General features: G+C 58.6%; 52 protein-coding genes, 1 other RNA gene and 1 riboswitch. Of the genes, 35 read left to right on the top strand and 18 right to left on the bottom strand.

Annotation, left to right across the window (positions count from 1 at the left end; genetic code table 11):
* Positions 1-219: 219 nt before the first annotated feature.
* Entirely contained in the window at positions 220-1,680 is a 1,461-nt protein-coding gene (gene pdxR / locus ACR0DS_RS18205) for a MocR-like pyridoxine biosynthesis transcription factor PdxR (protein WP_267363605.1), read from the bottom strand.
* Positions 1,681-1,812: 132 nt separating this feature from the next.
* Between pdxR and ACR0DS_RS18210 the strand changes: the two genes are divergently transcribed.
* The gene (locus tag ACR0DS_RS18210) at positions 1,813-2,121 is read left to right on the top strand and encodes an ArsR/SmtB family transcription factor (RefSeq protein WP_209507696.1); all 309 of its coding nucleotides are present in this window, start codon (positions 1,813-1,815) and stop codon (positions 2,119-2,121) included.
* Entirely contained in the window at positions 2,114-3,145 is a 1,032-nt protein-coding gene (locus ACR0DS_RS18215; RefSeq protein WP_480560580.1) for a permease, read from the top strand. Before ACR0DS_RS18210 ends, ACR0DS_RS18215 begins: the two co-directional genes overlap by 8 nt.
* Before the next feature lie 56 nt (positions 3,146-3,201).
* Here ACR0DS_RS18215 and ACR0DS_RS18220 read toward each other — a convergent pair whose 3' ends face one another.
* On the bottom strand, positions 3,202-3,591 hold the full coding sequence (locus tag ACR0DS_RS18220) for a hypothetical protein (RefSeq protein ID WP_267363610.1): 390 nt from the start codon (positions 3,589-3,591) through the stop codon (positions 3,202-3,204).
* 50 nt (positions 3,592-3,641) lie between these two features.
* Positions 3,642-4,403, bottom strand: a complete 762-nt coding sequence (locus ACR0DS_RS18225; RefSeq protein ID WP_480484669.1) for a DUF1013 domain-containing protein — start codon at positions 4,401-4,403, stop codon at positions 3,642-3,644.
* 130 nt (positions 4,404-4,533) lie between these two features.
* Between ACR0DS_RS18225 and ACR0DS_RS18230 the strand changes: the two genes are divergently transcribed.
* Entirely contained in the window at positions 4,534-5,163 is a 630-nt protein-coding gene (locus tag ACR0DS_RS18230; protein WP_480488860.1) for a ribonuclease T2 family protein, read from the top strand.
* On the opposite strand, the gene ACR0DS_RS18235 is transcribed toward ACR0DS_RS18230, so the two are convergent.
* On the bottom strand, positions 5,160-5,648 hold the full coding sequence (locus tag ACR0DS_RS18235; protein ID WP_480616885.1) for a hypothetical protein: 489 nt from the start codon (positions 5,646-5,648) through the stop codon (positions 5,160-5,162). The genes ACR0DS_RS18230 and ACR0DS_RS18235 overlap by 4 nt on opposite strands.
* Positions 5,649-5,737: 89 nt before the next feature.
* On the opposite strand from ACR0DS_RS18235, the gene ACR0DS_RS18240 reads away from it, so the two are divergent.
* A complete protein-coding gene (locus tag ACR0DS_RS18240; protein WP_480560576.1) occupies positions 5,738-6,667 on the top strand; it encodes a class I SAM-dependent methyltransferase in 930 nt (309 codons plus the stop codon).
* A 59-nt stretch (positions 6,668-6,726) separates the two neighbouring features.
* On the opposite strand, the gene recR is transcribed toward ACR0DS_RS18240, so the two are convergent.
* From recR to ACR0DS_RS18255, 3 genes are all read right to left on the bottom strand, one after another.
* Positions 6,727-7,320 (bottom strand): recombination mediator RecR, encoded by a 594-nt coding sequence (gene recR / locus ACR0DS_RS18245; RefSeq protein ID WP_480538862.1) that lies wholly within the window; start codon positions 7,318-7,320, stop codon positions 6,727-6,729.
* 61 nt (positions 7,321-7,381) lie between these two features.
* Complete coding sequence (locus ACR0DS_RS18250) at positions 7,382-7,735, bottom strand: YbaB/EbfC family nucleoid-associated protein (RefSeq protein ID WP_209507712.1); 354 nt, start codon at positions 7,733-7,735, stop codon at positions 7,382-7,384.
* Positions 7,736-7,925: 190 nt separating this feature from the next.
* Positions 7,926-9,689, bottom strand: a complete 1,764-nt coding sequence (locus ACR0DS_RS18255; RefSeq protein WP_480560574.1) for a DNA polymerase III subunit gamma/tau — start codon at positions 9,687-9,689, stop codon at positions 7,926-7,928.
* A gap of 172 nt (positions 9,690-9,861) precedes the next feature.
* Here ACR0DS_RS18255 and ACR0DS_RS18260 point away from each other — a divergent pair, with 172 nt between their 5' ends.
* The gene (locus ACR0DS_RS18260) at positions 9,862-10,374 is read left to right on the top strand and encodes a protein-tyrosine phosphatase family protein (protein WP_480488864.1); all 513 of its coding nucleotides are present in this window, start codon (positions 9,862-9,864) and stop codon (positions 10,372-10,374) included.
* On the opposite strand, the gene ACR0DS_RS18265 is transcribed toward ACR0DS_RS18260, so the two are convergent.
* The gene (locus ACR0DS_RS18265; protein ID WP_480560572.1) at positions 10,366-10,773 is read right to left on the bottom strand and encodes a hypothetical protein; all 408 of its coding nucleotides are present in this window, start codon (positions 10,771-10,773) and stop codon (positions 10,366-10,368) included. The two genes, ACR0DS_RS18260 and ACR0DS_RS18265, sit on opposite strands and share 9 nt — an antisense overlap.
* A 90-nt stretch (positions 10,774-10,863) precedes the next feature.
* Positions 10,864-11,082, bottom strand: a riboswitch (cobalamin riboswitch).
* 133 nt (positions 11,083-11,215) lie between these two features.
* Between ACR0DS_RS18265 and ACR0DS_RS18270 the strand changes: the two genes are divergently transcribed.
* A complete protein-coding gene (locus tag ACR0DS_RS18270; RefSeq protein ID WP_480560570.1) occupies positions 11,216-12,073 on the top strand; it encodes an alpha/beta hydrolase family protein in 858 nt (285 codons plus the stop codon).
* Positions 12,074-12,108: 35 nt separating this feature from the next.
* Here ACR0DS_RS18270 and rsgA read toward each other — a convergent pair whose 3' ends face one another.
* The 3 genes from rsgA to ACR0DS_RS18285 form a co-directional block, all read right to left on the bottom strand.
* Positions 12,109-13,137, bottom strand: a complete 1,029-nt coding sequence (rsgA, locus tag ACR0DS_RS18275) for a ribosome small subunit-dependent GTPase A (protein ID WP_480560568.1) — start codon at positions 13,135-13,137, stop codon at positions 12,109-12,111.
* Between the two features lie 158 nt (positions 13,138-13,295).
* Positions 13,296-13,394, bottom strand: an RNA gene (ffs, locus tag ACR0DS_RS18280) — signal recognition particle sRNA small type.
* A gap of 39 nt (positions 13,395-13,433) precedes the next feature.
* Positions 13,434-15,302 (bottom strand): bifunctional 2',3'-cyclic-nucleotide 2'-phosphodiesterase/3'-nucleotidase, encoded by a 1,869-nt coding sequence (locus tag ACR0DS_RS18285; RefSeq protein ID WP_480560566.1) that lies wholly within the window; start codon positions 15,300-15,302, stop codon positions 13,434-13,436.
* A 183-nt stretch (positions 15,303-15,485) separates the two neighbouring features.
* Between ACR0DS_RS18285 and nudC the strand changes: the two genes are divergently transcribed.
* Genes nudC through ACR0DS_RS18300 form a run of 3 tightly spaced genes read left to right on the top strand, consistent with a single transcriptional unit; the run spans position 15,486 to position 17,480 of the window.
* Positions 15,486-16,469: an NAD(+) diphosphatase gene (gene nudC, locus ACR0DS_RS18290; RefSeq protein WP_480560564.1), complete on the top strand. Its 984-nt coding sequence runs from the start codon at positions 15,486-15,488 to the stop codon at positions 16,467-16,469.
* Between the two features lie 38 nt (positions 16,470-16,507).
* Positions 16,508-16,975, top strand: coding sequence for an SRPBCC family protein (locus ACR0DS_RS18295; RefSeq protein WP_267363541.1), 468 nt, complete (start codon positions 16,508-16,510; stop codon positions 16,973-16,975).
* Positions 16,965-17,480, top strand: a complete 516-nt coding sequence (locus ACR0DS_RS18300; RefSeq protein WP_480560562.1) for an N-acetyltransferase family protein — start codon at positions 16,965-16,967, stop codon at positions 17,478-17,480. Before ACR0DS_RS18295 ends, ACR0DS_RS18300 begins: the two co-directional genes overlap by 11 nt.
* 117 nt (positions 17,481-17,597) lie before the next feature.
* Here the strand turns inward: ACR0DS_RS18300 and ACR0DS_RS18305 are convergent, their stop codons facing one another.
* Positions 17,598-18,431: a prephenate dehydratase gene (locus ACR0DS_RS18305; protein WP_209507731.1), complete on the bottom strand. Its 834-nt coding sequence runs from the start codon at positions 18,429-18,431 to the stop codon at positions 17,598-17,600.
* Between the two features lie 120 nt (positions 18,432-18,551).
* Here ACR0DS_RS18305 and ACR0DS_RS18310 point away from each other — a divergent pair, with 120 nt between their 5' ends.
* The 5 genes from ACR0DS_RS18310 to ACR0DS_RS18330 all read left to right on the top strand — a co-directional run bounded on the left by ACR0DS_RS18310 (position 18,552) and on the right by ACR0DS_RS18330 (position 24,916).
* The gene (locus ACR0DS_RS18310; protein ID WP_480538875.1) at positions 18,552-19,064 is read left to right on the top strand and encodes a c-type cytochrome; all 513 of its coding nucleotides are present in this window, start codon (positions 18,552-18,554) and stop codon (positions 19,062-19,064) included.
* A 170-nt stretch (positions 19,065-19,234) separates the two neighbouring features.
* Positions 19,235-21,139, top strand: coding sequence for an extracellular solute-binding protein (locus ACR0DS_RS18315; protein WP_480560560.1), 1,905 nt, complete (start codon positions 19,235-19,237; stop codon positions 21,137-21,139).
* A 1-nt stretch (position 21,140) separates the two neighbouring features.
* On the top strand, positions 21,141-22,235 hold the full coding sequence (locus ACR0DS_RS18320) for a microcin C ABC transporter permease YejB (RefSeq protein WP_480508568.1): 1,095 nt from the start codon (positions 21,141-21,143) through the stop codon (positions 22,233-22,235).
* Entirely contained in the window at positions 22,236-23,342 is a 1,107-nt protein-coding gene (locus tag ACR0DS_RS18325) for an ABC transporter permease (RefSeq protein ID WP_267363535.1), read from the top strand.
* On the top strand, positions 23,339-24,916 hold the full coding sequence (locus ACR0DS_RS18330; RefSeq protein ID WP_480538851.1) for an ABC transporter ATP-binding protein: 1,578 nt from the start codon (positions 23,339-23,341) through the stop codon (positions 24,914-24,916). Before ACR0DS_RS18325 ends, ACR0DS_RS18330 begins: the two co-directional genes overlap by 4 nt.
* A gap of 24 nt (positions 24,917-24,940) precedes the next feature.
* Here ACR0DS_RS18330 and ACR0DS_RS18335 read toward each other — a convergent pair whose 3' ends face one another.
* Both ACR0DS_RS18335 and hemN read right to left on the bottom strand, forming a co-directional pair.
* Positions 24,941-26,869 carry an elongation factor G gene (locus tag ACR0DS_RS18335; RefSeq protein ID WP_480488881.1) on the bottom strand — a complete coding sequence of 643 codons (1,929 nt, stop codon included), beginning with the start codon at positions 26,867-26,869 and terminating at the stop codon, positions 24,941-24,943.
* 213 nt (positions 26,870-27,082) lie between these two features.
* Positions 27,083-28,438, bottom strand: a complete 1,356-nt coding sequence (hemN, locus tag ACR0DS_RS18340; protein ID WP_480560558.1) for an oxygen-independent coproporphyrinogen III oxidase — start codon at positions 28,436-28,438, stop codon at positions 27,083-27,085.
* A gap of 61 nt (positions 28,439-28,499) precedes the next feature.
* Between hemN and fnrL the strand changes: the two genes are divergently transcribed.
* Both fnrL and ACR0DS_RS18350 read left to right on the top strand, forming a co-directional pair.
* A complete protein-coding gene (gene fnrL / locus ACR0DS_RS18345; RefSeq protein WP_267363531.1) occupies positions 28,500-29,243 on the top strand; it encodes a transcriptional regulator FnrL in 744 nt (247 codons plus the stop codon).
* Between the two features lie 73 nt (positions 29,244-29,316).
* Positions 29,317-29,571 carry a GlsB/YeaQ/YmgE family stress response membrane protein gene (locus ACR0DS_RS18350; RefSeq protein ID WP_209507747.1) on the top strand — a complete coding sequence of 85 codons (255 nt, stop codon included), beginning with the start codon at positions 29,317-29,319 and terminating at the stop codon, positions 29,569-29,571.
* 40 nt (positions 29,572-29,611) lie between these two features.
* Here the strand turns inward: ACR0DS_RS18350 and ACR0DS_RS18355 are convergent, their stop codons facing one another.
* The gene (locus ACR0DS_RS18355) at positions 29,612-30,451 is read right to left on the bottom strand and encodes a universal stress protein (RefSeq protein ID WP_480488885.1); all 840 of its coding nucleotides are present in this window, start codon (positions 30,449-30,451) and stop codon (positions 29,612-29,614) included.
* Positions 30,452-30,652: 201 nt separating this feature from the next.
* On the opposite strand from ACR0DS_RS18355, the gene ccoN reads away from it, so the two are divergent.
* Genes ccoN through ccoP form a run of 4 tightly spaced genes read left to right on the top strand, consistent with a single transcriptional unit; the run spans position 30,653 to position 34,063 of the window.
* Positions 30,653-32,260: a cytochrome-c oxidase, cbb3-type subunit I gene (gene ccoN, locus ACR0DS_RS18360; protein WP_480484687.1), complete on the top strand. Its 1,608-nt coding sequence runs from the start codon at positions 30,653-30,655 to the stop codon at positions 32,258-32,260.
* A 16-nt stretch (positions 32,261-32,276) separates the two neighbouring features.
* On the top strand, positions 32,277-33,005 hold the full coding sequence (ccoO, locus tag ACR0DS_RS18365) for a cytochrome-c oxidase, cbb3-type subunit II (RefSeq protein ID WP_480474079.1): 729 nt from the start codon (positions 32,277-32,279) through the stop codon (positions 33,003-33,005).
* Between the two features lie 12 nt (positions 33,006-33,017).
* Positions 33,018-33,203: a cbb3-type cytochrome c oxidase subunit 3 gene (locus ACR0DS_RS18370; RefSeq protein WP_267363526.1), complete on the top strand. Its 186-nt coding sequence runs from the start codon at positions 33,018-33,020 to the stop codon at positions 33,201-33,203.
* Positions 33,200-34,063 carry a cytochrome-c oxidase, cbb3-type subunit III gene (gene ccoP / locus ACR0DS_RS18375; protein WP_480484689.1) on the top strand — a complete coding sequence of 288 codons (864 nt, stop codon included), beginning with the start codon at positions 33,200-33,202 and terminating at the stop codon, positions 34,061-34,063. The genes ACR0DS_RS18370 and ccoP overlap by 4 nt, the downstream gene beginning before the upstream one ends.
* Positions 34,064-34,215: 152 nt before the next feature.
* Here ccoP and ACR0DS_RS18380 read toward each other — a convergent pair whose 3' ends face one another.
* Complete coding sequence (locus ACR0DS_RS18380) at positions 34,216-34,374, bottom strand: hypothetical protein (protein ID WP_480484690.1); 159 nt, start codon at positions 34,372-34,374, stop codon at positions 34,216-34,218.
* 100 nt (positions 34,375-34,474) lie between these two features.
* Here ACR0DS_RS18380 and ACR0DS_RS18385 point away from each other — a divergent pair, with 100 nt between their 5' ends.
* From ACR0DS_RS18385 to ACR0DS_RS18420, 8 genes are all read left to right on the top strand, one after another.
* Positions 34,475-35,350 carry a LysR family transcriptional regulator gene (locus ACR0DS_RS18385; protein WP_480560556.1) on the top strand — a complete coding sequence of 292 codons (876 nt, stop codon included), beginning with the start codon at positions 34,475-34,477 and terminating at the stop codon, positions 35,348-35,350.
* Between the two features lie 102 nt (positions 35,351-35,452).
* A complete protein-coding gene (gene ccoG / locus ACR0DS_RS18390; RefSeq protein ID WP_480560554.1) occupies positions 35,453-36,880 on the top strand; it encodes a cytochrome c oxidase accessory protein CcoG in 1,428 nt (475 codons plus the stop codon).
* Between the two features lie 2 nt (positions 36,881-36,882).
* Entirely contained in the window at positions 36,883-37,341 is a 459-nt protein-coding gene (locus ACR0DS_RS18395) for a FixH family protein (protein WP_209507766.1), read from the top strand.
* 3 nt (positions 37,342-37,344) lie between these two features.
* Entirely contained in the window at positions 37,345-39,522 is a 2,178-nt protein-coding gene (locus ACR0DS_RS18400) for a heavy metal translocating P-type ATPase (RefSeq protein ID WP_480560552.1), read from the top strand.
* A gap of 5 nt (positions 39,523-39,527) precedes the next feature.
* Positions 39,528-39,686, top strand: a complete 159-nt coding sequence (ccoS, locus tag ACR0DS_RS18405; RefSeq protein ID WP_209507770.1) for a cbb3-type cytochrome oxidase assembly protein CcoS — start codon at positions 39,528-39,530, stop codon at positions 39,684-39,686.
* A gap of 99 nt (positions 39,687-39,785) precedes the next feature.
* On the top strand, positions 39,786-39,983 hold the full coding sequence (gene secE, locus ACR0DS_RS18410; protein WP_480560550.1) for a preprotein translocase subunit SecE: 198 nt from the start codon (positions 39,786-39,788) through the stop codon (positions 39,981-39,983).
* Positions 39,984-40,178: 195 nt separating this feature from the next.
* Entirely contained in the window at positions 40,179-40,712 is a 534-nt protein-coding gene (gene nusG, locus ACR0DS_RS18415) for a transcription termination/antitermination protein NusG (RefSeq protein WP_209507773.1), read from the top strand.
* A 156-nt stretch (positions 40,713-40,868) separates the two neighbouring features.
* The gene (locus ACR0DS_RS18420) at positions 40,869-41,978 is read left to right on the top strand and encodes a sugar-transfer associated ATP-grasp domain-containing protein (RefSeq protein ID WP_480560548.1); all 1,110 of its coding nucleotides are present in this window, start codon (positions 40,869-40,871) and stop codon (positions 41,976-41,978) included.
* A gap of 281 nt (positions 41,979-42,259) precedes the next feature.
* Here the strand turns inward: ACR0DS_RS18420 and ACR0DS_RS18425 are convergent, their stop codons facing one another.
* Complete coding sequence (locus ACR0DS_RS18425) at positions 42,260-43,471, bottom strand: peptidoglycan-binding domain-containing protein (RefSeq protein WP_267363515.1); 1,212 nt, start codon at positions 43,469-43,471, stop codon at positions 42,260-42,262.
* Positions 43,472-43,917: 446 nt separating this feature from the next.
* Here ACR0DS_RS18425 and rplK point away from each other — a divergent pair, with 446 nt between their 5' ends.
* Together rplK and rplA are read left to right on the top strand one after the other, a co-directional pair.
* Positions 43,918-44,367, top strand: a complete 450-nt coding sequence (gene rplK, locus ACR0DS_RS18430; RefSeq protein WP_010440985.1) for a 50S ribosomal protein L11 — start codon at positions 43,918-43,920, stop codon at positions 44,365-44,367.
* A 1-nt stretch (position 44,368) separates the two neighbouring features.
* Positions 44,369-45,067, top strand: a complete 699-nt coding sequence (gene rplA, locus ACR0DS_RS18435; protein WP_209507781.1) for a 50S ribosomal protein L1 — start codon at positions 44,369-44,371, stop codon at positions 45,065-45,067.
* 57 nt (positions 45,068-45,124) lie between these two features.
* Here rplA and ACR0DS_RS18440 read toward each other — a convergent pair whose 3' ends face one another.
* Entirely contained in the window at positions 45,125-45,895 is a 771-nt protein-coding gene (locus tag ACR0DS_RS18440) for a class II glutamine amidotransferase (protein WP_480560546.1), read from the bottom strand.
* Between the two features lie 447 nt (positions 45,896-46,342).
* On the opposite strand from ACR0DS_RS18440, the gene rplJ reads away from it, so the two are divergent.
* The 5 genes from rplJ (at position 46,343) to ACR0DS_RS18465 (ending at position 57,044) form a co-directional block, all read left to right on the top strand.
* The gene (gene rplJ / locus ACR0DS_RS18445) at positions 46,343-46,861 is read left to right on the top strand and encodes a 50S ribosomal protein L10 (RefSeq protein WP_209507785.1); all 519 of its coding nucleotides are present in this window, start codon (positions 46,343-46,345) and stop codon (positions 46,859-46,861) included.
* A gap of 79 nt (positions 46,862-46,940) precedes the next feature.
* Complete coding sequence (gene rplL / locus ACR0DS_RS18450; protein WP_209507787.1) at positions 46,941-47,318, top strand: 50S ribosomal protein L7/L12; 378 nt, start codon at positions 46,941-46,943, stop codon at positions 47,316-47,318.
* Positions 47,319-47,568: 250 nt separating this feature from the next.
* Positions 47,569-51,705: a DNA-directed RNA polymerase subunit beta gene (rpoB, locus tag ACR0DS_RS18455; protein ID WP_480547329.1), complete on the top strand. Its 4,137-nt coding sequence runs from the start codon at positions 47,569-47,571 to the stop codon at positions 51,703-51,705.
* A 106-nt stretch (positions 51,706-51,811) separates the two neighbouring features.
* Positions 51,812-56,053 carry a DNA-directed RNA polymerase subunit beta' gene (rpoC, locus tag ACR0DS_RS18460; protein ID WP_480488900.1) on the top strand — a complete coding sequence of 1,414 codons (4,242 nt, stop codon included), beginning with the start codon at positions 51,812-51,814 and terminating at the stop codon, positions 56,051-56,053.
* A 211-nt stretch (positions 56,054-56,264) separates the two neighbouring features.
* Positions 56,265-57,044 (top strand): hypothetical protein, encoded by a 780-nt coding sequence (locus ACR0DS_RS18465; RefSeq protein ID WP_480484701.1) that lies wholly within the window; start codon positions 56,265-56,267, stop codon positions 57,042-57,044.
* The last annotated feature ends 127 nt before the right edge of the window (positions 57,045-57,171 follow it).

Here is a 57,171-nt window from a genome sequence, read left to right on the forward strand (position 1 = left end):
TCGGCATCATCGCAGAGCCAATGATCCCAAACGCATGTTCAATACCATGCATCTGCAAAACCTTAACAAAGGCCTCTTCCGTCGTCATCTTCATAGGGGTGTTCTCCAAGCAAGAGTGAGAAAACCGGGCACCGGGACCCGGGGGTTGATATGGTTTTGGCGTAAGGGTGCGACCTGCGTTAGGGCCAGACGCGTCTGCGGAATATGTCCAGTGCGATCTCAGGCAGACCGGATGGCATCCGCGATCAGTTCGACGCCGGGGCCTATGCGGTTGGTCGAAATAGAAGAGTACCCGAGGCGGTAGAAATTCTGCGGCCTGTCGGGCCCCGAGAAAAACGGAGCACCCGGTTCGATATGAACACCCTGGTTCTGCAGCTTTAGCGCAAGCTGCGTTGTGTTGACGTGCTCGGGGGCCGACATCCACATTGATGAGCCACCCATTACGCCCCGCCCGGCCACTGTCAGCCCGCTTTCTTCGATGGCTTTGTCCATCGCATCGCGCCGCTCTTGCAGGGCTTTCGACATACGTCGGATCTGAGCGTCGTAATGGCCCAATGACAGAAAATACGCTGCCGTGCGCTGAATATGACCCGGAGGGTGGCGCAGGACCAACGAGCGAAGAGCACGTGCTTCGCGGATGAAAGGCTCGGATCCGACCATGTATCCAAGCCGCAATCCCGGAAACAGCGACTTGGAAAAACTGCCGACGTAAATCACGCGCCCATCCCGATCCATGGACTTGAGTGCAGGCGAAGGTGCGCTGCGAAAGGCCATTTCGAATTCATAGTCGTCCTCGACAACCATTGCATCCAGATCGCGTGCCCGATCCAGTAGCTTGTTGCGGCGGTCGATCGGCATCGTCGCGGTTGTCGGGCTTTGATGGCTGGGGGTGGTAAAGATGACATCTGCTTCGTCGGGGATCGCTTCTGGTGGCAAGCCGTCGCGATCGACGCTCAGGGGGGTCACAGCGCAGTCCCAGTGGTTCAAAAGGCTTCGCAGCGCGTAGTAGCAGGGATCTTCGATTACGGCCGTGCGTTTGTGTGTCAGCAAGATGCGTGAGGCCAGCCAAAGCGCGTTCTGCGCGCCCAGGGTGATCAAGATCTCTTCGGGGCGGGCGACGATACCACGGCGCGGCAGGGTGTGGCGCGCGATGAATTCGATTAGCAACGGATCATCCTGATCCACGTAATCCCCTGTCAGCGAATCGAAGTCTTTGTGCCCCAATGCGCGAACCGCGCATAATCTCCAGTTGGCGTGATCAAACAGGGTTCGGTCGGCCTGACCGTAGATGAACGGATAGCGGTATTCGCGCCAATTGCTGGGTTTCGGCAGGACGTCGCTGTCCAGAAAGCGGCGCGCCAATGCCCTGTCCCAGTCGACAGATTCCGTGCCGCGCTGCACGGGCGAGTATTTGGGCGGAACCGGTGCGTTTTGCGAGACGTAATATCCTGACCGGCCCTTTGCCGTCAGATAATCATTGGCCAGCAACTCGGTATAGGCAAGCGTCACCGTGATGCGGCTGACGCCCAGGTGTGCGGCCAGCTTTCGCGAGGATGGCAGTTTTTCCCCCACGTGAAAGCGACCGGACAGAATGCCCTCGGCAATCATCTGCTGGATCTGGGCCTGCAACGTGCCCTGACCGTTGAGCTCAAGAAAGAATGTTTCGACCGATATCCCCATGCCTGCTTATAGGTTGGACTTAAGGCAGGGGCAATCTGGACTTACAGTGTCATGAAAAATTTTCCCAAGTGGGTTGACCAGGGTCCTTTGTGAAACTACAAAACTAGAGATCTAGTTTAATGGAGGCAACTCATGTGGGAAACTGCTGCTGCCGGATTTTCCGCCATGGGTTCGGAAGCCCGGCTGAAAGTCCTCAAGACGCTAGTGCGGGCTGGTGAGGCCGGTCTGACCGTTGGCGAAATCCAGAACCGGACGGGGATTGCCCCGTCGACTTTGGCGCACCACCTGCGGTTTCTTGCAGCCGGAGGTGTGGTTGAGCAGGAAAAGATCGGTCGCACCACGATCAACCGGGCCTGTTATGACGAATTGAAGACGCTGGCGCAGTTCATTCTTAGCGAATGCTGCGCTGACGCGGTTGGAAAGGCGGCCAACGATGGCTGAATTGACGCAATCGCCCCGACTGACCGCCAAAGGTGCGCTTGAGATGATCAAGACACCCTGGGCATTGATCATGGTCATTTTTGTGGCGGTGGCCGTTCTCGACCCCGGCAACCTGCGTGAGGTTGCGAGTTTTGCAGTCAGGGCCTTGGCGCATACAGGACAATACATCCTGTTTGCTGTGCTTCTGTTGTCATATCTCAAGGCAACCGGGGCCGAGGTGATGGTGGCGCGCGCTTTTGAAGGGCGCGAAACCCGGATGATCTTTCTGGCCGCCCTGTTCGGCGGACTTGCACCATTTTGTTCTTGCGAAGTCATTCCCTTTATTGCGGGCTTGCTTGCACTCGGAGCGCCGCTGTCGGCCGTGATGGCGTTCTGGCTCAGCTCGCCATTGATCGACCCGCCGACGCTTTTGATTACGGCTGCTGCGCTGGGATGGCCCTTTGCCATCGGTAAAGCGGTTGCAGCCGTTGCGCTTGGCCTGTTCGGCGGGTTCGCGGTTCGGTTACTGATGCAGCAGGGGGCATTTGCCCAGCCCTTGCGCGAATACAAACCTGCCGGGTGTTGCGGATGTGGTCCGAAAGCGGATGACAAGCCGGTCTGGAAGTTCTGGCAAGAGCCCGAGCGTCGCGTTCGGTTTCGTTCGGAGTTCGTACACAACGGGCTGTTCCTGCTGAAGTGGCTGGCACTGGCCTATGTGCTCGAAGCTTTGTTGGTCAACTATGTGCCTGCGGACCTGATCGCTGGCGTCGTTGGCGGAGAAGGCGTGCTGCCGATCATCGTTGCCGCGCTGGTGGGGATGCCGGCCTATCTGAACTCTTACGTCGCGCCGCCGCTGCTGGCGGGTCTGATCGATCAGGGCATGACCGCGGGGGCTGCGATGTCGTTCATGGTTGCGGGTGCCGTCAGTTCCATACCGGCGATGGCCGCAGTCTGGTCATTGGTCAAACCGCGCGTGTTTGCGACTTACCTGAGCCTTGGTGTGGGGGGCGCAATAATCGCAGGCATCATCTTTCAGGTGGTATGAACGAAAAAGCCGCCCGGTGTCAGCATCGGGCGGCCTTGTTTTGTCTGAAATTTCGATCAACCGGATTCGCAGAGACGGGGCAGTTTGAACCGATACCGGGCTTCGCCGCTTTTGACGTAGATGCGTTTTTCCACGCAGGCCGTCGTTCCAACGGTTTGTGAAATTTGCGACTCGGTCGACGTAATCGACGTGGCCGATCCATCGGGCAGGCGAACCGAGGCTACGACGCCGTTCTTCAAGTCCCCGTTCACCGGGGTTGCGGACAGAACCGGTACGATCAGGAAAGCCTCGTGTTCGTGTTCGCCTTCGTCCCCCAGCAGAAACAAGGTGGTGACGATGGCGATCATGACAACACCACCCGCCAGACCCAGCCCCCATGTCCTGAGAAAGGCGTAGATCGTTACGGCGCGGTGCGGGCCGAAAATCGCAGAAAGAATGCTCAGCATGACAAGTCCGTCAAAAAGCCCCAGCCGTTCCGACCGGGGCTGATTGTCTGTTACAGACGAGGATCATCCTCGTCTTCATCATCCGCCCCGCCTTTGGGCAGGTTGAAGAAACTGTCGGCGTCGATGATAGGCTCGTCGTCTTTTTCATCCGACCGATCATCGGACAGCGAGAAGGTTTCCAGACCTTCGATCGCGGTCGGGATTTTCGGCGCAGCGTCCATTTCCAGCGATTGCTCGGTCGAAACCAGCTTGCGACGCTCGTCATCGCTCATCACGCCGCCTTCGGCTGCTTTCTTGGCAGCGGCCTTCTGCACGATCGCATCCAGTTCGGACTGTTTGCACAGGCCCAAAGCAACCGGGTCGATCGGCTGCATGTTTGAGATGTTCCAGTGCGTGCGCTCGCGGATCGACTGGATGGTCGGCTTGGTGGTGCCAACCAGCTTGGCGATCTGGCCGTCGCTGAGTTCGGGGTGGAACTTGACCAGCCACAGGATCGAGTTCGGACGGTCCTGACGCTTGGACAGCGGGGTATACCGCGGGCCACGGCGCTTTTCTTCGCCGGATGCCGCCGGGTTGAACTTGAGCTTCAGCTTGTGCAGCGGGTTGTTCTGCGCGGCGTCGATCTCATCCTGAGTCAGCTGGTTGTTTGCGATCGGGTCAAAGCCCTTTACGCCTGCGGCCACATCGCCATCGGCGATGCCCTGCACTTCCAGTTCGTGCATCCCTACGAAATCCGCGATCTGCTTGAAGCTGATCGTGGTGTTGTCCACCAGCCATACGGCGGTTGCCTTGGCCATAAGCGGTTTTGCCATCAGCCCGTCTCCTATACATACATCTTTCCCGTCGCCGGAATTCGGCGGCCCCTTGGTCTTGGGGCAGGTTTCCGTTGTCGGGGAACTTGGCCCGTATATAGTCGCCACGCAGCAAGAAGGGAAGAGGCGAATGCGCTGGGTCGTATTGTGGGTCTTCAGCGCGATGACAGCGCTGGCCGAAGGTGAAAAAGCAGGTGAGTTCGACTATTACGTCCTGTCGCTTAGCTGGTCGCCCAACTGGTGCGCCCGTGAAGGGGACGCGCGCGGGTCAGACCAATGTGACGACCGGCACGACCACGGATGGATCCTGCACGGGCTCTGGCCGCAATTTCATCAGGGCTGGCCATCCTTCTGCCGCTCGCCCGAGGCGCCGCCAACACGCCGCATGACGCGGGAAATGGAAGATATTCAGGGTAGTGCGGGCCTTGCATGGCATCAGTGGAAGAAACACGGCACCTGTTCGGGGCTTTCTGCGCCCGACTATTTCGCCCTGTCCCGGCGTGCCTATGACGCTGTCGAACGCCCGCAGGTCTTCCGCAAGCTGGACGCATCCGTCAAACTGCCGGCTTCGGTGGTCGAGGATGCGTTTTTGAAAGCCAATCCGGAACTGGAGCGCGATATGATCACGGTCACCTGCAAACAGGGCTATATCGAAGAGGTCCGCCTATGCCTGTCGCGCGACCTTGATCCGGTGCCATGCGGCCGCGATGTAATTCGCGACTGCACCGCCAAGGACGCGCTGTTCGATCCGATTCGCTAGAGCTTCTTGTTCTGGCAGTCCCGCGCATAGTCCAGCGCCTTGGCGGTGCCTTTCAGATCAATCGCCATCACCACCTCGCCTGCGGGATTGTAAACCGTCATCGTCTTGTTCTGGGCAATCGCGGTGACGAAATTCCGGTCGGTAAAAAACACCGTCGCACCGGGCACTTTGCGTTCATTGAACCCGATAGCGGTGGCATCAAAGCTCTTGCCGTCCAGTTCGAACCGGATGGGATAGCTCTCACCTTGCTTAATGTCGCCCCAGGCCTTGTTGTAAACGGCGAAATACCCGCGATTATCCAATGCGTCATAGCCCAGCCGCACTACCGAGAGATCCTGATACACCGTCTGGATCAGACACCCGTTCCCAAGCGCGGGGTCCATCATAATGTTCCAGCCTTCGACGAAGCCCTTGTCGACCAGTTCCTGCGACAGGGCAGCGGTTGCGGTGAAGGCGGCGAAGGTAAAGGCGAGAAGGCGGGTCAAGTTAAGCACTCCCAACTAAAAAATGTGGTTGGCTGTATCTAACTGTAACTCGGTTTCAGGCAAACAGTATTCTCTGAAACCTAGTCCAGATGCTTCAGCAGTCTCAAAGTACGACAGTTTTGCGCGGCAACTATGCTACAGTGATTGCGTTCAAGAATGTGAGAAACGCTATGACTGCCAACAAAGCGCAGGCGGATTACTGGAGTTCAGCTCCGGGACTTCAGTGGATCAGGTTCGAAGAAGAACTGGACGCTGTTTTTGAAGCGGTGGACCAAGAACTCATCCGGCGAGCGGGTGATATCCATGATGCGGATGTACTTGATGTTGGTTGCGGAACCGGCGCCACGAGCCGTGCTTTTGCGAAAAAGCTGACCCCAAATGGAACACTGATGGCGCTGGATATTTCCAAACCGCTCTTGGAGCACGCTCAAAAGAAAGCTGGAAAACTTACTGTAAAATCAAAGTATTTTTTGATGGACGCGCAACAAGGTGCGATCCCAAGCGCGCCATTTGATCTTGTGATTTCGCGCTTTGGCGTCATGTTCTTTTCCGATCCGAACGCTGCGTTTGCCAATATACGAAAGCACATGCGGGCGCGGGGGCGTTTGATTGTAGCGGCTTGGGCTCCAATGGCAATAAACCCTTGGTTCGATGCTCCGTGCAAAGCGGCAGTTTCACGTTTGGGTCCACCTGATCCTGCTGATCCCAACGCACCGGGACCGCTGGGTTTTCAGGATATCGATTACGTTGTCGATGTGTTGAAAAAAGCAGGATTCAGAAATGTGACAGGAGAAGTTTCGGCGATCACACTAAAACATCAAGGACCGCTCAAAAAAGTTGCTGACTTGGCTTCCAACATAGGACCAGCAGCGCGAATTCTAAAAAAGTATTGTGGAACGGATGCGGATGTCGCGGCAATACAAGAAGCCGTTATGGAAAAATTCAGGGTATTCGAGAAGCCGGAGGGCGTGGGTATTCCCGCAAAGTTAAACTTTTTTGAAGCAGTTAACCCTGGATAAGCTTACAAAAGACAGCCAGGAGACAGACACGTACAGCTGGTGTAACACCCCACGTCAGTCTACAATTCCTTACGCGCCCTGAGCGCCGCCGTGATCGTCCCGTCATCCAGATAATCCAACTCTCCGCCGATGGGCACGCCTTGCGCCAGTGAGGTCAGGCGCACCTGGCCTTCCAGCTGATCCGCGATGTAATGGGCGGTGGTCTGGCCGTCGACGGTGGCGTTCAGGGCAAGGATCACTTCGGTGATCCCTTCGGCCAGGACCCGATCCCTGAGGCGAGGAATGCGCAGCTCGTCCGGGCCGATACCGTCCAGTGCAGACAGTGTGCCACCCAGCACGTGATAGCGGCCTTTGAAGACCCCTGACCGTTCCATCGCCCAAAGGTCGGCGACGTCCTCGACCACGCAGAGTTCGCCGGTCGCTCGGGCCTCGCTATTGCATATGTCACAGATATCCGTGGTGCCCACATTGCCGCAATTCAGGCATTCGCGGGCGGTGACGGCCACTTGCTGCATGGCGTCTGACAGGGGCGTCAGCAGCAGAGCGCGTTTGCGGATCAGGTGCAGCACCGCGCGGCGGGCCGAGCGCGGGCCCAACCCCGGCAGTTTGGCCATCAGGTCGATCAGATTGTCGATTTCGCTGTTCGTGCCCATGGCCTGTCCTGCTTTGCGCCGGAGGGAGCCTCCGGCGGGAGTATTTGGGAAAAGATGAAGCTCAGAACGGTAGCTTGATGTCTTTGGGCAAGCCCATGCTTTCGGTCAGCTTGCCCATCTCTTCCTGTGAACGTTCGGCGGCTTTGGCCTGAGCGTCCTTGATGGCGGCCAGGATCAGGTCTTCGACCACTTCCTTGTCGTCGCCGTTGAAGATCGACGGGTCGATGTCCAGCCCCTTGAGTTCACCCTTGGCTGTGGCCGTTGCCTTGACCAGCCCTGCACCGGATTCGCCGACAACCATCATGTTGTTCAGCTCTTCCTGCATTTCGGTCATCTTGGTTTGCAGGTCTTGTGCGGATTTCATCATCTTGGCCATGTCGCCCAGTCCGCCAAGCCCGCCGAGTCCTTTCAGCATCAGTCGTCTCCTGTGTTTCTGTTTGGTTCTAAATACGGACCGCAGGCAGGTGGCACAAGAGGTCTCCCGCCTGTCCAGATCAGAGCGGCGCCGACCGATCATTTATGTGCCCGCATTCCCTCCTTCAGGTGCATCGTGAAAGGGGGTGAGTATGCCGGTTTCTTGAAACTTGGACCCGCGGGCTCAGGGGCTAGTCCTCTTCGAACGGGTCCCATTCCTCTTCGACTTCGGGAAGGGCCTCGGTCTCAACCTTGGCGGCGCGCTGCTCCGGTGTTTCGATCCGAATGATCTTTGCCTTGGGGAATTGCGTCAGCACGGCCTGAACCAGCGGGTGTTCTTCGGCCTCGGCTTTCAGGGCAAGTTCGGCCCGGTCCCGTACTTCCGCAATGGTCGCCGCATCTCCGTCCGAGACAATGGAGACGGCCCACCGATTGCCGGTCCATCGTTGCAGGGCAGAGCCCAATCGCGACGCCAAATCCGACGGTGCCTGAGGCGTCGGGGTGAATTCGATCCGGCCGGGCTGATACGACACAAGGCGCACGCCGCTTTCCACCTCGACAAGCAGTTTCACATCGCGGTTTGTGCGGATCAGTTCCACCACATGCCCGAAGGTTGGATAGCGGGCCAGGGCCGTCTGTGCATCCTGCGACAGTGCGGCAACCGGTGCGCCACCCGCTCCGCGCGGGGGCGATGTATAAGCAGGCGGCGGGGTCGCGTTGGATTGCGTTGCCACCGGGGCCTGTCGCGACATTGACATGCCTCCGCCCGGCCCGCCGGGAGGCGGAGGTGGGGTGTCTTGCAGCCGTTTGATCAGTTCTTCGGGGCTGGGCAAATCAGCGACATGCGTCAGCCGGATAACGGCCATCTCGGCGGCCATCATCGCGTTGGGCGCCGCAGAGACTTCCTCCAGCGCCTTCAGCAGCATCTGCCACATCCGGGTCAGAACCCGCATCGGTAAAGCCTCGGCCATGTGCTGGCCTCGTGTACGTTCGTCGGGGGAAACCGTCGGGTCTTCGGCCGCGTCAGGTGTGATCTTTACGACGGACACCCAATGCGTGATTTCGGCCAGATCGCGCAGCACGGCCAGAGGGTCTGCGCCTTCCGCATATTGACCGCTCAGTTCAGTGAGCGCCCCTGCCGCGTCACCGCGCAGGATCATGTCCATCAGGTCCAGAACGCGACCACGATCCGCCAGACCCAGCATCGCACGGACCTGATCGGCGGTCGTCTCGCCAGCCCCGTGTGAAATTGCCTGATCCAGCAGTGAGGTCGCGTCGCGGGCCGACCCTTCTGCAGCGCGGGTGATCAGCGCCAGTGCGTCGTCGGCAATCTGCGCGCTCTCGGCCCCGGCGATCTTGCGCAGCAGGCCGATCATGTCTTCGGGCTCGATCCGGCGCAGGTCAAAGCGCTGACACCGCGACAGAACCGTGACCGGCACTTTGCGAATCTCGGTGGTCGCGAAGATGAATTTCACATGTGCGGGCGGTTCCTCGAGCGTCTTGAGCAGCGCGTTGAATGCGCTGGTCGAGAGCATGTGAACCTCGTCGATGATGTAGATCTTGTAGCGTGCACTGGCGGCGCGATAGCGGACACTGTCGATGATCTCGCGGATATCGTTGACGCCGGTACGGCTGGCCGCATCCATTTCCATCACATCGACATGGCGACCTTCCATGATTGCGACGCAATGCTCGCACTGACCGCAAGGCTCGGTTGTCGGTCCTCCGGTTCCATCCGGTCCGATGCAGTTCATGCCTTTGGCGATGATCCGCGCCGTGGTGGTTTTTCCCGTTCCGCGAATGCCGGTCATGATAAAGGCCTGCGCAATCCGGTCGGCCTCGAAGGCGTTTTTTAGGGTGCGCACCATAGCATCTTGACCCACCAGGTCGGCAAAGGTTTCCGGGCGGTATTTGCGGGCGAGAACCTGATAGGCGGGGCTTGGCGTGTCTGTCATGTCTTCTCGCTCGGATTCGGTGCTTCGGCACAGCGTAGTGGCGGCGGCACTCCGCGTCCACTGTGGGGCGTGATGATTTTTTGTTTCAGAAACGGGCTGGTTTCCAACTAAACTGGTCCAGCGGATTTAATGACTCATTTCTTAAAGAGTACCTTGGGGGAGGACGCACTTCATGTCGCAGCTGGTCATTTTTGCTCTGCAGGTCGGAGGCGGAACGCTTGCCCTTACTTCAATGCCCGGGCGTGGCGGGGATTACGTCGGCGATCTGGATATGATTGCGGCTTGGAAACCGGGCCTTGTGATTTCAATGACGACGGATGTTGAAATGCTTCAGGATGGCGCGCAGCACTTTGGCAGCGACATCCAAAGCCGTGCCAGCCGGTGGGTTCACCTGCCGATCGAAGATTTTGGAGCACCGACGCAGGCGGTTCAGAAGGCCTGGCCAGAGGTCAGCGCCACGGCCCGACATGCGCTGTCGGGCGGTGGCCGGGTTCTTGTGCATTGCCGTGGGGGGTGCGGCAGATCCGGGATGATTGTTCTGCGACTGATGGTTGAATGCGGTGAACGCGCCAGCGACGCACTGGACCGCCTGCGGGCCGTGCGCCCCTGCGCTGTCGAAACCGATGCGCAGCTGGCCTGGGCGTCCCGGATCACCCCGGCACAGGTGGAAGTGGGATCAAGCTGACAGCTGCTGGGGTGCGTAGCCGGTTTTCCGGGGCCGGATCGTTGAAACCTCGATCATGGCGCAAGGCGGGTTCGCGACAATGCCCGAGGGCAGCGTGCTGAATGTAGGTCCGAAGATCAAATCGGCATAGGCATCAAGGTCCCGAATTGCCGTATCAGGGTGCGCCCCGCAGAAAATGCGAACGCTGTCGGATCGCGCTCGGATCGTTGCCATGCACCCTTCCGCGCAATGTGACAGCGCGCTGTTGCCTTCAAATTCGAAATCTTCGCTGGTGGCCGAAACCGCCTGCGCCATGGCTTCGGAAATCGAGCGGGCCAGTCGCGCCAAAGCCGGGCAGGTATTGCCCGTCCGCTGGCACACAGTTGCGCTGTATTCGTGTGACTTTGTCTTCCAGATCATCCTGCGCCCTCCGCGCGTGGTGGGCTGGATATTGGGGCAGGTGGGACAGCATCTCGCTGTCAGGACCTGCCCGGACACCCCGCCCGAGTTTCGGTTTCAGTTCCGATGGCAGGTCTCCTGACTTGCGGGTCATTGCTCTGCCGACCTTCCCAGCCCGTGGGCCAGTGGTATTTCGGCATTACTTACCGCTTACAGTTGCGGGGGCAGTCGCGGACTTGGTTGATATCTGTGTGACCAGACAAACCGCACCGTGTTCCCTTTTCATCCCGACCTCTTGTGGGGGCCGGAAACCATCACACAACCGCTAGCGCCTGATCGCGTTCCGAGTCAAGCCGATCTTTAGGCCGGACGTTTGGTCATGCTGGATGCGGTTTACCTTCCGGCCTAGTGTCGTCGGCATCGAAGGCAGGCAAACCGATTGTTTCAGCGAAAGCCGGGGATCATGTTGGATACGGAACAGACAGTGTTGATCGAAGATTTCCGCTTTCCGTCCGGGTCTGTGACCTTGTCGGCGCGGCTGTACCGGCCAGTGGGTGAGTCGGACACGGTTATCGTGCTGAACAGTGCCACGGGTGTGCCGCGTGACTATTATCAACACTTCGCGCGATGGCTGGCCACCGACCAGGGGATAGCTTGCCTGACCTATGACTATCGGGACTACGGGCTTTCTTTGGTCGGCCGCCTGAAAGACGCAACCGCGACAATGGCGGATTGGGCGTTGATCGACATGCCAGCGGCACGGGCCGAGATGCGCAGGCGGTTTCCAAAGGCGCAGCAGTGGACCATCGGCCATTCGGTCGGTGCGATGCTGGGGCCGGTGCAGCCGGATATCGACCAGATCGACCGAATGATCGGTGTGTGTTCGGGGCTGGTGACTTTGAAAGATCACCCATGGCCCTATCGGGGGTTGGCAGGGCTGTTCTGGTATGGCCATGCACCGCTGATGGTGCGGGCGCTTGGGTATCTGCCCGGCAAAGCAATCGGGTTTGGGTCGGACCTGCCCGCCTCGGTCTACTGGCAATGGCGCAAATGGTGTACAGCTCCTCTTAGCTACATTCCCGAGATCGGGCAGAATTTGCCTGATGCGCATTGGGGCAGTTCTGGAACACCTGTGGATCTGTTCACGTTCGAAGATGACCAGATGGCTCCGCCCGAGGCGGTTTGGCGCCTTGCTGATTTGTATGGCCCCGAGGCCAGACGCCACCTTCTGAAGCCTGCTGAATTCGGACTGCCGGAAATAGGCCATATCGGAGCATTTGCCCGTCGCAATGCAGCGGTCTGGCCGCGCCTGATCGCCTGATCAGACGCGACGCAGGTTTTCCTAACACCTTGCAGTTATGGCCGTTTGCGAAGCTTCTTGTCCTGCATGACACCGCGCACCATCTTGCCGAACGCCTTGTCCCGCGCCCGCGATTGGGCAACGGTTTCCGAGTTTCGCTGATCTTCGCGCCGCAGCTTGCGCCAACGGTCCAGCCGGGTCGGGTCAAGTACGCCTTCGCCGATTGCGTTCTGCACGGCACAGCCGGGCTCGGTCTCGTGCTGACAATCCGAAAAGCGGCAGCTTTGGCCAAGCTCCGTGATGTCCGAGAACACGTTGTCGATCCCGTCCTGAGCGTCCAGCAAACGTAATGCGCGCATTCCCGGCGCGTCGATCAGCCAGCCACCGTTACCCATCCTGTGCAACGCGCGCACCGTTGTCGTGTGTCTGCCCCGTGCGTCGTCTTCGCGAATTCCAGACGTGGCGAGGTTTTGATCCGTCATGGCGTTGCTGAGCGTCGTTTTACCTACGCCCGACGACCCGACCAGCGCGCCGGTCTGGCCTTTGGGGCACCACGCCAGAACCTTTTCGACATCTGCCGGGTCCAGCGCATTGACCGCCAGCACCGACAGAAAAGGGTCCAGAGATTGCACTTGTCCCGAGAAACTGCCGGGGTCATCCGACTGGTCAGCTTTCGTCAGGACAACGACCGGATAACATCCGGCCTGATGCGCCAGCGCCAGATAACGTTCCAGCCGGGGCAGGTTGAAATCGGCGTTGCACGAGCTGACGATGAACAACACATCGACATTAGCGGCAATCAGTTGTGTTGCGGCACCTGTACCGGCAGCCCTGCGTTGCAGCAGGCTGCGCCGGTCCAGAAGGTGGCGCACGCGGTATTCGGCGTCCGCAAGAACCCAATCCCCGACGGCATATGAACCGGTCGGATTATCCGGTGTCAGCAAAGGAATTTCACCATTCGGGCTCAGCCCGATCAGACGGTCCCGATGAACGGAGGCGACGCGAAAGGGCGTGTCGGAAGGAAAAGCCGCGTGTTGCGCGGCAAAGTGAGAGGACCATCCCAGGTCCGAAAGCGTATAAGACATTTATCTGCCTGTTTTCAGAAACAGCAATGCCAACGGATGGCAATCGCGCATCCGCAGGTCGTGTGTTCAGGCAGTCCGGTGATTCCGGTGAATCAGAACCAGTCTGCCCGAAGGGTTTTCACTACAATCATAAAGCCCTCCTGCGGCTGTGGTTCACGAAGTGAGAGGTTGGACATCGACCCAAGCGGGGCTCGTTGTGGCTGCTTCCTTCCGGACCTGACCAGGTTGGCGAGGCGCTCGCCCGCGCCAACCTCTCGAGTCCGGATATAGGGAAGGCATCGGGAAAAGACAACCCATCAGAGCGTCAGGCGAATGCGTTCAAATCCCAAGCCATCCGAGCCCAGCGACACGGGATCGAACCTGTGCAACTCATCCAGATATTTCAGGGCGCCTGGACCTGTACGAAGAATTATTGTCACGCCCCGTTGCGGCATCAGCGAGAACGGGTAGGGCTGCGTGGCGATCGGATCGGGCGGAAGGTGCTGCGACAGGTAATCCTGCACAAGGTCCTTGATGCTCAGCGGTGGCAGGCTGATCAGCTCAGACGTTGTCGCATGCGGGAAATGCCCACCTCCGCTGGCGCGGTAATTGTTCAGCGCCATAACGAATATCTGCTCCGGTCGTACGGGATGGCCTGCATATGTCAGATCACTGATCCGCCTGTGGTCGGTATGGATCATCTTCCCTTGCGCATCGTATCGCGGCGGCCGCGTGGGATCGATCTGATAAGACAGTCCAAACACGATGTCGAAATTGTACCCGGCCCGTTCAGGGTTGATCAGCTCGGGTTCGGAACCGGGCTTTAACTGGTTGAATACGCTGGCTGACATCTCCAACCAGTCCAGCAGGTGCGCACCGCTGATCCGGATTGCACGCAGCTCGTTTGGAAACACATGCAGATCCGCGACATGGCGTAGACATATCTCTCCGGCGGGTACCTCGGTATAATGGCGGGGTCCTGCGCGCCCGCCGGATTTGGCAGGCGAAACAACCGACAATGTCGGCAGACCCGCCAGATCGGTTCCCTGCAAGAACGGGCGCAGTGCGGCGGCTTGCGCTGCAGCTACAAGGGTCAGCCCGCGATCCGGCGCACAGCAACTGAAATAGCTGTGCAATGTATCCGGGATATGTGCCACCGGTGCGGCAACGGATTGACGGGTCATACGATGCGCCACCTCACACAGGCCCGCAATTTCACTGTCTTCCCCGACGGCTGTGCCGTTGCTGATAACCGGGCGCAGTTCGACGCAGCAATCCCGGATTTGCACTTTGCCGTCCGGCCCGGCGGTCACGGCCAAATCGATAACCCCCAGGTAAGAGCCCGCTGATCCCGGCATGACAACGGGCGTCCCATGTACCAGCCCCGTCAGGTGATCGACCATCGGGGTATTGGCGTGACCCTCTCCTGGAAGTGTCAGGTGAGTGTGCCCGGCCACAATGGCATCGATGCCTTTGATCGCGGCTAAGGGTTGCACGGCGTTTTCCATCCCCGCCATCGGTTCGCTGCCCCCAAGGCCGGAATGAGCAAGCGCCACGATGATATCACACCCCTCGTCGCGCAATGCCTGCGTCAGGGACTTTGCCGCAAGCAGGATATCTTCGACGACGATATCGTCATCCAGATTATGTGCCTCCCAACAGGCCGTTTGCGGCGGAAGAACCGAGAAGATGCCGATGCGAACAGGAATGTCTTTACCGTTCAAAGACACAGTGCGGTTCAGAACGATATGCCGCTGCCAGGGTTGAGGTCCGCGAGTGCGATACAGGTTGCTGCAAATAACCGGGCAGGGGGCTTGCGTCAGGATGTTGCCCAATGACACCAGCCCGAACCCGAAATCATGGTTGCCCAGCCCGATCGCGTCATAATCCAGGGCTTCGAACGCCTTCATCATCGGATGGGCAGTGCCACTCTTTGCCGCCCAATCGCCCATTGGGGTTCCCTGCAACGAATCCCCGTTGTCAAACATCAGCACCAGCGCGTCCTTGGCCTCTTGTCGGGCAGCGCGGATCAGGCTGGCAGTGCGCGTTAATCCAACCGTCTGGTCTGGCGTGTCAGTGTAATAGTCAAAACCGGTGAGGTTCATATGCAGGTCGGTTGTGGCCAGAATGCGAATTTTCCCAATGTCACCAATGGGCTGTACCTGCGTCGAGGAGGGGATCTTCACTTTGAGTATTCTGCTATTGAATGTGTGTATTGATTAAATCCATCAAAATTCACTCTAGATGATTTTTCCGAGGCCACCATGCGGCTTTTCAGCGGCAGGGTGGTGGATTTTCTATCCCTGAATAGCCATTGCAACACGGGCTGAGACGTGGCAGCCCTGTGCGCAAGACCAAAAGGAAATCCAATGAAAAACGCAGAGCAGGTAACCTTCGGGGGTTCGGGCCTTGATCGGGCGGCGCAGTATCGCGGAGATGCGGACAAGCTGGCCGAGGCGATGCACAACCCGGCCGCCCGCTGTGTCTTGCTGTGGCGTGGAAAACTGCTGGTACAGGGTGAGGGGCTGGACCAGCTTGCCATGATCCCGATGACGCACTCGCTGATCAGCAATGGTCCCGGTGGCGTCATTGAATCCCCGGTGTTTTTGGGTCTGAGCGCTGACAGCGCCCCCGTGTTTGCCGTTGATATTTCCGCATGGACAGCCGAGGGGCTGGATCTGACCAGTCTGGGCGCCTTCGTGGACAAGTCCGAACAACAACACCCGGATTTACCGCAAGGCCACGTGTTTGCCGAACTGCGCCGGATCATGACACGGCTGTCGGCGCGCGACGCGGAACTGGCGGCAACGTCAAAGGCAATAATCGGCTGGCATGAAACGCATCGCTACTGTGCCCGATGTGGTGCCGCCAGCGAGGTGTCGCAGGGGGGATGGCAGCGCAGTTGCCTGTCCTGTGGCGGGCAACACTTTCCGCGCACCGATCCGGTTGTGATCATGTTGATCACGCATGGTGACAGCGTGCTGATGGGCCGGTCTCCGGGCTGGCCTGACGGGATGTTCTCCTTGCTGGCGGGATTTGTTGAGCCCGGCGAAACGCTTGAGGCAGCAGTGCGCCGCGAAGTGATGGAAGAGGCGGGCGTGCCGGTAGGTGCGGTTTCGTACCTGTCCAGCCAGCCCTGGCCGTTCCCGGCCTCATTGATGTTTGGATGTGCGGGTGAGGCGCTGTCACGCGACATCGTGATCGACCCGGTCGAGATAGAAGAGGCGATGTGGGTCAGCAAATCCGAAATGATGCAGGCCTTTGCCGGTGATCATCCTAGGCTATTGCCAGCGCGCAAAGGGGCAATCGCTCATTTTCTGCTTCAGAACTGGCTTGCAGATACTCTGGACTGAGGAAACATTAGCTCAGCAATAAAACAGCAAAGGTCATTATGCAGTTTTCAGCGCGCGAAGATATCGAGGCCCCCATCCAATCGGTGTTCGACATGGTGTCGGATTTCGAACGATTCGAGCGTATGGCAATGCGCCGTGGCATCGATGTGCGCCGTTTGGGCGGTGGCGCGGCGGTGACGGCCGGAACCGAGTGGAATACGGAGTTCAAACTGCGCGGAAAGCCGCGTCAGATGTCGGTGGTGATGACGGATTTCGACAGGCCTTCGCAAATGCGATTTGACGCTGCCAGCAAGGGTATCACCGGGTTCACGACCGTGGATTTTCTGGCCCTGTCCCCGCGCCGGACGCGCCTGAGCGTTGAAATGTCACTCGCCGCCAAGTCCCTGCCGGCACGGTTGCTGTTGCAATCCATGAAGCTGGGGCAGTCGAGGTTTCGCAAGCAGTTTCAGGTGCGTCTCAGCGAATTCGCACGCGAGTTGGAGCAGAGGCACCTGCATGGCGGGTAAGACACGAGATCGCACAGCAGGTGCGAGGGGATCGGACCACCTGAGTTTCAAATCCGCATCCGACAGCGATTCCGAAGGGATCGCTGGCGTCCTTCACGATCTGGTCCTGGCTGGCAAGCGGCGCAAAGCCCACGATGTCGATTTTGCCTTAAGGCACTATATTCGCCACCCGGATCAAATACGGTGTACAATCGCCACGGACCCGAATGGTCACGTGCTTGGGTTCCAATCCCTGAAATATGCGGTCGAAAACCACCCCTACGACGTGTCAGTCGGGTGGGGCGTGATTGGAACCCATATCCGACCATCAGCCGCCCGGCTTGGGATCGGGCGCGCACTTTTCGCGCACACTCTGGACGCGGCCCGCGCGCATAGTCTCCCTGCTATCGATGCAACAATTGGCGCAGGCAATACCGAAGGTCTGGCCTACTACGAAGCCATGGGTTTCCGGACCTACCGCACGCAAGATGGGTCTGTGTCAAAGGTCTACCGGATTAACCGCTAGAGAGCGACGATTCCAGGCGCAGCGGCGCGGGACATTGGGAGCCACCGGCATTGCAAACAGCTTCGAAAAACGGGCAACATCCAAACAAGCCCAAAGGAATGCCGTCGTGAACCGTGATTATCCACGCGGATGTGCTGCCGGATAGACGCCCAGAACCTCGACATTTGTCGTGAAATGCTCAAGCTCGTCCATGGCCAGCTGCACGTTGCGGTCTTCGGGATGCCCGACGATATCCGCGTAAAACTGCGTCGCGGTAAAGGAGCCGTCGACCATATAGCTTTCCAGCTTGGTCATGTTGATCCCATTGGTGGCAAACCCGCCCATCGCTTTGTAAAGCGCAGCAGGGATGTTGCGGACCTGAAACACAAAGCTGGTGATCATCCCATGATCGCCCCGGCGGGACAAATCCGTTTCGCGCGACATGACAAGAAAGCGGGTCGTATTGTCGTCATTATCCTCGATATGGCGGGCCAGAACGTTCAGGTTATAGATCTCACCGGCCAGCTCACTGGCCAGCGCGGCTGAATGCGGATTGCCTTCCTCGGCCACTTCGCGAGCGGCGCGGGCGTTATCGGGGCTGACGCGGCCGCGGATGCCGTGTTCCTTAAGGAAACCCGCACATTGCGGCAGCAGCACCAGATGCGAATGCGCCTCGGTTATGTCTTCCAGTTTTGCACCCGGCACGGCAAGAAGGTTGATATGAACCCGGACAAAGGCCTCATCGATGATATGCAGCCCGCTGTGGGGTAACAGCCGGTGAATATCGGCCACCCGCCCATAGGTCGTGTTCTCGACCGGAAGCATTGCCAGATCCGCATCGCCTGAGCGGACCGATTCGATCACATCCTCGAAGGTGCGGCAGGGCAGGGCTTCCATATCTGGCCGAGCGTTGCGGCAGGCCTCGTGACTGTAGGCGCCGGGTTCCCCCTGAAAAGCAATGCGATTGGTCATTTGGTCGATTCCATGCAACAAGTTCGCGATTTGGTCGTTTCGTCGCGGTGTCTATACCTTGCCTCTCGCAAGGGGAAGCCTTAGACAGCTGCCCAGACAGCTGAAATGGACTCGCGATCAATGTTCGACACGATGACAGTAACCAAGGCCGCCGCAGGCCTGTTCGGCACATTCCTGGTGCTGCTTCTGGCCAAGTGGGGGGCGGATGTCCTCTATTCTTCCGGTGGCCATGGCTCGGCTGAGGCCGCCTACATTATCGAAACCGAAAGCTCAGGCGAAAGCGCCGACGGTGAAGAAGTGGTCTTTGAAGACCTGCTGGCCGCCGCAGACGTCGAGAGCGGCGCAAAAGTGTTCCGCAAATGCACCGCGTGCCACAAGCTGGAAGACGGCGCAAACGGCACCGGCCCTTACCTGTACGGTGTGGTTAATCGCCCCGTCGCCTCGGCCAACGGCTTCACCGGTTACTCGGCCGGTATGCAGGCGCATGGCGGCAACTGGACACCCGAAGCGCTGGATGCCTTCCTGACCAAGCCCGGCGGCTATATCTCGGGCACATCGATGAGCTTTGCCGGCCTGAAAAAGCCGCAGGATCGCGCCGACGTGATTGCCTATCTGCAGACAATCGGCAACTGATTGCCTGACCGATCAGAACCATTCAAAGCCGCTGCCGCAACGCAGCGGCTTTTTTGTCTGAAGAAACCTTCACAAAGTGCTCACGCATTCTAAACTTGAATCTGCACGTGCTGGCACTTTAGCTAGCGGTTACGACATTGACGGTGACAATGACCGAGAGGATGAGCAATATGATATCCCTGATGCCTGCTGCACGTGATCTTGAGGTAAGGCCATGGGTTGGCATTTTGGGGCTCTGCGCCGCTCTGATTGCTCCGCATGCAGCACAGGCGCTGGATGAAGGCGTCACCCGCAGTCACGGGTATTCGTATTTCGGAAATCTGGATTACCCGGCGGATTATTCGCATCTGAATTATGTGAATCCCAACGCCCCCAAGGGTGGCGAGCTTTCGCTGGCAGCCTCTGGAACGTTCGATTCTCTCAACCCCTATTCACGCAAAGGGCGCGCCGGTGCGCTGACCACATTGCAATATGACCGTCTGTTTGAAAGTACCGAAGACAGTGTCGGGCAGTATTACGGCGTAGTTGCGGAAAGTCTGGAATATGACGAAGGGCGCAATTTCGTCATTTTCCATTTGCGCCCCGAAGCAACTTTTTGGGATGGCACGCCTGTCACGGCGGAAGATGTTGTCTACAGCCACCGTTTGTTCATCGAACAGGGCCTGCCGTCTTATGCGCAGGCCGTTGGCCGTATGGTGACAGGAGCCGAGGCGTTGGATGACCATACCGTAAAATTTACCTTCAATCCCGAAGTCACCCGCCGCAGCCTGATCGAAACCGTCGGCTCAACTCCTGTTTTCTCAAAAGCATGGTTCGAGGCGGATGAGACACGGCGATTGGATGAACCGCGGCTGGAAGTGGCGGTGGGCTCTGGCCCCTACAAGCTCGACAGCTACGACATCAATCGCCGCATCGTTTACAAACGCCGGGACGATTATTGGGGCAAGGACCTGCCTTTCAATGTCGGGCGCAACAACTTTGATACAATCCGGGTTGAGTATTTCGCCGATCAAACGGCGGCTTTCGAGGGTTTCAAGGCGGGTGAATACACATTCCGGATCGAAAGTGATCCCAAGCTTTGGGCGACCGGGTATGATTTCCCAAAGCTGGATGAAGGCACAGTTATTCGGGATGAGATCGCGGATGGCAGCCCGCCGACACCTTCGGGCTTTGTCTTCAACCTTGGAAAGCCGCAATTTGCCGACAAGAATGTTCGCAAGGCCCTGGCCCTGGCCTTCAATTTCGAATGGACGAACGAGTCATTGTTGTTCGGCCTTAACACGCCGCGGAATTCTTTCACGCAAGGAACCCCGATCGAGGCGCAAGGCCTGCCTGAAGGGGCGGAGCTGGCGTTCCTGCAGGCGCTTGGCGACGTTGTTCCCGAAGATGTCCTGACGGAACCCGCTGTTGTGGCGCACGAATCAAACCCTGCACGCCTGAATGACCGAAAAAACCTGCGCAAAGCTGCCAACATGCTGGATGAGGCAGGCTGGTCCGTCGGCGAAGGCAATATTCGTCGCAATGCCGAAGGGCAGACTTTGAAGGTGAATATTCCATATCCTTCAAACCTGCCGACCTCGACTGCAACGATGATCGAAACCTATGTCCAGAACCTGCAATCCATCGGGGTGGATGCCTCGACCGAGAAAGTGGATCCGGCGCAATACACGTTGCGCAGCCGCGAGCGGGATTATGACATGGTCTATTCCACGCGCTACGGATCGTTCTTGTCTACCGGGGGCGGTCTGAGCCAGATGTACGGATCGGAAGAAGCGGCCTTTAGCCTGTTCAATCCGGCAGGTCTGGCCAGCCCCTTGGTCGACGCAATCATCGAAGCGTCCTTTGAAACGGACAATCAGGCCGATCAGGACACGGCGTTGATGGCTTTGGATCGCGCCTTGCGGTACGAGTTTTTCGTAATCCCCGTGGGGTACATCGCAGAATACTGGACAGCATATTACGATATGTACGAATACCCGGAAAACCTGCCGCCCTATTCGCTGGGTTATCTTGATCTGTGGTGGATCAATCCGGAAAAACAGGCTGCGTTGAAAGCGAAAGGCGCGCTGCGATAACATGGGCGCCTATATACTAAGACGCTTATTGCTGATCATTCCGACCCTTCTGGGTATCATGATCGTCAACTTCACGCTGGTCCAGTTCGTACCTGGCGGGCCGGTCGAACAGATCATCGCGCAAATCGAAGGTCAGGGTGACGTGTTCGCCGGGTTCGCCGGTGGGGGCGATGCCGGAGCGGGTTCCGAACCGGCGGGCGGTGTCTTCGACGACAAATATGTCGGCGCACGCGGCCTTCCGCCCGAGTTTATTGCCGAACTTGAAAAAGAATTCGGCTTCGACAAGCCCCCGCTTGAACGGTTCGTGATCATGATGGGCAACTATCTGACGTTTGATTTCGGCGAGAGTTATTTCCGCTCGATCAGTGTGATCGACCTGGTGCTGGAAAAGATGCCGGTCTCGATCTCGCTGGGGCTGTGGTCGACCCTGATTGCCTATCTGGTCTCGATCCCGCTGGGTATTCGAAAGGCGGTCAAGGATGGATCGCAATTCGATACCTGGACAAGCGGGGCGATTATTGTGGCCTATGCCATTCCGGGCTTTCTGTTTGCGATCCTGCTGCTGGTGCTTTTTGCTGGCGGGTCATACTGGCAAATCTTCCCGCTGCGCGGCCTGACGTCGGACAATTGGGATAGCCTGAGTTTCTTTGGCAAGATGACGGATTATTTCTGGCACATAGCACTGCCGACGATTGCGCTGACAATCTCGGCCTTTGCGACACTGACCCTGCTGACCAAGAACTCGTTTCTGGATGAGATCAAGAAACAATATGTCATGACCGCCCGTGCCAAAGGGCTGAGCGAGCGCAAGGTTCTCTATGGTCATGTCTTCCGCAACGCGATGCTGATCGTGATTGCAGGGTTCCCGGCCGTGTTCATCGGGGTGTTTTTTGGCGGGTCGATCATCATCGAGACGATCTTCTCGCTGGATGGTCTGGGCCGATTGGGGTTCGAGGCCGCCGTGGCCCGCGATTACCCGGTGATCTTCGGCACGCTGTTCATCTTCGGTCTGATGGGGCTGGTCGTTGGCATCATCAGCGACCTGATGTATGTGCTGGTCGACCCGCGCATCGATTTCGAAAAGCGGGAGGGGTAAATGGCTTTGTCCCCGCTAAACCAGCGCCGCTGGAGCAACTTCCGCCGCAACAGACGGGCCTTCTGGTCGCTGATCATCTTCGCGGTATTGTTCGGCCTGTCGTTGTTTGCCGAGTTCATCGCCAACGACAAACCCATCCTTGTAAAGTATCGGGGAGAGTACTTTACGCCGGTTTTCAACTTCTATGCCGAAACCGAATTTGGCGGTGATTTCCAGACCGAAGCGATCTATCGCGACCCCGAGGTTCAGTGCCTGATCGACAGCGGTGGATTGGAAGACTGTTTCGATGATCCCGAAGGCATCATCGAACAGATCGACGCCGGTACATTCCAGGCCGAGGGTTTTGAACGCGGCTGGTCGCTCTGGCCGTTGATCCCTTATTCCTTCAATACCTCGGTGGACCGGCCCGGCGCGGCGCCCCTGCCGCCCAACGGCCAGAACCTGCTGGGTACCGATGATACCAAGCGCGATGTGCTGGCCCGCGTGATTTACGGCTTTCGCCTTTCGATCCTGTTCACGCTGCTTGTGACGGGCGCGGCAAGCCTTATCGGGATTTTCGCGGGCGCCATACAAGGGTTCTTTGGTGGGTGGCTGGACCTGATCTTTCAGCGGATCATCGAGATCTGGTCCGCAACCCCGTCGCTTTATGTCATCATCATCATGTTTGCGGTGCTGGGGCGAAGTTTCTGGTTGCTGGTCGCGCTGATGATCCTGTTCAGCTGGACCGGGCTGGTTGGTGTGGTGCGCGCCGAGTTCCTGCGGGCGCGGAACCTTGAATATGTGCGCGCCGCGCGGGCGCTGGGCGTGGGCAACATGACGATCATGTTCCGCCATATGCTGCCCAATGCGATGGTGGCCACGCTGACCTTCATGCCGTTCATCGTCACCGGAACCATCGGCGGGCTGGCTTCGCTGGATTATCTGGGCTTTGGCCTGCCATCCTCGGCCCCCTCGCTGGGAGAGCTGACCTTGCAGGCCAAACAGAACCTGCAGGCCCCATGGCTGGCCTTCACCGCCTTCTTCACCTTTGCCATCATGCTGTCGCTGCTGGTCTTCATCTTTGAAGGCGTGCGGGATGCGTTCGATCCCAGAAAGACCTTCTCATGAGCTTGCTGGATGTGAAAAACCTCAAGGTCTCGTTCCGTCAGGATGGGCAGGTCAACGCGGCCGTCAAAGGCGTGTCCTTCACTGTGGACCGCGGGGAAACCGTCGCGCTGGTGGGCGAATCCGGATCGGGCAAATCGGTCACCGCGCTCAGCACCGTATCTTTGCTGGGCGACAGCGCGTTGGTCGAAGGCTCGGTCACCTATGACGGGCAAGAGATGATTGGCGCCTCGGAACAGCGTCTGATGGATGTGCGGGGCAACGACATCAGCTTTATCTTTCAAGAGCCGATGACGTCGCTGAACCCTTTGCACACGATCCAGAAACAGATGGCTGAATCGCTGGCCCTGCATCAGGGTGTGGCTGGCGATGTGGCACGGGACAGGATTGTCGAATTGCTGACCAAGGTCGGTATCCGCGATCCTCAAGACCGGCTGGACAGCTATCCGCATCAGTTGTCAGGCGGTCAGCGGCAGCGGGTGATGATCGCCATGGCCCTTGCCAACAAACCGGACATCCTGATCGCGGATGAGCCGACAACGGCACTGGATGTGACCATTCAGGCGCAGATCCTCGAGCTGCTGGCTGAATTGCAGAAATCGGAAAACATGGGGATGCTGTTTATCACTCATGATCTGGGCATCGTGCGCCGCATCGCCGACCGGGTCTGTGTGATGAAAGACGGCGAGATTGTCGAGACCGGCGTGACGGCCGAGATATTCGAAAACCCGCAGCACCCCTATACCCGCAAACTACTGGCGGCAGAACCGTCGGGTCAGCCTGAACCCGTTGCCACAGATGCGGAAGAGGTCGCACGCACCGACCACCTTAAGGTCTGGTTCCCGATCCAGCGCGGGTTTCTGAAGCGTACGGTTGGATATGTGAAAGCGGTGAACGACGCGACCCTCAGCGTGCGCGCGGGTGAGACGTTGGGGATTGTTGGCGAAAGCGGGTCGGGCAAGACCACACTGGCACTGGCCATAATGCGGCTGATTGCGTCCGAGGGTGGCATCACCTTTCGCGATCAGGACGTGCGCAAATGGTCCACGCGGGAACTGCGCCGGTTGCGCAAGGACATGCAGATCGTGTTTCAGGACCCGTTTGGCAGCCTCAGCCCGCGGATGACCTGTCAGCAGATCATTGCGGAAGGTCTGGCCATTCACAAAGTCGACCCGGACCGTGCGCCACGCGAACTTGTGGCCGAGGTGATGACCGAAGTGGGGCTGGATCCGACAACGATGGATCGATACCCGCACGAGTTTTCCGGCGGTCAGCGTCAGCGCATCGCCATTGCCCGCGCGATGGTTCTGCGGCCCAAACTGCTGGTCTTGGACGAGCCGACCAGCGCGCTGGATATGACCGTTCAGGTTCAGATCGTCGATCTGCTGCGCAATCTGCAACAGAAATACGGGCTGGCCTATCTGTTCATCAGCCATGACCTGAAAGTGGTCCGGGCCATGTCGCACAACGTGGTCGTCATGCGCAACGGCGATGTGGTCGAAATGGGCGCGGCCGAGGATTTGTTCGAAAATGCCCAGACCGACTATACCCGCGAATTGATCGCAGCGGCGGGCTGAGAACAGCCCGCCCGGTGTCGCGCGTCAGGCGCTGGCTTTTTCCCGTGCAGATGACTGGGGCACAGGCCCGCGCAGTTCCTCGTAGTGATCAAAGCTCAGCTTGACCCACCCGGTCCCGCGCGTGGCACTGGCAAGGGTGCGGTGCAGTTCGTCCTCGGCAACGGCGGGCAACTGGGCGTTGAATATCTCCCAGCCCGTCGCATTCGGGTTGCCCTCAAATCCCAGAACCTGCCCCTGAAGGGTGCTGATCGTTGGTACGAGATCGCCCACAAAGGCCGAGGGTAAGTGTATCTCGGCGCTCAGGATCGGTTGCAGGACCACAGGTTTGGCTTGCGGCAATGCCTCGCGCACGGCGTTCTTGCCTGCGGTCCGGAAGGCATAATCCGAACTGTCCACATTGTGGTGTTTGCCATCGCTCAGGGTCACTTTGACATCAACCACCGGAAAGCCCTCGGGGCCTTGTTCCAATGCGTCCTTGGCCCCGTGTTCCACCGACGGGATGTAGTTCTTGGGAACGGCACCGCCCTTGACCACCTCATCGAACTGGAACCCCGATCCGCGCGGCAATGGCGCAACCGAAATCACCACATCTGCGAATTGCCCCGCGCCGCCGGACTGTTTGCGATGGCGATGGCGATGCTCAACCGTTGTGCGAATGGTTTCGCGATAGGCGGTTTCCACCTGTTCCGCCTCGATCTCGATCCCGAAATCCTCGGCCAGCTTGGCGGTCACGCGGCGCATATGTTGCGGTCCCTGCGAGCCCAGAATCGAATGACCGCTCATCTCATCCTGTTGCAGGTGCAGGCCCGGATCGATTTCGGCCAGACGGCTCAGGGCGTTTGACAGGCGCACATCGTCCCGCTCATGCGCGGGCGAGACGACCTGACGATGCGCAACCGGATGAGAAGACGCCCATTCCGGCAGTTCCGTCGCAGAAGAACTGTCATAAATGTATCCGGGGTTGAGGTGATCGGATTTGACTGCCAGTCCGATCTGCCCGGCCTCCAGCGTAGCGATCTGGGTCTTGGCGTCCAGAGTTGTCAGGTTGCCGACCGTTTCACCGCCCAACGCCTCATGCGCTTTTACCCCGTCCCCAAGGCCGCGCAGAACGATGATCTTTCCGATATGCTTTTTGACATCCGCAAAGCCCGCGATGGCACGGGCGCTTTCGGCGGCCTCGTCCCGTCCGGCGGCGATATCAAACTCGGGGGCCTCATGACGCAGCGCTTTCATCAGGCGCGTCAGCCCGTTGCCGTGGCTTGCGGCGCCCAGACAGGCGGGGATCAACTGATGATTCTGCAGAACTTGCGCGGCCAGCTCATAAACCTCATCGCTTGGGGGCTGTTTGTCTTCAATCAATTGTTCCAGCAGGTGATCATCGAAATCGGAAAGCGTCTCAAGCAACTCGGTCCGGGCTTCCTGCTCGCGATCCTCGACAGATTTGGGTAGCTCAATCAGGGCCGACGGCTGGCCCTCCTGATATTTCCACGCCCGTTCCGAGATCAGATCGACCGCGCCGATGATCGTGTCGCCCTCGCGGATCGGAACCTGACGCAGGGCGATGTGGTGCGTGCAATAGGTTTGCAGCGCCGCGATGATGTCGCGGATGCGGCCATTGGGGTTATCCATGCGGTTGATGAAAAGAAAACAGGGAATGGCCGCCTCTTCCACCAGCCGAAGATAGGGCGCGCACAGCACGGCGGCATTTGGATCGGGTGGTACCACGATAACGGCAGCATCCGAGATTGCCATGGCAGGGCCGACATAAGCGAGGGAATCGCCACCCCCATCCACGTCGACCGCGCACCAGGGCTCGTCCAGGTAAGAAAAACCGTGCAAGTGCACGGTTCCGGAAACATCGAATGTGGTCGGGCGCCCGTCGAGGCGGCTGATGGCCTCCACCAGGGTAGATTTGCCCGACTGGCTGGGCCCGAGGACGGTGAATACGCGCATGAGTGTTGTCCCTCTTTCAGGTTGCAGAATGGCTGCACGAAAAGGGCCGTCCGACGCAGTCGCGTCAGCTAGGACTGTCTGTAATTTGCCCGCCTCAGGCCGCAGGGTGAAACATCACCCCACAGCTTGAGTGTGGGAAAAACCGCAGGCGTGCGTCAAGCCCCCGATGTGTTTTGTGCTTTACGGGCTGAATGTTGCCCGCAAAAAGAGAGGTCAGATCGCCGAGCTGTGCCCGGCTTTGCTGAGGTCGTATGCGTCAAAGCTGCGGGCAACCATCCGGGTCAGCGCGCGCGCCTCGGGGGGGATAAACAGCCCCTCGTCGCTGATTTGCAGCAGCCCGTCGAATGAGGCGTTGGCGGCACGATATATCTCGTTCAGCGCTGCGGCCGAGATATCGTGATCGCGCAGGATTTCAGCCGAATCGATCCGGAAATCGCACATCAGTGCTTCGATCAGACGAGCGCGCAGAATGTCCTGACCTTTGAACAGGTGCCCGCGGGATGTCGAGAACTGCCCGTTGCGAATGGCCTTGGTATGAGCAGACGTAGCCGGGGCATTCTGCGCATAGCCTTGTGGAAAGCGCGAGATCGAGCTGGCCCCGACACCGATCAGCACATCGGCCTGATCGTCGGTATAACCCTGAAAGTTCCGCTTCAGACGACCCGCGCGCAGGGCATGGGTCAGCCCGTCATCCTGCGTGGCAAAATGGTCGATGCCGATCTCGGCGTAGTTGTCCCACAGGAACAGGCGGCGGGCGGTGTCGAACAGTTCCAGCCGTTGTTCGGGCGTTGGCAGTGCGTCCGACGGGATCAGTTGCTGCCGTTTGGCCATCCACGGCACATGGGCATACCCATAAAGCGCCACGCGATCCGGGTTGAGCGACAAAAGCTTCTGCACGCTTTCCGTCATCCGGGCCTTGGTCTGATGCGGCAGCCCGTAAAGGATGTCCGCGTTCAGGCTGGCAATGCCACGTGCGCGGATCATGTCGATAGCGTCGCGTGTGGTATCGTAGCTTTGAATGCGGCCAATGGTTTTCTGGATTTCATCGTCGAAATCCTGCACCCCGATCGAGGCACGGTTCATGCCTGCCTCCGCCAGCGCATCCAGACGTGCCTCGTCAATCTCGTTCGGATCGATTTCAACCGAGAATTCGGCATCCGGCCCCATGGGGACGATCCCCAGAATGTGCTGTGCCAGATCGCGCATCAGCTGGGCATTCAGCAACGTTGGCGTACCGCCGCCCCAGTGCAGGCGCGACAGAACCACACCCGCAGGCAGGCGCGCCGCCAGCAGGTCCAGCTCGGCTTTCAGAACATCCACATAGGCAATCACCGGATTGTCGGTTTGTGTGCCTTGCGTTCTGCAGGCGCAAAACCAGCACAGCCTGCGGCAGAACGGGACGTGGATGTAAAGGGATATGGCGCTGCCGGGTTTGATTCCCGAAATCCAGTCGCCAAACATGTCCGCCCCCACGTCATTGTTGAAATGGGGCGCTGTGGGATAGCTTGTGTAACGCGGTACTTTCGCGTCAAAAAGTCCAAGCTTTGCCAATTGTGGTTTCACTATCATGACGATACCCTTAGGGGGCAGGCGACTTAGGTGCTTTGACGGAGATCAAGTGGAAACGCAGATGACAATAAAAGCACAGTTCGATCACTCAAATTGCGAAGACTGCCCGATACGACATCGCGCGGTCTGCGCCCGCTGTGACGCGGACGAGCTGGAAGCGCTTGACGGCATTAAATATTACCGCAGTTTCGAAGCGGGTCAGACCATCATCTGGTCGGGCGACCAGATGAATTTCGTCGGCTCGGTCGTATCGGGAATCGCATCGCTGACGCAAACCATGGAAGACGGGCGCACTCAGATGGTCGGTCTGCTTCTGCCCAGCGATTTCGTCGGTCGCCCGGGGCGCGACGTTGCGCCTTACGATGTGCAGGCGACAACGGATGTCGTGATGTGCTGTTTCCGCAAGAAACCATTCGAAGAGCTGATGGACGAAACGCCTCACATCGCGCATCGCCTGCTGCAGATGACATTGGACGAGCTTGACGCCGCCCGCGAATGGATGCTGGTTCTGGGTCGCAAGACAGCGCGCGAAAAGATTGCCAGCCTGATTTCGATCATTGCCCGGCGGGATGCGTCGATTGGTCAAAAGGGCCTGTCAGGACCGATCGTGTTCGATCTGCCCCTGACCCGAGAAGCCATGGCGGATTATCTGGGACTTACGCTTGAGACGGTCAGCCGCCAGATTTCAGCTCTGAAAAAGGACGGTTTGATCTTACTGGAAGGCAAACGTCACGTGACCATCCCCGATCTTGGGCGACTCATGGAAGAAGCAGGCGACGATTCCGATGGCGGGTTTCTGGTCTGACCAGTCTTTCATTCGGCAGAATTCGCTTACCGCGACCATCCGGTCGGTTCACGTACTAACATAGGAGTGTGGCATGGGGTTCAGCAGTCTGTTGGCAATGCTGTTCATTGGCGCAATCGCCGGATGGCTGTCGGGAAAGATCATGGAAGGCCGTGGGTTCGGCCTGATCGGCAACATCATCGTCGGCATCGTAGGCGCGTTCCTGTCGGGCATGATCTTTCCGGCGCTTGGTTTTTCCGTTGGAGGGGGCCTGCTGTCGTCGATCCTTTTCGCGACAATTGGGGCTGTGATCCTGTTGTTCCTGATCGGCCTCATCCGCCGGGGGTGAAAAAAGCCGCCTGTCGAGGCGGCTTTTCAACTTGATTGGATCAGTGCGCCAGGAACACCGGAACCGAGGATTGTTCCAGCATGTTCCGGGTCGCTCCGCCCAGAATGGCTTCGCGAAAGCGGGAATGGCCATAAGCGCCCATCACGATCATGTCCGATTCGGTATCCGTCGCGTGGCGATTAAGGATATCCGAGACTCGGGTCATGGTCTTGCTGAGCACGTCGATCTCGCATTTGACACCATGACGGGCCAGCATCTGGGACAGCATCCCACCCGGGTCTGACCGGTCCGGCCCATGCTGTGGCGGGTCGATGACCACAATACGAACGATCTCGGCCTGTTTGAGGAAGGGCAAGGCCCGCCGGATGGCGCACATGGCCTCGACGCTTTCGTTCCAGGCGATCATGATGTTGCCCGGCGCTTTCAAGGGCGCGCCGCTGTCGGGAACTACAAGAACCGGGCAATGTCCTTCGAACATGGCCGCTTCGATAATGGGTTCGGCCTCGGCCCCCCGACCATCACCATACGGATGCGGCAGGATCACAAGGTCGGAAAACCGGGCCCGGTGCGCGACGTGGCGCCCGATATCGGCAATTTGCGCAACGCCGTGTTCGGCGGACCAGCGTACGCCGGATTTGCCGAGATAATCATTGGCAAAGGTCAGCAAATCCTGTGCCTCGGCGTTGGCCCGGTTCAGCGTTTCCTGAACGATCAACGCATTGGCACCCGCATAATAATAACCTGTCTGACTGCGATCGACACCCAGACACAGGACTTCGGCATGGGCATCCTGAGACTCGGCCAGGGCCACAATCTGCGCCAAAGCAGCCTGTGCAGTCTGCGTTTCGGTCATGACTGTGAGAAGAGATTTATACGCCATTTTGACCTCATGTTTCGGGCAATTGGTCTCATGTGACCTGTTAGCCCTTTTCTACTACCATGCGTGTCATAGAAAACGCTGGGCTGTCTTGATACAGATCAAAGCAATGAGGGTGGCCGTGCTTCAGAACGGCAGCCAGTCAAATGGGTTTCGCGCGTCATAAGAATCAAAAGCGCGCGGAGCATGGCAAAGGGACGCAATATGTCGAATTACATCAAGCTGATCGTGCTTGGTCTGATCGCGCTGTTTGCAGCGATCGGAACCAATTATGCACGCGATTTGGCGTATCAGGTACATGCGCTGCTGGTGATGCTCATCGCCGGTGGCCTGTTCATCTGGACGCTTCGAAACACTGACGAGCCAGGTAATCAGATCGACCGCTCGGGCGAATACATGGATGGCGTGATCCGCTATGGCGTGATCGCAACTGCCTTCTGGGGCGTGATCGGGTTCCTCGCCGGGACCTTTATCGCGTTTCAGCTGGCGTTTCCGGTACTGAACTTCGAATGGGCGCAGGGTTATCTGAACTTTGGTCGTCTGCGTCCGTTGCACACCTCGGCAGTCATTTTTGCCTTTGGCGGTAACGCATTGATCGCAACCTCGTTCTACGTGGTTCAGCGTACCAGCGCGGCGCGGCTTTGGGGCGGAAACCTCGCGTGGTTCGTGTTCTGGGGCTATCAGCTGTTCATCGTGCTGGCCGCAACCGGCTATGTGCTGGGCGGAACGCAGTCCAAGGAATATGCCGAACCTGAATGGTATGTCGATCTGTGGCTGACCATTGTTTGGGTCGCCTATCTGGCTGTCTACCTGGGTACGATCATCAAGCGGAAAGAACCCCACATCTATGTGGCCAACTGGTTCTATCTGGCCTTTATAGTCACCGTCGCCATGCTGCATCTGGTCAACAACATGACCATCCCGGTCAGCATCTGGGGTTCGAAATCGGTCATCGTCTGGTCAGGCGTGCAGGATGCCATGATCCAGTGGTGGTATGGCCACAACGCTGTGGGCTTCTTCCTGACCGCGGGTTTCCTGGGCATGATGTACTATTTCATCCCGAAACAGGCCGAACGTCCGGTGTTTTCCTACAAGCTGTCGATCATCCACTTCTGGGCGCTGATCTTCCTGTATATCTGGGCCGGTCCACACCACCTGCACTATACCGCGCTGCCTGACTGGGCGTCGACGCTGGGCATGGTGTTCTCGGTGATCCTGTGGATGCCGTCCTGGGGTGGTATGATCAACGGTCTGATGACCCTGTCGGGGGCCTGGGACAAGCTGCGCACCGATCCGATCATCCGCATGATGGTCATCTCGGTCGGCTTCTACGGCATGTCTACCTTTGAAGGTCCGATGATGTCGATCCGTGCTGTGAACAGCCTCAGCCACTACACCGACTGGACCATTGGTCACGTGCATTCGGGCGCGCTGGGCTGGAACGGCATGATCACTTTTGGTGCGCTGTACTTCCTGGTGCCTGTCCTGTGGAAGCGCGAGCGTCTGTACTCGCTGCAAATGGTCAGCTGGCACTTCTGGCTCGCCACGATCGGCATCGTGCTTTATGCCGCGTCGATGTGGGTCACCGGTATCATGGAAGGCCTGATGTGGCGTGAAGTGGATGCAAACGGCTTCCTGGTGAACTCGTTCGCTGACACCGTGGCCGCCAAGTTCCCGATGTATGTGGTGCGTGCTCTGGGTGGCGTGATGTTCGTCGCTGGCGCCGTGATCATGTGCTACAACCTGTGGATGACTGTGCGGAAAGCGCCGGCCAAAGAGGCCAGCCTGACCGTCGCGGTCCCGGCTGAATAGAGGGAGGGCCGGAGCAATGGCAATTCTCGACAAACATAAGATCCTCGAGACCAACGCGACCCTCCTGCTGATCTTCAGCTTTCTGGTCGTGACCATCGGTGGCCTGGTGCAGATCACCCCGCTGTTCTATCTTGAGAACACCATCGAGAAGGTGGAGGGCATGCGCCCTTACACCCCTCTCGAAATGGCGGGGCGTGAGATCTACATCCGCGAAGGCTGCTATGTCTGCCACAGCCAGATGATCCGCCCGATGCGGGACGAGGTCGAGCGTTACGGTCACTACTCGCTGGCGGCTGAGTCGATGTATGATCACCCGTTCCAGTGGGGATCAAAGCGTACCGGACCTGATCTGGCGCGTGTCGGTGGTCGCTATTCGGATCAGTGGCAGATGGACCACCTGCGCGACCCTCAGTCTGTGGTGCCTGAATCGGTGATGCCGAAATACGGCTTCCTCGAACATCGCAAGATCGACGGCAAGTATATCGGTGACATCATGGCGACCAATGCGGTTGTCGGCACCCCCTATACCGACGAGATGCTGGAAAACGCGGTTGCCGATTTCAGCGCGCAGGCCGACCCTGACAGCGACTACGACGGTCTGCTGGAGCGGTACGGTGACAAGGTCAACGTGCGCAACTTCGATGGTCAGCCTGAACTGACCGAAGCCGATGCGCTGATCGCCTATCTGCAAATGCTGGGTACGCTGGTCGATTTCTCGACCTTTACCCCGGATGCAAGCCGTTAACAGGAGGGTGTGATGGAAGAATACACACTTCTTCGACAGTTCGCGGATAGCTGGATGCTGCTTGTGTTGTTTGTCTTCTTCGTTGGCATCGTGATCTGGGTTTTCCGCCCCGGTGCCAGCAAGGAATACAAGGACACCGCCAACATCCCCTTCCGGCACCAAGACAAACCCGCCACACCCAAGGAGGCGCGGCAATGAGCAAGACACCTGATAAACAGCCGGGCGATCCTAATACAACCGGGCACAGCTGGGACGGAATCGAGGAATTCGACAACCCCATGCCGCGCTGGTGGCTATGGACCTTCTACGCCACCATCTTCTGGGGCGTGATCTATACGATCATGTTTCCGGCCTGGCCCCTGGTCCATGGCGCGACAGCCGGTGTGCTGGGATGGTCAACCCGTGAAAACGTACAGCAGGACATGGTTGCCTTCGAAGAGGCAAACGCGCCCTGGAACGCCAAGCTGGTGGAAACTTCGCTGGAAGACATCTCTAAGGATGCAGAGCTTCAGCAATATGCCGTGAACTCGGGCGGTGCGGTGTTCAGGACCTGGTGCGCACAATGCCATGGTTCGGGTGCGCAGGGTGCGCCGGGTTTCCCGAACCTGCTGGATGATGCCTGGCTGTGGGGCGGAACGCTGGACGACATCGTCTACACCGTCAGCTACGGTGTCCGGAACGAAGAAAGCGACGATGCGCGCTATTCCGAGATGCCGGCATTTGGCGAAATCCTCGAACACGACGAAATCACGCAGGTGGTCCAGTACGTCATGTCGCTGAGCAATGCCCAGACCGACGATGCGGCAGCGCAGGCAGGCAAAGTTGTCTTCGAAGACAACTGCGCGGCCTGCCACGGCGAGGATGGCACAGGTGATATCTTCCAGGGTGCGCCGAACCTGACTGACGCGATCTGGCTTTACGGTGGCAGCGAAGAAACGCTGACGGAAACCGTAACTTACAGCCGCTTTGGCGTCATGCCGAACTGGGATACCCGCCTGACCGAGGCGCAGATTCGCGCCGTATCTGCCTATGTCCACCAGTTGGGCGGCGGTCAGTAAGATCTAAAGAACACCTTCGGGCGGTTCGCCGCCCGAAGGCTGGGGCACCGGCTGTTCCATCTGTTCGCGCGTTTCCTGAGCAGCCGGTGCTTTTTTCCCACAATAAGGCCACTTAAACCTGTGGTCCAGATTCAGGTTTACTGTTCCTTGCGTCAAAAGTTGCTCGGATCCACCTCGCGCGGGTTTTTAATCCACCAATGACCTTCCGGCAGCCAACGGCGTTTGCGGTGACCCGGCTTTGGCGCATCGCGAATATGCGGCGCATTGATCCGGGTTGCGGTCATGAAAGATCTGGCAAAAACGGTCAGCATGGTTGGTCTCCTCTGCAAGGGTATCTCTGCAATAAAGATTGACCTTTGCGGTGCTGAATGCGACTCAAATACCATTCCATAGTGTAAGTCAGGGTTACATATGAATTGGTTGTCGCTTCCCCCGTTGGCCGCGCTGAGGGCGTTTGCGGCATTTTCTGAAAAGCGCAATGTCGTCGAAGCTGGTGCTGCGCTAAACGTAAGCCATGCGGCAATTAGCCAGCAGTTGCGTGTACTTGAGAAACATCTGGGTGCTGCCTTGCTGGATCGAACGGGCAAGGCCCTGACCCTGACCGCCGATGGCGAGCACCTGGCCCGAGCCCTGCAACTGGGGTTTGGCGCGATCGAGGCGGCAGTGGGGGATTCGGCGCGGTCTGGTCAGGATCGCCCGGTCCACGTGTCGCTGACATCTTCTTTTGCGGCCTCTTGGCTGATGCCGCGCCTACCGGCCTTTCGCGAAACCCATCCCGAGGTGAACCTGATCCTTGATCCCACCGCGGAAATTGTCGAACTGCGGCCGGGTGGGATCGACATTGCCATTCGGTACGGCCCCGGCGGTTGGACCGGTGTGCAATCAGAAATGCTGTTGCAGTCGCCCGTGGTCATCGTCGCCGCCCCGAAACTGCTGGGGGAAAAGACATCATGGACTCCGACCGAGCTGGCCCGGCTGCCCTGGCTTGAGGAAATCGGCACCACCGAGGCGACGACCTGGCTGGCCGAACACGGTGCTGGTCCCGAACGCGGCGCCGGGCGCACCGAGTTGCCGGGAAACCTGGTACTGGACGGACTGAGGGCCGGGCAGGGGGTCACTGTCACAGTGCGACATTTCGTCGAGCCTGACATCAAGGCCGGTCGCATCGTTGAGCTTTATGCAGAGCCGGATACGCGCGGTTACCATATTGTGACGCCAAATTCGGCACTTAGACCCGCAGTAAAGACATTTGTGACGTGGTTGAGGCGTCAGGCACGGGAAATGTGATAAAAGGTGTCTGTACGATGCGCGTTTTGACCCATGTCAAAGTTGCTATGCGCGTGATCTGGAAGAACACACACTCAGAAGAGCCAGTACCGGAGCCAGCCTGTGAGCGATTCCAACCCCACCCCCAGCCTATACGTCGCACGAGAACCGATCTTTCCGAGACGCGTTTCCGGGCCATTTCGGAACCTGAAATGGATCATCCTTATCGTGACACTGGGCATTTACTATGTAACGCCCTGGATCAGATGGGATCGCGGCCCCAGCCTGCCGGATCAGGCCGTGCTGCTGGATCTGGCAAACCGGCGCTTCTATTTCTTCTGGATCGAAATCTGGCCGCACGAGTTCTATTTCGTGGCGGGCCTGCTGATCATGGCGGGGCTGGGTCTGTTTCTGTTCACATCTGCACTTGGGCGGGTCTGGTGCGGTTATGCCTGCCCGCAAACGGTCTGGACTGACCTTTTCATTCTGGTCGAGCGCTGGATCGAAGGCGACAGGAACGCCCGTCTGCGCCTGCATCGTCAGGAAAAGCTGGATTTCCGCAAGGCGCGGCTCCGGGTGACGAAATGGGTAACCTGGTTCCTGATCGGTCTGGCCACCGGCGGCGCCTGGGTGTTTTATTTTGCGGATGCGCCGACGCTGCTCCGCGATCTTGTGACGGGTAACGCGCATCCCATCGCTTACACGACGATGCTGGTTCTGACTGGTACGACCTTCTTTTTTGGCGGGTTCGCCCGCGAACAGATTTGTATCTACGCGTGTCCTTGGCCGCGCATTCAGGCCGCGATGATGGATGAAGACACGCTGGTCGTGGGATACCGCGAATGGCGTGGTGAGCCGCGCGGCAAAGGCAAGCGAACAGCCGATTCCGAGTTGGGGGATTGCATCGACTGCATGGCCTGCGTGAATGTCTGCCCTGTTGGGATCGATATCCGGGATGGTCAGCAGCTTGAATGTATCACCTGTGCCCTGTGTATCGACGCGTGTGATGACATGATGGCCAAGATCGGCAAACCGCGCGGGCTGATCGACTATATGGCGCTCAGCGACGAGCCACGTGAACGCTCAGGCCAACCGCCCAAGAATGTCTGGAAACACATCTTCCGGCCCCGCACGATCCTGTACACCTCGTTGTGGTCACTGGTGGGGTTTGCGCTGCTGTTCGCCCTGTTCATTCGCTCTGACATCGATCTGACCGTAGCGCCCGTGCGCAACCCGACCTTTGTCACCCTGTCAGACGGCACCATTCGGAACACCTATGATGTCAGACTGCGCAACAAGCACGGCGAGGACCGCCTGTTCAAATTGTCTCTGGCGGGCGATCCGTCGATGCGACTGGAAATTGAGGGAACCAAGATCGATACTGTGAATGTCACGGCGGATACGGCACAATTGACCCGTGTATACATCGTGGCATCCCGTGACAGCGGTCCGGCGGCAGCAGAAGCGACACCAGTGCGGATCTGGGTCGAAGACCTCAGCAGCGGCGAACGCGCTTACAAAGACACCACGTTCAACGGACGGGGGAACTGATCATGGCCGAACGTAAATTCACCGGAAAGCACGCTCTGGCGGTGTTTGTCGGTGCCTTTGGCGTGATCATCGCGGTGAACCTTGTGCTGGCTTATAATGCGGTGAAGACGTTTCCCGGGCTGGAGGTCAAGAATTCCTACGTTGCCAGCCAGGAGTTCAACGATCGCCTGAAAGAGCAGCAGGCATTGGGCTGGACGGTTCGGGCAGAAACCAAAGGTGGCCTTCTGATCCTGCATATTACGGACGCGACCGGTGCACCGGTTCAGGTCAGCGAATTGCAGGCGGTGGTTGGCCGCGCAACCCATGTGCGGGACGATTTTGCACCGGATTTCACCTTTGACGGCGCGGCCTATGCCACACCTGCCACGCTGGGCAAGGGCAACTGGAATATCCGGTTGGTCGCGCGTGATGGCAGTGGCGCCGAGTTTTCGCAGCGCGTTCCGCTGTACGTGAAAGGGTAGCCGATGACGGCGCAGCTTTCATCCGGTACGGCGGCCTGTCCGGGGTGTCTGGCAGCACCAGCAGAACCCGCGCGCCCGATTCCGGAAGATGTGCAGATTGCCTTGTCGCTGCCGGGCATCCACTGCTCGGCCTGTATCGCGACGGTCGAACGTGAACTGAACGCCCATCCCGGTGTCGAAGACGCGCGGGTCAACCTGACTCTGAAACGGGCGATGATCAAAGCCGCGCCGGAAACCCGCGCGGCCGATCTGATCCCGGTGCTTGAACGGGCAGGTTTCGAAGCGCACGAGCTTGACCCCGGCGCTTTGTCGGCAACACAGGCGGACAAGGCGGGGCGTGACCTGCTGATGCGACTGGCCGTCGCCGGGTTCGCATCCATGAACGTGATGCTGTTGTCGGTGTCGGTCTGGTCCGGTGCAACAGACGCGACGCGCGACATGTTCCACTGGATTTCCGCTGCAATCGCGCTGCCTGCCATTGCCTTCTCGGCGCAACCGTTCTTTGCCAACGCCTGGAGCGCCCTGCGGGTGCGGCGGCTGAACATGGATGTGCCGATCACGCTGGCGATCCTGCTGGCGCTGGTCACCTCCCTGTGGGAGACCGCACTGAGCGGAGAGCACGCCTATTTCGATGCCGCGCTGACCCTGACTTTCTTCCTGCTGGCGGGCCGGTATCTTGATTACCGCACCCGCGCCGCAGCCCGATCCGCCGCAGAAGAGCTCACCGCTCTGGAAGTGCCGCGCGCGATCCGCATCGTGGACGGGGTGGAGGCCGAAGTTGCGGTGGCCGATCTGAAGGTCGGTGATCTGATCCTTGTGCGCCCCGGTGGCCGAATGCCGGTGGACGGTCAGATCGTGTCTGGTCAGTCCGAACTGGACCGTTCGCTGTTGACGGGGGAAACCCTGCCGGTGTTTGCCGAAGCCGGTCAGCTGGTCAGCGCGGGCGAGGTCAACCTGACGGGTCCGCTGACCCTGCGCGCCACAGCAGTGGGTCAGGATACGTCGCTGCACCGGATGGCGGATCTGGTGGCCATCGCTGAATCGGGGCGGTCCCGCTATACTTCGCTGGCCGACAAGGCCGCCAAGCTTTATGCGCCCGGTGTCCACATCCTTTCGGCGCTCAGCTTTGTGGGGTGGTACATCTATTCGGGCGATTTGCGCACCGCTCTGAACATTGCCGCGGCGGTTCTGATCATCACCTGTCCCTGCGCCTTGGGTCTGGCTGTTCCGGCAGTGACCACCGCTGCCTCGGGCCGGTTGTTCCGCAAGGGTATGCTGATCAAGCACGCAACCGCGCTCGAACGGTTGTCCGAGACCGACACCGTGGTTTTCGACAAGACAGGCACGCTGACCTCGGGTGCGCCGGAACTGGTCAATCTTGGCGATCACACCCGCGCACAGGTCGAGGTTGCGTTGGCCCTGGCCGAGGCCTCTGCGCATCCCTTGTCTGTCTCATTGGCAAAGGCCGCGCGACAGGCCGGGATCAAACCTGCAAATGTTAGGGACATAACCGAAGTGCCGGGATACGGCACCCAAGGGGAATACCGCGGTCAACGCGTTCGTTTGGGCCGGGCCGCATGGCTCGGCGCACAGCAGGGCGCGGAAACGTCTGCCTGGCTTGCAATTGGCGACGATGCGCCCTTGGCGTTCCGTTTCTCGGACGCGCTGCGCCCGGGCGCGGACGAGGCGGTAAAAGCGTTGCGCGCGTCGGGCAAGCATGTGCTGTTGATCTCGGGGGATTCGAAAGGTGCCGTGCGCGCATTGGCCGAGAAGCTGGGAATAACGGATTGGGTCGCCGAGGCTTTGCCGCAGGACAAAGCACAGCGCATTCAGGACCTCAGGGATCAGGGCCGCAAAGTTCTGATGGTGGGGGACGGCCTGAACGATACGGCTGCTTTGGCGGCGGCACATGTGTCGATCTCTCCGGCCTCGGCGCTGGATGCGGCGCGGGTTGCCTCGGACATCGTTCTTCTGGGTAATGACCTTCTGCCCATAGCGGATGCCTGCGATACGGCCATCAAGGCCACCCGTCGCATTCGCGAGAACTTCCAGATCGCAACCGTTTACAACGTGATTGCCGTTCCGCTGGCCGTGATCGGACTGGCGACACCGCTGATCGCGGCCTTGGCGATGTCGACCTCGTCGATTACCGTATCGCTGAACGCATTGCGGCTGAGGTAACCCTGATGGAAGTGCTTGCCTATCTGATCCCGATTTCCCTGTTTCTGGGGGGCGTTGGTCTGGTCGCCTTTATCTATACCGTTCGTTCCAATCAGTACGAAGACCCCGATGGCGATGCGCGCCGCATCCTGAGTGACGAGTGGGACGACAAACCCAAACCCTGACCAATCGCCCGATACGCGCAGAGTTCATCCAAGCGCCCTTGAAATTGCCGCAATGCCCGGCTATGTCCGGCCCATCCGCAAGCAGAGAGAACACGCCAAATGGCCACCACCAACCCGATCCAGTTCATTCAGCAAGTCCGTGCCGAAGTTTCCAAGGTCGTCTGGCCGACCCGGCGCGAAGTGCTGTTGACCACGGTCATGGTCTTCATCATGGCGGCGCTGACAGCTGTGTTTTTTGCTTTGGTCGATCTGGGTATCCGGGGCGGCCTTCAGCTGATTCTGAGCGCTTTCGGCTAAGCCGGTTCAGGCGGGGGCAAATACGACTGCCCCTTGCACCTCGCGCGATGTCAGAGTAGGTGACGCATATTCGGAATGGGCGTGTGGCGATTCGGGTCACGCGCCGCTTTTTATTCCGGATGACGTGACAGGATTTAAATGACGGGTGTGTCCGCAATATGTGATGCCCCGAAGACAAACAAGGACGACAGGTTCATGGCGAAACGGTGGTACTCGGTCAGCGTTCTTTCGAATTTCGAAAAGAAGATCGCAGAGCAGATCCGCACGTCGGTGGCTGAACAGGGCCTTGAGAACGATATCGACGAAGTTCTGGTGCCCACCGAAGAGGTGATCGAAGTGCGCCGGGGCAAGAAGGTCACCACCGAACGCCGCTTTATGCCGGGTTACGTGCTGGTGCATATGGAAATGTCGGATCAGGGCTATCACCTGATCAACTCGATCAACCGCGTCACCGGTTTTCTGGGTCCGCAGGGCCGCCCGATGCCGATGCGCGACGCCGAGGTGAACCAGATCCTCAACCGCGTTCAGGAAGGCGAAGAAGCGCCCAAGTTGATGATCACCTTCGAGATCGGCGAGAAGGTCAAGGTCAACGACGGCCCGTTCGAGGATTTCGACGGCATGGTCGAAGGCGTGGACGACGAAGCGCAGAAGCTGAAAGTATCGGTCTCGATCTTTGGCCGCGAAACCCCAGTTGAGCTGGACTTTACTCAGGTCACGAAGCAGAGCTAAGCGCGCTTCCAGAGAAATTCGAAACGCCGCGATGTGAAAGCATAGCGGCGTTTTCGTATCTGTGCCGCAGAAAGCACAACGATCTACCTGCGCCAAAGTATCGACACAATTTGTTGATTATTTCCAGAACGGCGACAATTGAGGGATTACTAGAAAATGACAGCTTTTGCGCAAGATGTGTTGGCCGTCAAAAGCAAAGAAGCACCCAATGTTTCCAGTCTTCTTGTCGAAGTTGCTCGACGGACCGGGAGAAGTCCATTTTCGCTGGCCTTTGACTTTTTCAAGCTTCGCAAGAAACGCGGAAAGCTGAGGTTTTACGAGTACTTTCTTTACGAGCTTTATGATCGGGAGCGTTGGTCTGATATTGAGCGTGAGGAGTTCGTTTCATCTCATGTCCACTGGCCGCTTGTAAATGCTTGCAACAACAGTCAATGGCAGGCCCTCACCGAAGACAAATGGTTGTCTGCGTGTTTCCTCGAACACAACAGGCTGCCCGTGCCGAAAACTTTGGCTGTCTTTGATCGCAGCGCGCGCCAGTTCGGTGGAACGCCAAAACTGACAAACGCCGAAGACTTGAAGTCCTTCTTTTCGACCCACGGGTCATGCTCGGTTTTCGCGAAACCTATCGTCGGGATGTGGAGCGCAGGTGCCATGCGCATTTCGGGGCACACTGATACGCATGTCATTCTGGACGGGCAGGAACCTCAAACCTACGAGGACTTCGCAAATTCGACACTTGGTGAAATCCCCTACATCTTTCAGGACTGTCTGAAACCACATGGTTTTTTTGACGGTATTACCGACGCTATTGCGACCGTGCGCAGTTTGAACATTATCGACGACAATCAACTTTCCGTTCCGTTTACAATGCTAAAGCTGCCACTTGCGGGGAATGTTGCGGACAACTTCTGGCGGCCCGGCAACCTTCTTTGCAACCTGAACCCGGAAACCGGCGAGGTTAAGGCCATAGCCTCAGTTGAAGACGGTCGCCGAGTTGAACTTAGCTCTCTGCCGGAATGCGACCGCACTCTTATTGGTGAAAAACTGCCATTCTGGGCTGAACTGAAAAAGCTGAACCAAGAAATCGCTTTGTTGCACGCAGAAAATCACTTTGGATCAACGGATATCGCTCTTACTGAGAATGGCCCGGTTGTGGTTGAAGTGAACAATGGCTGCGCTTTTGAACTTGTGCAAATTGCGACTGGTAAAGGGTTTCTCGACGAAAAAATGAAAGAGTTCTTTAGCAAACACAATGTGAAATTCTAGAATATTGGCGAATGCGGCCTTCAACGTTGTCGGATAAGTTCCACTCGCACGTGATTTCAGGGCTCGTATTCTTGTGTCAGATCATTGTGATAAGCCAGAGGGGCGTACAGCCAGCAATGTTTCGCCCCAAAGAACGCCCAGCAAGCTTTTGACGACCAGAACGCAGTGCCTTTTGTAGGCCGGGTTCTTGTTTGATTATGGAAGCGTAACACCGCGGTGCATTTGGCACCGCGGCGGTTTAGTTTAAGACGCGGAGTCTCGACGCCGTTTCGCGTTTGGGCTTACTGCGACTGAACCATGGCTGCGCGCAAAAGCTGCGGGCGGTCGGTCTGGGACGGCAGGAAGACCGCCTGCGACCCGGCATCCAGCGCCGAAAGGCTTGCATCATACCATTGCATCGCAAGATCGCGGCGCGCCTGAACACCAAAGCCTTCGCGCAGATGGTGACCGACCAGTTCTCCGTATGCGGGTTCACCCATGGCAACCAGCATCAGCGCAGACCCAACTGCGGTATCCATGTTGTCCTGACGATATCCCATCGCAAGGCAGACCTTGCTGGTTGCGGCAAGATCAGCAGGGCTAAGACCCGAATCCAAGGCAAGCTTGCGCACCTGGGTTTCAGCCTCTGATTTCGAGTTGATAGACAGCGCGTCAACTTGCGGTGCCAACATGTCGCCAAAGGCGGCGCACTGGTCTGCGACCTGATCGGGTGTAAGACCCTGAATGCCCTGCATCAGCTCTTCGCCCTGTGCCATCGCATAGCTGCGGGCAAGGCAGAATTGTTCGCTGAGCGCAAAGTCAGGATCGGACATGTTAGACAGGGTCGTATAGCCGCCATTGGTCGACGTTTGCAGCATGACCCCGCTGCACCGATTGGCCAGCGACGGGCCTCCGGTTCCGCCGGAAAACAGGCTCGGCAGGCTGGCTGTCGTGGTTTCAGTGGCGCTTGTTGCGGGTTCGGCCTGTTGAGGCGTGATAACCGGGATGGCCGGTGCCTGGGTCTGAGGTGCCGCCGCCAAGGCAGAGCCGGTTTGCACCTGTTGGCGATAGGCCATCAAGAGCGGTTGACCCGAAAGCTGGGTTGCCGCCTGCCCACCGCTTGTCGCCCAGTAATAGGCCTGCATCAGAAAGTCATATTGATAGGGCTGGAAGTCATAGCCATTCACAGGATAGCCCATGGACACCTGGTAGCGTTCGATCGCCGACCGGGTTCCATGCCCGACCTGCCCATCGACACGCCCGGCGTTATAGCCGAAATAGTTGAGCGCGGTCTGCGTTTGCGCCCCTTGCGAGGTCGATGGAATGCCCGACCGGTAGGTCTGGCTCGAAGACCGGGACTTTTTCTTTTGCTGGTCTTTGCCGATCGCGTATCCGACGACCCCGCCAACGACAGCACCGCCGATAAAGTCGCCCGCATCGGCCCGCGCGGTCTGGGGAACGGCGGCCGCGAAAGACAGCGCAGCGATTAGCATAGTGAATAAACGAATAATCATGACGAACCTCCGAACAAATTTGTTCTGCCCAAGTATAGCACAGCTACGGCATGGCTCGGTCATTTATGCTACTTCAAAGATCGACGCCCTGAGGGGATTACCGCCGGGCGACGGATTCACCGATATTGCTCAAGCGATTTAAGCCTTTAACATCCAGTGATACCTTGGGGTTCATGCCGACTTGTAACTCCTTGGGTTGGCCGGAAAGGGTGGCAGTTTCTTGCCCACGGGTTTCAATGATGTGGTCATCGACTTTAAACTCGATTCGGTGATCCCGAATTGAAAGGCAGGCCACTTGCCAACCCCCATGATCCCCTGTAAACGCCGCCTCTATCGTCTTCGGGCGAGATTCTCTCGTGGGAGGTTACCGGGGTCGCGATCCCGGGCCGGACCACGCAACAAAATCCGGGTGAGACGCGTTTCACCCTAGTTGAAAGGAAAACCAAATGGCCAAGAAGCTTGCTGGTACAATGAAACTGCAGGTTCCTGCAGGTCAGGCGAACCCGTCGCCGCCAGTTGGTCCGGCGCTGGGTCAGCGCGGCATCAACATCATGGAATTCTGCAAGGCGTTCAACGCCAAGACCGCAGATATGGAGCCCGGCGCGCCGTGCCCGACCGTGATCACCTACTATCAGGACAAGTCCTTCACCATGGACATCAAGACGCCGCCCGCGTCTTACTACCTGAAAAAAGCTGCTGGTCTTAAGCCGGTCGGTAAGCGTAACCGCCCCCGCGGCGCGGAAAACCCAGGTCGCGAGACCGTGGCAACCGTGACCTCCAAGCAGGTTCGTGAAATCGCCGAAGCCAAAATGAAAGATCTGAACGCCAACGACGTCGAAGGCGCAATGCAGATCATCCTGGGCTCGGCCCGCTCCATGGGCATCGAGGTGAAGTAAGATGGCAAAACTCGGTAAACGTACCCGCGCTGCGCGCGAAGCCGTCGCTGGCAAGGAAAACCTGTCGGTGGACGAAGCTGTTGCCCTGGTCAAAGCCAATGCAACTTCGAAATTCGACGAGACTATCGAAATCGCGATGAACCTGGGCGTTGACACCCGTCACGCAGACCAGATGGTGCGCGGCGTTGTCGGACTGCCGAACGGCACAGGCAAAGACATGCGCGTTGCTGTCTTCGCACGTGGCGCGAAGGCTGATGAAGCGAAAGAAGCAGGCGCGGATATCGTTGGCGCAGAAGACCTGATGGAAACCATTCAGGGCGGCACCATCGAATTCGATCGCTGCATTGCAACCCCGGACATGATGCCGATCGTCGGTCGTCTGGGTAAGGTTCTGGGCCCCCGTAACCTGATGCCGAACCCCAAGGTTGGCACTGTGACCATGGACGTGAAAGCAGCCGTGGAAGCAGCCAAAGGCGGCGAAGTTCAGTTCAAGGCGGAAAAAGGCGGCGTTGTGCACGCAGGCGTTGGCAAAGCGTCGTTTGACGAAGCCAAGCTGGTCGAAAACATTCGCGCCTTCGTCTCGGCTGTTGCACGGGCCAAGCCGTCGGGCGCCAAAGGCACCTACATGAAGAAAATCGCGCTGAGCTCGACCATGGGCCCCGGCGTGACTGTTGATGTGGCAGAAGCTTCGGGCGAATAAGCCGGATCTTCGTCAAAGCAATGTTGCGGGCGGTCCAAACGGACCGCCCGTTTTCGTTTAGCTGAGCGGCAACGCGGTGTGGCTGGCTGTATCTCCGGTCAGGGTGAAGAAGCTCCGGTCTTCAATGGGCGTCCATTTTCCTGTGCCCTTGTCCAGCGGCTCGGACGCAATGACCTTGCCGCCGTGGTCCAGACCTTCCCCGAAATACAGGGACGGGCTGCGCTGATCGCTGGAATACCGAAAGGCATACAGGTTCTGCCCATCCGAAAAGGCGACGGCCATGCGATCCGGTTGCGTCCGATGACCTCCAAGCGCATCGATCTGACGCAAAGTTGCGACAACAGCGTCCTGCGGCGCATCATCCAGCCCGTTGGCCAGCAGCAGCAGAAACAGAAGCTCAGAATCCGTCGACCCGCGCCGCGCCGCGTAAAGTTCGTCCGGCAGAGAGGATTCAAGCCGTCTTCGCAAACGCCCGAACTCGCCAATCTGGCCATTATGCATGAAGGACCATTTGCCAAACGTGAAAGGGTGGCAGTTTGCGCGCGACACTTCGCCGAACGTCGACGCGCGGACATGGGCCAGAAACAGCGAGGATTTTATCATCCTGCAAAGATCGACCAGGTTACCATCCGACCACGCGGGCAGGACATCCCTGTACAGGCCAGGGCGATCCTGGTCTGCGTACCAGGCCATACCGAAGCCATCGCCATTGACGGCAAGTTTAGCTTCGGCCGCGTGCTGGCTTTGCTCCAGCAAGGAATGCTGGGGCCGGATGACGATGTTTTCAAGCGGGATACTTGGTCCGCAATAGGCGGCAATTCTGCACATTTGTTCTGATTCTTCTTGTTTCTGAGAAAAATTGTCGGGTTATAGTCTTGAACTTGGAACAATGTCACGAACTATTTTGCCGTCAGCCCTGAAATTCGACCAAATCAATTGCTCGTCACCGCACTTTATCTTGTGGTTCTGGTCATCCCTTGTTGCGTCTGATTTATCCCAATTTACCTCTTGGAAACCCCGGCCATCTGTCCTAAGTAGACCTGCGGAATAAAGCGTGCGATTCGTCGTGCGCTTTATTTTGTTTCGTCCAAGACGGTGGGTGGTGCCATCTGGCCCCTTAATTCCCTGCCTGAGACGGGTAAGACCAAAGAATTCTGAGGGTCCCACCCTCGGGCGAGTTTTGGCCAATCCCGTAACAACGGACCTGAACGCCGGGGCGCAAGCCGCGGCAAATATGAGCCGGGGTGAGAACTCACCCCTAACTTGGAGAGAACTGTGGATAGAGCCCAGAAAGAGAAAGTGGTCGAGGAACTCGGCCAAATCTTCGAAAGCTCTGGCGTCGTAGTGGTTGCCCACTACGCCGGTCTGACAGTTGCCGAGATGCAGGACCTTCGCGCACGTGCACGTGACGCGGGTGGCTCCGTGCGTGTTGCCAAGAACAGGCTCGCCAAAATCGCCCTCGAGGGTAAGCCGTGTGCAAGCATGGCCGACCTGCTGACAGGGATGACCGTTCTGACCTATTCCGAGGACCCCGTGGCAGCAGCCAAGGTGGCCGAGGACTTCGCCAAGGATAACAAGAAATTTGAAATCCTCGGCGGTGCAATGGGCGAGAACGCTCTGGACCGCAAAGGCGTTGAAGCCGTTTCGAAAATGCCGTCTCGCGAGGAGCTTATTGCTTCGATCGTGGGCTGCATTGGCGCACCTGCTTCGAACATCGCCGGCGCGATTGGCGCACCTGCAAGCAATATCGCAAGCATCCTTTCCACCATCGAAGAGAAGGCGGAAGCTGCGTAAGCGGTTGGCACTGAATGATCTGCGTAGGGTACCTACCCTGACGTTGGAACACACATTGTAAACGGAAAGAGCTGATAAAATGGCTGATCTGAAAGCACTCGCAGAAAGCATCGTGGGTCTGACCCTGCTGGAAGCACAAGAACTGAAAACCATCCTCAAAGACGAATACGGCATCGAGCCCGCAGCTGGCGGCGCCGTAATGGTCGCAGCAGCTGGTGGCGACGCCGGTGGCGCAGCTGAGGAAGAAAAAACCGAATTCGACGTCGTTCTGAAGAACGCCGGCGCTTCGAAAATCAACGTGATCAAAGAAGTTCGCGGCATCACCGGTCTGGGCCTGAAAGAAGCCAAGGAACTGGTCGAAGCCGGCGGCAAGATCAAAGAAGGCGTGTCGAAAGACGAAGCCGAAGACGTCAAAGCCAAGCTGGAAGCAGCTGGCGCCGAAGTCGAGCTGGCCTAAGCCTGGTCTCAGGCGCATCGCTGATGCGCCGAAAAATTTGGCTGGATCCGGAGAAATCCGGGTCCAGCCGAACCTGTCTTAGAAAGGGCCTCACGGAATGGGGCGTTTTCTAAGACACGGTTTTCGGATCGGGAGGCCGCCTTCGGGACGGTGGCCACGAATTGATCCGGACGTGTTGTCTCGATTGTGCAAGATGCCGGGGCCCGACGGTGTCTTTGCCCGCTGAGAACATCGAAAGGTGACATCTGACATGGCTCAAACGTTCCTTGGCCAGAAACGTCTTCGTAAATATTACGGCAAAATCCGCGAAGTACTGGAGATGCCGAACCTCATTGAGGTACAGAAATCTTCTTATGATCTTTTCCTGCGCTCCGGCGATGCAGAACAGCCCACAGACGGCGAAGGCATCAAGGGCGTGTTCCAGTCGGTTTTCCCGATCAAGGATTTCAACGAAACCTCTGTTTTGGAGTTCGTGAAATACGATCTGGAGAAACCCAAATACGACGTCGAAGAGTGCATGCAGCGCGACATGACCTACAGCGCACCGCTGAAGGTTACCCTGCGCCTGATCGTGTTCGATGTTGATGAGGACACCGGCGCGAAATCGGTAAAAGACATCAAGGAACAGGATGTCTTCATGGGCGACATGCCCCTGATGACCCCGAACGGCACCTTTGTCGTCAACGGCACCGAGCGCGTGATCGTTTCCCAGATGCACCGCTCGCCCGGTGTGTTCTTTGACCACGACAAGGGTAAAACCCATTCCTCGGGCAAGCTGCTGTTTGCCTGCCGCATCATCCCGTATCGCGGCAGCTGGCTGGACTTCGAGTTTGATGCCAAGGATATCGTGTTCGCCCGTATCGACCGCCGCCGCAAACTGCCTGTGACAACCCTGCTATATGCGCTGGGTCTGGATCAGGAAGCGATCATGGACGCGTATTACAAAACCGTGTCCTACAAGCTGGACAAGAAGAAGGGCTGGGTCACGCCGTTCTTCCCCGAGCGTGTTCGCGGCACCCGTCCGACCTATGACCTGATCGACGCGAAATCAGGTGAGGTGATTGCCGAGGCAGGCAAAAAAGTCACCCCGCGCGCGGTCAAGAAGCTGATCGACGAGGGCACCGTCACAGAACTGCTGGTTCCGTTCGATCACATCGTTGGCAAGTTTGTCGCCAAGGACATCATCAACGAAGAAAACGGCGCGATCTATGTCGAAGCCGGTGACGAACTGACGCTGGAATATGACAAGGATGGCGACCTGATCGGCGGTACCGCGAAGGAACTGATCGACGCGGGCATCACCGATATTCCGGTTCTCGACATCGATAACGTCAATGTCGGACCCTACATGCGCAACACCATGGCGCAGGACAAGAACATGAACCGCGAAAGCGCGCTCATGGATATCTACCGCGTCATGCGTCCGGGTGAACCGCCCACCGTCGAAGCGGCGTCGGCCCTGTTCGACACCCTGTTCTTCGACAGCGAGCGGTATGACCTGTCCGCCGTTGGCCGCGTGAAGATGAACATGCGCCTGGCACTGGACGCGCCGGATACCCTGCGTACCCTGCGCCGCGAAGACATCGTGGCCTGCGTCAAGGCTCTGGTCGAACTGCGCGACGGCAAAGGCGACGTGGACGATATCGACCACCTCGGCAACCGTCGTGTGCGTTCGGTCGGTGAACTGATGGAAAACCAGTACCGCGTCGGTCTGCTGCGCATGGAGCGCGCGATCAAAGAGCGTATGTCGTCGGTCGAGATCGACACCGTCATGCCGCAGGACCTGATCAACGCGAAACCGGCTGCTGCTGCTGTGCGTGAATTCTTCGGCTCGTCGCAGCTGTCGCAGTTCATGGACCAGACCAACCCGCTGTCGGAAGTCACCCACAAACGCCGTCTCTCGGCGCTTGGCCCCGGTGGTCTGACGCGTGAGCGTGCGGGCTTTGAAGTGCGCGACGTGCACCCGACCCACTATGGCCGGATGTGCCCGATTGAAACGCCGGAAGGCCCGAACATCGGTCTGATCAACTCGCTGGCCACCTTCGCCCGCGTGAACAAGTATGGCTTCATCGAAACACCTTACCGCGTCGTCAAGGACGCCGAGGTGACCGATGAGGTTCACTACATGTCCGCGACCGAGGAAATGCGTCACACCGTGGCGCAGGCGAACGCGACGCTGGATAAGAACGGCAAGTTCATCAACGATCTGGTTTCGACCCGTCAGGCAGGCGACTACACCCTTGCCCCGCGCGAGAATGTGGACCTGATCGACGTGTCGCCGAAGCAGCTGGTCTCGGTTGCTGCATCGCTGATCCCGTTCCTTGAAAATGACGACGCAAACCGCGCTCTGATGGGCTCGAACATGCAACGTCAGGCGGTTCCGCTGCTGCGGGCCGAGGCACCGCTGGTCGGTACCGGGATCGAGGAAAAGGTTGCGATCGACTCGGGTGCTGCGATTCAGGCGAAACGCGCCGGTATCATCGACCAGGTCGATGCCCAGCGTATCGTTATCCGCGCCACCGAGGATCTGGAACTGGGCGACGCTGGCGTTGACATCTATCGTCTGCGCAAGTTCCAGCGTTCGAACCAGAACACCTGCATCAACCAGCGTCCGCTGATAAAGGTGGGTGACACCGTCCAGAAGGGCGAGGTCATTGCCGACGGTCCGTCGACCGATATGGGTGAACTGGCCCTTGGCAAGAATGTGGTCGTCGCGTTCATGCCGTGGAACGGCTACAACTACGAAGACTCGATCCTGATCTCAGAACGTATCGCGCGTGATGACGTCTTTACCTCGGTCCATATCGAGGAATTCGAAGTCGCCGCCCGTGACACCAAGCTGGGCCCGGAAGAGATCACCCGCGACATCCCCAACGTCGGTGAAGAAGCGCTGCGCAACCTCGACGAGGCGGGCATCGTTTACATCGGCGCGGATGTTGAGCCGGGCGATATTCTGGTCGGCAAGATCACTCCGAAGGGCGAAAGCCCGATGACCCCGGAAGAAAAGCTGCTGCGCGCCATCTTTGGTGAAAAAGCATCTGATGTGCGCGACACCTCGTTGCGCGTGAAGCCGGGCGATTACGGTACGGTCGTCGAGGTTCGCGTCTTCAACCGTCACGGTGTCGAGAAAGACGAGCGTGCGCTGCAGATCGAGCGTGAGGAAGTCGAACGTCTGGCCCGTGACCGGGACGACGAGCTGGCGATCCTTGACCGCAACATCTATGCGCGTCTGCAAGGTCTGATCCTGGGTAAAACCGCTGTCAAAGGCCCGAAAGGTGTCAAGGCAGGGTCGGTGATCACCGAGGATCTGCTGGACACCCTGACCCGTGGTCAATGGTGGCAGCTGGCGCTGGAAGACGAGCAGGACGCACAGATCGTCGAGGCCCTGAACGAGCAATACGAAGTGCAAAAGCGCGCTCTGGACGCCCGTTTCGAGGATAAGGTCGAGAAAGTCCGCCGTGGCGACGACCTGCCGCCGGGTGTGATGAAGATGGTCAAAGTCTTCATCGCCGTGAAGCGCAAGTTGCAGCCGGGCGACAAGATGGCCGGTCGTCACGGGAACAAGGGTGTGATTTCCAAGGTTGTTCCGATGGAAGACATGCCGTTCCTGGCCGATGGGACCCCGGTCGACTTCTGTCTGAACCCGCTGGGTGTGCCTTCGCGTATGAACGTTGGTCAGATCCTTGAAACCCACATGGGTTGGGCCGCGCGCGGTCTGGGTCTGAACATCGATGAAGCTCTGGGTGAATACCGCCGTTCCGGCGACCTGACCCCGGTGCGCGAGGCGATGAAGCTGGCCTATGGCGAAGATGTCTACGAAGAAGGCATCACCGGCATGGACGAGGAAACGCTGGTCGAAGCAGCGGGCAACGTGACCCGCGGTGTTCCGATCGCAACCCCGGTCTTTGACGGTGCCAAAGAGGCTGACGTCAACGACGCGCTGGTGCGTGCGGGCTTCTCGCAAAGCGGTCAGTCGGTTCTGTTCGACGGTCGTACGGGTGAGCAATTTGCGCGTCCGGTGACCGTGGGCATCAAGTACCTGCTGAAACTGCACCACCTTGTGGACGATAAGATCCACGCGCGTTCGACCGGCCCCTACAGCCTGGTTACCCAGCAGCCGCTGGGTGGTAAGGCGCAGTTCGGTGGTCAGCGCTTTGGTGAGATGGAGGTCTGGGCTCTGGAAGCTTACGGCGCCGCCTACACCCTGCAAGAGATGCTGACGGTGAAGTCGGATGACGTCGCCGGCCGGACCAAGGTCTATGAGTCGATCGTCAAGGGCGAGGATAACTTTGAAGCGGGCGTACCGGAATCGTTCAACGTTCTGGTGAAAGAAGTCCGCGGCCTCGGCCTGAATATGGAACTCCTGGATGCGGAGGTCGATGAGTGATGAAGGGATGCCGGGCTGAAGCCCGGCCTACCATCTGATCCGGCGTAGGCCGGGCTTCAGCCCGGCACTGCGTGACCCCCGCACCCTCTAACTCTGAGGTAAAGAGATGAACCAGGAAATCACCAACAACCCGTTCAACCCGCTGACGCCCCCGAAGGTCTTTGACGAAATCAAAGTCTCGCTGGCGTCGCCCGAACGGATCCTGTCTTGGTCCTATGGCGAGATCAAGAAACCCGAAACCATCAACTACCGGACGTTCAAGCCTGAACGTGACGGTCTGTTCTGCGCGCGTATCTTTGGCCCGATCAAAGACTACGAATGTCTGTGCGGCAAGTATAAGCGGATGAAGTATCGCGGCGTTGTCTGCGAGAAATGCGGTGTGGAAGTCACCCTGCAGAAAGTCCGCCGCGAGCGTATGGGCCACATCGAACTGGCCGCGCCCGTTGCACATATCTGGTTCCTGAAATCGCTCCCGTCCCGCATCGGTCTGATGCTGGACATGACGCTGCGCGATCTGGAACGCGTTCTGTACTTTGAAAACTATGTCGTCATCGAGCCCGGTCTGACTGACCTGACCTACGGCCAGATGCTGACCGAAGAAGAGTACATGGATGCGCAGGATGCCTTTGGCATGGACGCGTTCACCGCCAATATCGGTGCCGAAGCCATCCGTGAGATGCTGGCCCAGATCGATCTGGAAGCCGAAGCCGAGCAGCTGCGCGCTGATCTGGCCGAAGCCACAGGCGAGTTGAAGCCCAAGAAGATCATCAAGCGTCTGAAGGTTGTTGAATCCTTCCTCGAGTCGGGCAACCGTCCCGAATGGATGGTCATGACCGTGATCCCGGTCATTCCGCCGGAACTGCGCCCGCTGGTTCCGCTGGATGGTGGCCGTTTCGCGACCTCGGATCTGAACGATCTCTATCGCCGCGTCATCAACCGGAACAACCGTCTGAAGCGTCTGATCGAACTGCGTGCGCCTGACATCATCGTCCGCAACGAAAAGCGGATGCTGCAGGAATCCGTTGACGCTCTGTTCGACAACGGCCGTCGTGGCCGCGTGATCACCGGCGCCAACAAGCGTCCGCTGAAATCGCTGTCGGACATGCTGAAAGGCAAGCAGGGTCGCTTCCGTCAGAACCTTCTGGGGAAACGCGTCGACTTCTCGGGCCGTTCGGTCATCGTGACCGGTCCGGAGCTTAAGCTGCACCAGTGTGGTCTGCCCAAGAAGATGGCGCTGGAGCTGTTCAAGCCGTTCATCTACTCGCGCCTTGAAGCCAAAGGTCTGTCTTCGACCGTGAAACAGGCGAAGAAACTGGTCGAGAAAGAGCGTCCCGAAGTTTGGGATATCCTCGACGAGGTGATCCGTGAACACCCTGTCATGCTGAACCGTGCGCCGACGCTGCACCGTCTTGGCATTCAGGCGTTCGAACCGGTCCTGATCGAAGGCAAAGCGATCCAGCTGCACCCGCTGGTCTGTTCGGCCTTCAACGCCGACTTCGACGGCGACCAGATGGCCGTTCACGTCCCGCTGAGCCTTGAGGCACAGCTGGAAGCCCGTGTTCTGATGATGTCGACGAACAACGTTCTGTCGCCTGCAAACGGCGCGCCGATCATCGTTCCGTCGCAGGACATGATCCTGGGTCTGTACTATGTGTCGCTGGAACGTGCGGGCATGCCGGGCGAAGGCAAGGTCTTTGGTTCGATCGACGAAGTTCAGCACGCGCTGGATGCGGGTGAGGTGCATTTGCACACCAAAATCACCGCGCGGATCACGCAGATCGACGAAGAAGGCAACGAAGTTCAGAAGCGCTATGAAACCACTCCGGGCCGTCTGCGTCTGGGTGCCCTGCTGCCGATGAACAACAAGGCACCGTTCGATCTGGTCAACCGCCTGCTGCGGAAGAAAGAAGTGCAGCAGGTGATCGACACCGTCTACCGCTACTGCGGTCAGAAAGAGTCGGTTATCTTCTGTGACCAGATCATGTCGATGGGCTTCAAAGAAGCGTTCAGGGCGGGCATCTCGTTCGGCAAGGACGACATGGTCATTCCAGACGACAAGTGGGGCATCGTTGATGACACCCGCGATCAGGTGAAAGACTTCGAACAGCAGTACATGGACGGCCTGATCACTCAGGGCGAAAAGTACAACAAGGTTGTCGATGCCTGGTCGAAGTGTAACGACCGTGTGACCGAGGCGATGATGAGCACCATCTCGAACGTCGCCAAGGCCGAAGACGGGTCTGACATGGAACCGAACTCGGTCTACATGATGGCCCACTCCGGTGCGCGGGGCTCGGTCACTCAGATGAAACAGCTGGGCGGTATGCGCGGCCTGATGGCCAAGCCGAACGGTGACATCATCGAGACGCCGATCATCTCGAACTTCAAGGAAGGTCTGACCGTTCTTGAATACTTCAACTCGACCCACGGTGCCCGTAAGGGTCTGTCGGATACCGCTCTGAAGACGGCGAACTCGGGTTACCTGACCCGTCGTCTGGTGGACGTGGCGCAGGACTGCATCGTTCGCGAGATCGACTGTGGTACCGAGCGCGCAATCACGGCCGAAGCCGCAGTCAACGACGGTGAGGTTGTCGCCTCGCTGGCCGAGCGTATCCTGGGCCGTGTGGCGGCTGACGATATCCTGCGTCCGGGTACGGATGAGGTGCTTGTTGCGGCTGGTCAGCTGATCGACGAACGTATGGCAGACACCATCGACGAAGCGGGCGTTCAGTCGACCCGCATCCGCTCGCCTCTGACCTGCGAGTCCGAGGAAGGCGTCTGTGCCACCTGCTACGGTCGTGACCTTGCTCGCGGTACCATGGTGAACACGGGTGAGGCTGTCGGCATCATCGCCGCCCAGTCCATCGGTGAACCCGGTACACAGCTGACGATGCGGACCTTCCACATCGGTGGTGTTGCGCAAGGTGGTCAGCAGTCGTTCCAGGAAGCCAGCCAGGCTGGTGTCGTATCCTTCGAGAACCCGCAGATCCTGGTCAATGCCGCAGGCGAAAGCCTTGTCATGGGCCGGAACATGAAGCTGGTGATCAAAGACGATCACGGCGAAGAGCGCGCCAGCCACAAGCTGGGCTATGGCTCCAAGCTGTTCGTCAAGGAAGGCACCAAGGTGGCCCGCGGCGACAAGCTGTTCGAATGGGATCCCTACACCCTGCCGATCATCGCCGAGAAAGCCGGTACCACCAAATACGTCGATCTGGTTTCGGGCCTTGCCGTCCGTGACGAGACCGACGAAGCAACCGGCATGACCCAGAAGATCGTGATCGACTGGCGCGCCGCCCCCCGTGGCAGCGACCTCAAGCCCGAGATCATTCTGGTCGGTGACGATGGCGAACCGGTCCGCAACGATGCGGGCAACCCGGTTCACTATCCGATGTCGGTGGATGCGATCCTGTCGGTCGAAGATGGCCAGAAGATCGAAGCCGGTGACGTTGTTGCGCGTATTCCGCGTGAAGGTGCCAAGACCAAGGACATCACCGGTGGTCTGCCGCGTGTGGCCGAACTGTTCGAAGCCCGCCGTCCGAAAGATCACGCGATCATCGCAGAAGCTGATGGTTACGTGCGCTTTGGCCGCGACTACAAGAACAAGCGCCGCATCAGCATCGAACCGGCTGACGAGTCGCTGGAACCCATCGAGTACATGGTACCCAAGGGCAAGCACATCCCTGTTGTCGAAGGCGACTTCGTTCAGAAGGGCGACTACATCATGGACGGTAACCCGGCCCCGCATGACATCCTGTCCATCATGGGTGTCGAGGCGCTGGCGAACTACATGATCGACGAAGTGCAGGACGTGTATCGTCTGCAAGGCGTGAAGATCAACGACAAGCACATCGAAGTCATCGTGCGCCAGATGCTGCAGAAGTGGGAGATCCTGGATTCAGGCGACACCACCCTGCTGAAAGGCGAACATGTCGACAAGCAGGAGTTCGACGCAGCCAACGAAAAGACCATCGCCCGCGGTGGTCGTCCGGCACAGGGCGAGCCGATCCTTCTGGGGATCACCAAGGCTTCGTTGCAGACGCGTTCGTTCATCTCGGCGGCGTCGTTCCAGGAAACCACCCGCGTACTGACCGAAGCGTCCGTGCAGGGCAAAAAGGACAAGCTGGTCGGCCTGAAAGAGAACGTCATCGTTGGTCGCCTGATCCCCGCCGGTACCGGTGGGGCCACACAGGCCGTCCGCCACATCGCGCAGTCGCGCGACAATGTGGTGATCGAAGCCCGTCGGGAAGAGGCCGAAGCGGCCGCTGCCCTGGCTGCGCCGATCATGGATGATGATCTGGTCGGGGATGAGCTGGACGTTCTGGTGGAAACACCCGAAAGCCGCGAGTAATCGCCCGATTGACAAGTTTAGGAAGGCCCCGCGATTTCGCGGGGCCTTTCGTTTTTGCAGGGCTGAAACGCGCACCACGCTTAAGGCGGTTCCAGACCACTGGAATATCGCGCTCGCCGTATGAGACCTGCAATAACAGTAGGGTTTTTCTGGTTTAGCCTAAACTGTGCTACCATCCGCCATGAGTTCACACAGGTGACGGGGGTGGATGATGAGAGCTGTCACAAAGTTGTCGCGCGTATTTTCGGTTTTCGGTCTGGGCCTGATGGCCGCCTGCACGGACTATGCCTATGTGGGGATGCCACCGGGCCAGCCATCGCGTGAGATCGTGATCCCGAACGGCACGACGCGCCTGATCCCGATCTCCGGATCGATCGTCGGGTTGGCTTATGATGAGCCGCGACGGCGGATCTTCCTGCGCAATCTTCCCGGCACCCAACTACAGGAGTTGGACCGAAATGGCCGTGTCCTGCGTACCTTTGCGGCACAGCGGGTTCCGGCCGGATGCGGTGGCATCACACCTGACGAGTTTCCCATCAAGGAATGCGGGTTGGCCATTCGGGGAAGCGACGGGCATTTGTTCCTCGACCATCCGAACGGGGTGATGATCGCGGAACTGACCCGCGACGGGCAATTTGTGCGCAACATAACCCTCAGCCAGCCACAGGGGCCGATTGGCGGGCTGGCCTTTGATGAAACGACCGGCACGCTTTATGTGCTGTTCATCCGCAATCGCCTGATCGCCGAGGTGGATTTGAACGGCACGGTGCTTAGGACAATCCGGGCGACCAATCCATCGGTCGGCGCAGCGGTGCAGATCGAACGCTTTGGCCTTGGCATCAATTCCAAACGCCGCGAGCTTTATGTTGCGCTTCAGAACGGCAACCAGCTTGGCGTTCTGGACATGTCCGGCGGGTTGATCGCAACGTACACGCTCAGCGCCGGGGTGGCTGTGGAAGGGATCGGAGGCGGTCGGGTCTCTGGTCTCTGATAGGGGCTCAGAAGGCGTTTTCGGCCCGCTCCCAACGCGTCGGAGCGTAATTCTTGCGCTGATCTGATTTGATGCGTTGACAGGCGGCTGTCCGATTGGGCCAATGGCCCGATCACTCTGCGCAGGG

This window comes from Ruegeria sp. AF5 (genome assembly GCF_056541905.1).

Coding starts and splice junctions, on each gene's coding strand:
- ACR0DS_RS18385 (WP_480560556.1), top strand. CDS start 34,475: ATGAATTGGTTGTCGCTTCCCCCGTTGGCCGCGCTGAGGGCGTTTGCG.
- ccoP (WP_480484689.1), top strand. CDS start 33,200: ATGAGCAAGACACCTGATAAACAGCCGGGCGATCCTAATACAACCGGG.
- ACR0DS_RS18210 (WP_209507696.1), top strand. CDS start 1,813: ATGTGGGAAACTGCTGCTGCCGGATTTTCCGCCATGGGTTCGGAAGCC.
- ACR0DS_RS18220 (WP_267363610.1), bottom strand. CDS start 3,591: ATGCTGAGCATTCTTTCTGCGATTTTCGGCCCGCACCGCGCCGTAACG.
- ACR0DS_RS18440 (WP_480560546.1), bottom strand. CDS start 45,895: ATGTGCAGAATTGCCGCCTATTGCGGACCAAGTATCCCGCTTGAAAAC.
- ccoS (WP_209507770.1), top strand. CDS start 39,528: ATGGAAGTGCTTGCCTATCTGATCCCGATTTCCCTGTTTCTGGGGGGC.
- ACR0DS_RS18370 (WP_267363526.1), top strand. CDS start 33,018: ATGGAAGAATACACACTTCTTCGACAGTTCGCGGATAGCTGGATGCTG.
- ACR0DS_RS18350 (WP_209507747.1), top strand. CDS start 29,317: ATGGGGTTCAGCAGTCTGTTGGCAATGCTGTTCATTGGCGCAATCGCC.
- ACR0DS_RS18265 (WP_480560572.1), bottom strand. CDS start 10,773: ATGATCTGGAAGACAAAGTCACACGAATACAGCGCAACTGTGTGCCAG.
- ccoO (WP_480474079.1), top strand. CDS start 32,277: ATGGCAATTCTCGACAAACATAAGATCCTCGAGACCAACGCGACCCTC.
- ACR0DS_RS18320 (WP_480508568.1), top strand. CDS start 21,141: ATGGGCGCCTATATACTAAGACGCTTATTGCTGATCATTCCGACCCTT.
- ACR0DS_RS18395 (WP_209507766.1), top strand. CDS start 36,883: ATGGCCGAACGTAAATTCACCGGAAAGCACGCTCTGGCGGTGTTTGTC.
- ACR0DS_RS18325 (WP_267363535.1), top strand. CDS start 22,236: ATGGCTTTGTCCCCGCTAAACCAGCGCCGCTGGAGCAACTTCCGCCGC.
- ACR0DS_RS18295 (WP_267363541.1), top strand. CDS start 16,508: ATGCAGTTTTCAGCGCGCGAAGATATCGAGGCCCCCATCCAATCGGTG.
- ACR0DS_RS18215 (WP_480560580.1), top strand. CDS start 2,114: ATGGCTGAATTGACGCAATCGCCCCGACTGACCGCCAAAGGTGCGCTT.
- ACR0DS_RS18310 (WP_480538875.1), top strand. CDS start 18,552: ATGTTCGACACGATGACAGTAACCAAGGCCGCCGCAGGCCTGTTCGGC.
- ACR0DS_RS18250 (WP_209507712.1), bottom strand. CDS start 7,735: ATGCTGAAAGGACTCGGCGGGCTTGGCGGACTGGGCGACATGGCCAAG.
- ccoN (WP_480484687.1), top strand. CDS start 30,653: ATGTCGAATTACATCAAGCTGATCGTGCTTGGTCTGATCGCGCTGTTT.
- ACR0DS_RS18300 (WP_480560562.1), top strand. CDS start 16,965: ATGGCGGGTAAGACACGAGATCGCACAGCAGGTGCGAGGGGATCGGAC.
- ACR0DS_RS18330 (WP_480538851.1), top strand. CDS start 23,339: ATGAGCTTGCTGGATGTGAAAAACCTCAAGGTCTCGTTCCGTCAGGAT.
- ACR0DS_RS18400 (WP_480560552.1), top strand. CDS start 37,345: ATGACGGCGCAGCTTTCATCCGGTACGGCGGCCTGTCCGGGGTGTCTG.
- nusG (WP_209507773.1), top strand. CDS start 40,179: ATGGCGAAACGGTGGTACTCGGTCAGCGTTCTTTCGAATTTCGAAAAG.
- rsgA (WP_480560568.1), bottom strand. CDS start 13,137: ATGTCTTATACGCTTTCGGACCTGGGATGGTCCTCTCACTTTGCCGCG.
- fnrL (WP_267363531.1), top strand. CDS start 28,500: ATGACAATAAAAGCACAGTTCGATCACTCAAATTGCGAAGACTGCCCG.
- ACR0DS_RS18230 (WP_480488860.1), top strand. CDS start 4,534: ATGCGCTGGGTCGTATTGTGGGTCTTCAGCGCGATGACAGCGCTGGCC.
- ACR0DS_RS18225 (WP_480484669.1), bottom strand. CDS start 4,403: ATGGCAAAACCGCTTATGGCCAAGGCAACCGCCGTATGGCTGGTGGAC.
- ACR0DS_RS18315 (WP_480560560.1), top strand. CDS start 19,235: ATGATATCCCTGATGCCTGCTGCACGTGATCTTGAGGTAAGGCCATGG.
- ACR0DS_RS18465 (WP_480484701.1), top strand. CDS start 56,265: ATGAGAGCTGTCACAAAGTTGTCGCGCGTATTTTCGGTTTTCGGTCTG.
- ACR0DS_RS18335 (WP_480488881.1), bottom strand. CDS start 26,869: ATGCGCGTATTCACCGTCCTCGGGCCCAGCCAGTCGGGCAAATCTACC.
- ACR0DS_RS18420 (WP_480560548.1), top strand. CDS start 40,869: ATGACAGCTTTTGCGCAAGATGTGTTGGCCGTCAAAAGCAAAGAAGCA.
- hemN (WP_480560558.1), bottom strand. CDS start 28,438: ATGATAGTGAAACCACAATTGGCAAAGCTTGGACTTTTTGACGCGAAA.
- recR (WP_480538862.1), bottom strand. CDS start 7,320: ATGGGCACGAACAGCGAAATCGACAATCTGATCGACCTGATGGCCAAA.
- ACR0DS_RS18240 (WP_480560576.1), top strand. CDS start 5,738: ATGCTTCAGCAGTCTCAAAGTACGACAGTTTTGCGCGGCAACTATGCT.
- nudC (WP_480560564.1), top strand. CDS start 15,486: ATGAAAAACGCAGAGCAGGTAACCTTCGGGGGTTCGGGCCTTGATCGG.
- ACR0DS_RS18255 (WP_480560574.1), bottom strand. CDS start 9,689: ATGACAGACACGCCAAGCCCCGCCTATCAGGTTCTCGCCCGCAAATAC.
- ACR0DS_RS18305 (WP_209507731.1), bottom strand. CDS start 18,431: ATGACCAATCGCATTGCTTTTCAGGGGGAACCCGGCGCCTACAGTCAC.
- rplA (WP_209507781.1), top strand. CDS start 44,369: ATGGCAAAACTCGGTAAACGTACCCGCGCTGCGCGCGAAGCCGTCGCT.
- rplK (WP_010440985.1), top strand. CDS start 43,918: ATGGCCAAGAAGCTTGCTGGTACAATGAAACTGCAGGTTCCTGCAGGT.
- rplL (WP_209507787.1), top strand. CDS start 46,941: ATGGCTGATCTGAAAGCACTCGCAGAAAGCATCGTGGGTCTGACCCTG.
- secE (WP_480560550.1), top strand. CDS start 39,786: ATGGCCACCACCAACCCGATCCAGTTCATTCAGCAAGTCCGTGCCGAA.
- ACR0DS_RS18380 (WP_480484690.1), bottom strand. CDS start 34,374: ATGCTGACCGTTTTTGCCAGATCTTTCATGACCGCAACCCGGATCAAT.
- ACR0DS_RS18270 (WP_480560570.1), top strand. CDS start 11,216: ATGTTGGATACGGAACAGACAGTGTTGATCGAAGATTTCCGCTTTCCG.
- ACR0DS_RS18425 (WP_267363515.1), bottom strand. CDS start 43,471: ATGATTATTCGTTTATTCACTATGCTAATCGCTGCGCTGTCTTTCGCG.
- rpoC (WP_480488900.1), top strand. CDS start 51,812: ATGAACCAGGAAATCACCAACAACCCGTTCAACCCGCTGACGCCCCCG.
- ACR0DS_RS18355 (WP_480488885.1), bottom strand. CDS start 30,451: ATGGCGTATAAATCTCTTCTCACAGTCATGACCGAAACGCAGACTGCA.
- ACR0DS_RS18260 (WP_480488864.1), top strand. CDS start 9,862: ATGTCGCAGCTGGTCATTTTTGCTCTGCAGGTCGGAGGCGGAACGCTT.
- pdxR (WP_267363605.1), bottom strand. CDS start 1,680: ATGGGGATATCGGTCGAAACATTCTTTCTTGAGCTCAACGGTCAGGGC.
- rpoB (WP_480547329.1), top strand. CDS start 47,569: ATGGCTCAAACGTTCCTTGGCCAGAAACGTCTTCGTAAATATTACGGC.